The organism is Acidimicrobiia bacterium, assembly GCA_018057765.1.
GTDB lineage: Bacteria > Actinomycetota > Acidimicrobiia > IMCC26256 > JAGPDB01 > JAGPDB01.
This window is the reverse complement of the sequence record JAGPDB010000013.1, coordinates 1-49,286: the sequence shown is the minus strand read 5'-3', so window position 1 is coordinate 49,286 and position 49,286 is coordinate 1. Positions and strand designations below refer to the sequence as shown.

Below are 49,286 nucleotides of genomic sequence, written 5' to 3'. Positions count from 1 at the left end.
CGAAAAATAAAGTTATGGAACAAAATACCCAGAAAAAATTGGTATCAGAAAAATTTAGAGTTTATACCTCAGATGATATTATCGGTTGTGAGATATCTGGAATTGCAAAAAATGTTATAGCTATTGCAGTCGGTATTGGCGCTGGAGCAGAGTATGGGGATAATGCAAAGGCACTAGTTATTACAAGGGGTTTAGCAGAAATCAAAAGATTAGGTTCAGCACTAGGTGGAAAGTCAGAAACATTCTCAGGTTTAGCTGGCATAGGGGATCTAATAGCAACATGTTCAAGCGATCTTTCTAGAAATAGAACTGTTGGTTTTATGTTGGGTCAAGGCAATACATTAGATGAAATATTAAAAAAATCAAATCATGTTGCCGAAGGTGTTAATTCAGCAAAATCTTTATCTGAACTTGCAAATTCCTTTGGTGTTTCAATGCCAATAGTTGATGCGATCGAAAAAGTTATCAATGAAGGAAAAGTTACAGAAAAAGCAGTTGCAGCTCTGATGACTCGACCTGCGACTGTAGAATAAAATACAAATGTATAATGTAGAAATTCCAAAATACCCTACGAATGATATTGAATATGCTTATATAAAGAATTCACAAATAGTTGCAGGTATGGACGAAGTTGGAAGAGGGTCATGGGCGGGTCCATTAGTAATGGCTGCAGTCATACCTGGTGAAGGGACAATACCTGGGGTTCGAGATTCTAAAAAAATCTCACAAAAGAAGCGTGAATTATTAGTTCCAATAATTTCACATTGGGCAGTTGGTATAGCAATTGGTACAGTTAGCAATAATGAAATTGATGAATTCGGGATGAGTCAGTCTTTAAAATTATGTGCTCATAGGACAATAAAAAATCTTGAAGAAATAATTGGACATATAGATGTTGTTCTACTTGATGGCAATATAGATTTCTTAGAAAGAGGTGATATTAAAACCGAATTGATCATTAAAGGCGACAATTTTTCACATGCTATTGCATGTTCATCAATAATTGCGAAAGTCCATCGTGATAGATATATGTCTAGTAATGAAATAGCAGGAAAATATAAGGGTTATTTTTTTGAGAAGAATAAAGGATATCCAGCCCCCATACACAAAGAAGCGTTGAAAAAGCATGGTGCGACACCAATTCATAGAATTTCTTGGGATATATTTGGAGAAAACCGCGAAGATTTCAAAAGATGGAATGAAAACGCGCTATTCTAATATGTCATGGGACAACTGATAACTGTAAGTACAACTGTAAGTTCAAAAGATTCAAAGACTTTTGTCTTAGACCGTGCATTGACTGGCACGGAGAATTTCACATTCACAACAATTGAACAAGCGAGTCAAGACATTTCTCAAGCATATGTATTGGCTAAAGCTATATTGCAATTAGGAGCAAATAGTGTTTCAATTTATTCAAATGTCGTAACCATTAAAGCAAAAGAAGATTTTTTTATAGAAAATGATAAAAAACTTACATCTTTAATGGAGAAACTATTCTTATATTATGGAGAAGATGCAGGTTGTGCTCCTAAAACACAAAATTAATTTATATTTAACTGCCAAATTGGTTCCTAAGAGACAATATCCATTTTTATCTAACTACAACGATTAGCCTATTAGTAAATGAAACTAAGCAATTCAACGAAGAAAATTTTATTAAAATCTACTTCACTCTTAAGGACGGATCCTGTAGGAGTAAGACTTGGCATGGTCGCATTAATAATTGGAACTATTGCTGGTTTGCTTGCTGGTATAGTTTTAGGTTCTTATACTAATAAACTTATTGAACTTCCAGGTTTAATACTATTAGTCCCTGCCGCTGTTGGATTGCGGGGAAATATTTACGGTGCTTTAGCATCAAGATTAAATACTATTGCACAATTAGGTGAGTATAGATTCTCTATAAAAAAATCAACGACTGTCGGAGCCAATATTTATGCATCAATACTGCTTTCTCTCTCAGCCTCCATGTTATTAGCTGTTGTAGCAAAATTTGTAGCAATAAGTTTTGATGTAACAAATTCAATATCAATACTAGAGTTCTTTATAATTTCAGTAATAGGCGGGATAGTTCCTACTGCAATCGTTCTATTATGCACCATATTTTTGAGCAAGTTATGCGTTAGAAGAAACTGGGATTTAGATAATGTGGCTGCTCCTCTAATCACGGCAATAGGTGATAGCGTCACAATACCATCCTTGCTTATAGCTTCTTTATTGCTCCCAAATAGTTTTGTGATTATGACTCTAGGTATTATTGTTTTCGTAATTTCAGTACTAACTATTATTATGGGAATATGGTCAAACATTGAATTAGTAAAACGTATAGTTAGAGAATCTCTACCAGTTTTAATTATTGGAGGGTCGGTATCTATTTTAGCTGGCTTGGCTATACAATCTAAAATATCTTCATTCGATAAATTTCCTATACTACTAGTGCTACTCCCTCCAATGCTTAGTATCAACGGCGCAATAGGTTCAATATTATCTGCGCGTGTAGCTACTAAACTACATTTAGGTTTTGTTGATGCGAATAAATTTAAATTTTCTAATGTAAGCGAAGATATAACGGTTTCATATCTACTCACTATTCCAATATTTACAATGTTGGGTATCTTTTGTGCCATATTTTCTATTTTTGGACATCTGTCAGGACCTGGATGGTTTTATATAATTACCATATCTTTAGTTGCTGGATTTATTGCGACAACTTTCTCTAATTTTGTAGGTTATTTAAGTGCAACATTAACATACCGTTTTGGTTTTGATCCCGATAATATTGCAGTACCTTCAGTCACATCCATGTCAGATTTAATAGGAGCGGTTGTCCTTATGTCGGTAATTTCGCTATTACCGATATGAGTTTAGAAATAAAAATTAGTAAACACTATAGAATTACCAAATAAAGGAGAAACAAATGGAATCGACACCGAGGAATCTTCGGGCAATGCTCGCAGAAGCTAAAGATCATTCTGAACTAATGATTGACCTCGCATATGCGGCATTGTTTTTTAATGATGAGGAGATGGCAGAGGAAGTGTTTGAGCTAGAGACAGATCTATATATGAGAGTGCATGAAATGCGCGAAGTTTGTATATTAGCTGCTAGAAATGTAAGAGATGCGAGCCAGATGAGCTCTGTATTGCTTGTAATGACATCTATTGAACGCATGGGGTATGCGGCTACAGAAATAGCCAGAATAGTTGTCCATAAATTAGGTATACCCGCAGCTCTATTAAATGATCTAGCATCTGCACAAGAAGTTTCTCACAGAATGCGTATTCGTGAGACCTCACCTATGGCCCATCAAAGTCTCGAATCTTTAGAATTGCCTACAGAATATTCGATGCGTGTTGTTGCTATTAAAAGACAATCAAATTGGATTATTGATCCGGACGGTGACCAAATTTTGCTTCCTGATGATATTTTGATACTTCGTGGATCACCAGATGGGATTTCGGGTCTACGTAATCTTGCAGGTGCGCCAGTTTATAAACCTATTGTAGAAAACGATCAAGGTATAATATCTGATCTAGATAGAGCCGTTGATGTTTTAGTAGAAATGAAAAATCTTTCCGAGGTTTGTGTTGGTTTAGCATATAGTGCATTATTGTTAAACGACAGGTCTTTGGCAGCTGAAGTAAACCATTTAGAAGATCGAATTGATGAGATGCGTGATCATTTAGAAGTATGGATCTTGCGTGCAGCGGCTGAAATGGTCGATCCTTCTCAATTGCGTGGTCTTTTGCGTTTGGGTGGTGCAGCAGAAGAGATTGGAGATGCGGCACAACAATTGGTTTGGTTGATTGATACACAAGAGGAGATTCACCCTGTACTAAAAGCATATTTAACCGAAAGCGATGAGGTAGTCATCCGTATGCCAGTTGCAAAGGACTCAGTCCTTGTTGGAAAGACATTAGGCGAAGTAAAATTAGAAATCGAAACTGGTTTTTTCCTACTTGCGATAAAGCACAATACTCGATATTTCTATAGACCAAAATCTCACCTAAAAATTAGGGCCGAAGATGAGTTAATACTAAATGGTCCAAATGAAGGTCGTCAATACCTTGCAGAGCTTTGTGGATATGTATTTACAGAAGATGAAGAAACAGGTGAGTACGAAATTGTTGTGTTACCAAAAGATAGTAAATCTGATAAAGATAATTAGTCTAAAGAATATTAGGTTACAGGAGCGATAGCTTGTGTTCCTCTACGGACTTTGTTAGGAAGCATTGTGTAGGTCCATCTGAGCTTATCGATCTTGTCAGGTAAACCGGGTCTGATAATAGTTCTTATATTTTCAACTGTTATGCCAGGATAACCTTTATCAATTTGTATTTCTTTTCCAGCTGGTAGAGTCGGGTCGTCGGTATATTGTGTAGCAATCTCAGTTTGCGCAACGATATTAGGACCTTCTAGATTTACAACTCTTCCTTCTTTATTCCCGTATAGAGATACAGTGACTGAGGAATTTCCAACATATGTTCGAACAAGTATTCCTGACTTATAATCATCTTGAATCCTAAGATCTATAGTTCCATAATTTAATGTCGCTTCTCTTCCCATTGGATATCTTGAAATATATATAGAGTGTGGAACATGTTGTATATCTTTATAGCCTGCAATCCATCCTGCATTAAACATTGTTGTTGAAAATTGGCTTGCACCACCACCAAAATCTTCTGTAAAACCATCGTCACCAGAATAAACAGGTGCTTTAAAGTATCCATTTTCTGCGGTTCTTTTTCCAAGTGTTTGATTTAGCGAGAAAGTCTTACCTGGTTCAATTACAGTGTTATTAACTACTTGGGCAGCTCTTGCAATATTCTTTACACGTATTTGACCGGGTGTAAAATTAGTTGTAAATGTTGAAACTAATTCTGTAATATTTAAATTTTTTGCCCATTGAGTATCATGTAAAGGAACATTTTCGATAATAGAAACCTTGATATTGTGGTTACCTTTAATTATTGATTTAATAGAAGTCTCCAAGTCAATTTTTTTACCTGTTTGACTGCCAACTACTGATACAGATGTCCCATTGACTGCAAAAGTAGCATCTATAGGGGCTAGTTCTACCCCAGCAAGTTGTTCACTAAGTAATGAACGCAATATTGTTTCGTTTATGTTTATATCTAATTTATTTTTATTTGGAATTACTGTTAAAGATGCTGCTATTTTCTCCGGTGTAATTGTTACAATATTTCCAGCTGGTGTAGTAATTGTAGAATTTTTTGAGAAAATCTCTTTAATAATTATAGCTTTTGAATTTGCTTCTTTTAATGTGATCTTTGCATCAACTTTTTTCTTTTTTAATTCAATTTTTTTGGTCGACAAATTTTTAACAGAATTTAAGATTTCTTTAGATATTTCAGAAGATGATATTCCTATGCCAGACACTGGTTTTTGTACCTTAACATTCAAACCTTTTATCGTTATACCTGCATCTACTCGACCAGAGGAAAGTTCGTTTGATATATTCTGAACTAATTCTCCAAATTTATCTTTATTGTAATTAAAAACTGGTATCACATTGGAATTCCCTGTATGTCTTGAAAAGAAACTCTGAGTTGATGGTATTGGACTATACGTTTTTTGGAAGTTATATGCTTTGTTGATTGTTTTGGTATTTTCGAAAGTCAGATCAAAATCTTGTGACGAAATTGATATTGTTTTCCCATCTACTTGAAATTGTATAGGGGATTCAAGATACTTCTTTGTTGCTTTATCTAATTGATTTCTTGAACTTATTTTTGTTTTTGTGCCATAGTTTGTATTACCTATTTTTATTCCTGGCAAAATTTTAGATGCAAAAATCGCTTGCTCTGAGAAAATTAATAAAGTTAGAATTGTGATGATTATTAAAAGTGTTGTCAATGTATTTTTAAGATAATAATGAGATTTTTTAAATACTTTTACATTGTTTTCTTTTGAGCTATTTACATTATTTTCAACAGATATTTCTTCGCGGATATCAATCTCGAGTAGTTCAATGTCAGATTCTGCAAATAACTCTTGATTATTCTTAATATTTTGAGTTTTTTTTGTTTGAGGAGGAGTTGACACACCGAAACGCTAGTTGATTTTAAGCTATTATAGCCAATCGATAAACTAAAAGTGTCAAATGAGGTAATAATACACTTTTGTTGATTTTGTTAGTGATATCCTATCTAGCATGACAATCAAGATTTTCGATTCTTCACATGCAGAAATTATTTTGAGTGATGACTTTGCTTCTGATTTATTTAATAGATTTGTTACCACGATCGAACCTAGAGTTTCATCGTGCATATATTGTAATAGTTGTGTAGTGGCATATGAACCGTTTGCTCGAATGATTGAATCGATCAATGAGACTAACTCAGAGTCCGAGCTAATTAACGCAATAATTGATTTCTTAGAAAACGCATCAAGTATTCATTTATATATTTGGGAAGAAAATGATTGTATTCATAACTTATGGCTTGATCCGTTATTTGCGGAATGGTCAATTGCGACTGGTGAAAAAAGAATACGACGTTAATTTAAAAACAGAATGATAACAATAAGACCGTAGATTATACCTAGTAGAAAACCAAAAAGAATATCACTTAAATGATGCATTCGAGTATATATTCTCGAATAGCCAACTAATAATGCAAGAGGTATAAGACAAATATAAAGTAAGTTAAGATTTGAACATAGAACAATTGTTGCACACATTGCACTTGTTGCATGTCCCGATGGAAAAGATGAAGTAATAGGCATCCTCATACCGTAAGGTAATTTTTCGCCTTTAAGGAAACTATTTTCATTTTCATAGGGGCGCTTTTTTCTAAATATGAATTTTATTGGACCATTTGTCAATCCTGATTCAATCAACATAACACTTATAAAAATTAAAAAATTTCTAAGGTTCCAATCAAATAAGTATTTTATTATCCCTATAACTATCCAAATAGCTGAATGATCAGCAAATTTTGAAAGTCTGAACCAGAAAGCATCTCTTGAAGATGTTCTCTTTATCGTAAGTTTCTTATCACCAAAATGATCTAATTTCGTTAATACATTCATTTGGGTATCATGCCACCTTTTGCAGGACATAGTTCTTGAAAGCTACACCAATCACATAGTCTTGAAACTTTCGGTCGGAAATCGACATTATCTACTGCTATTTTTACAGCTGTAGCTATTGCTTTAGATTTATTTGCAATTGATTTAATCGAATGTTCAGAAGGTGTTCCTAAAATTATTACAGGTTTTGATAAATAGATGAGTTGTATTTGCGCAGGCAACTTTCCAAAGTTCTCGAGGCATAAAAGTGAATATATATGCATCGAATCCATTTTCGAATTTTCCATTTGTTTATATGGGACAGAACCAGTTTTATAATCTATTACTATAAGATCGCCATTATCATCAATATCAAGTCTGTCGATGATACCTCTTAAAGTTATCCCATCAATTTCTGCCTCAAGTTTTAATTCTAGGCCAATAGTGTTAGTTCTTTTGGGGTTTTCGATTTGAAAATATTTATCAATTAAAAGTGAGCTCGAATTAATTAATTCCTTTAGCTCATTTTCAGATAAATTTAAATCTACAAGATCAGAAATTGATTCGTATTCTTTAAATGCCATTTCTAAGCTACGTTTTGCTTGAACATGATCTCTTTGCTCTGGATCATTTTCAAATAATAATTCTAATGCTCTATGAATTATTGAGCCTTTAGTTGCAGCATATTGTGGCTTTCTCTCTCGTCTCTCAATATATGAATATCTAAATGCTAGAGGGCATGAAGTAAATTGTGACAACGATGATGGGGAATAGCTCTTTGGTGTTTCTAATAGCACAATTAGATCTTATCTTGTTTTTAACTTGTTGATCGGATGAAACGCTCTATAGATTCTGCTCCTAGAGTGGGATTTTCGAATAGTGTAAAGTGTCCCACGTTTTTAAGCATTTCTATTTTTGAATTAGGGATCTGAGCTGCGATTTCTGTAGCTTGTTTTTTGTTCATTGTGTTGGATTTTTCGCCATATACGATAATGGTTCTAGCAGTTATTGATTTCAATTTCCGCCACACATCGTTAGAAGTGCCAGAATTATATATTGATTCTTCGTCTTCTTTTTTACACTTTAGTGTTATTCCTGAATCGTTCTTTTTAAATCCATACTTTGAGTAAAGTGCCAAAGTGGATCTATCTAATGTAGAAAATACACCACGAGATGAAAATCGTTCATATACTTCTAAACTATTTTTAAAGGTATCTCTGCGGTTTCTTGCACTTAGCGCTAAGAATTCTCTATTTTTTAATTCTGTGTCAGGCGGAAATATTATAGGTTCACATAAATACAAACCATGAAAATCATTAGGATATTTAGCAGCATGCATCGCCAATGAACTTGAACCTGAAGATATACCTACACCAAAAAATTTGTTTTGATTTGTGAATCTTTTTAAAAAATCGAATACAGCAAATAAATCATTGCCTAAGTGAGACCAATCTTTAACATTTCCTTGCTGGCTATTACCATGGCTTCTCAAATCTAAACTAAAGATATTTATATTCCTAAGATGAGCAGCAAGAGAAGCATACATATCTGAAACAAATCCAGTCGGATGAATACAAATAACTGTAGGAACATTTTTGTTTGCATGGGGAGTAAAGTGTGTAATGCTGAGTTCAATATCAGAATATATTTTATATTTATTGGAAATCACAATATAGTAGTTTAATTGTTTATTTTGTTTTCAATATGATTTTGAAACGAAATAAAATCTATTGGTCTTTTATAATAATATCCTTGACCAAAGTCACAGCCGATATCACGCAATATTTCTAGTTGTGAAATAGTCTCAATACCTTCTGCCAAAGTTTTTATTTGCATCCCATGTGCAAGTCCAATTACTGCTGAAACTATTTCGGCTGAAGATTTATTAGTAATCATATTAGCAACAAATGATTGATCAATTTTTAATAGATCAACTGGGAATTGTGCAAGATGTGACAGCGAAGAGTATCCAGTACCAAAATCGTCAAGAGCTATTTGAATGCCCAATTTTTTTAATTCTGTAAATTCAACACTTGCAGATTTAAGATCTTTCATCAATGCTGTTTCAGTTATTTCTATACCTATCAGATCAATAGGTGCATCTAAAGATTTTATTAATCCGCTGATAATTTCTGCGATATTATGTGTTTGGAATTGATTTGCTGAAATGTTTGTCCATATTGTGATATTGTGACCATTGTCATATAAGGTAATTAAATCCTTTAGTACTTGAGTAAACATACTTTCAAAAAGTGGTCCAATAAGATTTGTCTCTTCCGCTAAATCGATGAAGTGCTTTGGTGCCAATATGCCATGGTGAGGGTGATGCCAACGTGCTAGAGATTCAGCACCAATAATCCGATCACTATTTAAATCAATTTCCGTTTGATAAAAAGGATTGATTTGTGAATTTAAAATTGCCTTAGATAACTCTTTTTCTCTTTTTAATTTCTTTATTGCAAATGCTGAACCTTTTAGGCTGGCAAAAGCATAGGATTGTTTTGCTGTATCCCTACATAAAGTCATTGCTGAATGTGCATCGTGTAAAACAATATCTGCATTTAAATATTTACTTATATTTGTGACAGTAATTCCTATTGAGGGTTTTAACAATATATCTTGATGGGATATATCAAAAGGAGCATTAAGTGTGTCTACTAATTCTTTAGCCATAATCTGTGCTTGATTAGGATTGTTGATATTTTTAAATAATATTGCAAACTCCGACGAACCAACTCGCGCTACGAGATCATCGACATTTGTGTTTAATTTAATTCTTTTTGCTGCATCACACATAACTTCGTCAGCGGCATCATGTCCTAATGATTCAACTATGAAGCCATATCTACCTACATCAATTGAAAATATGCATATTGGTATCTGTTTCTCAAAACTATATTCCAAGGCTATATTTAAATTCTCGTGAAATAAGACTCTATTAGCGAGACCAGAAGTTGGATCATGTAAAATTTCATGTTCAAGTTTTTCTTCAATGTGTTTAGTTTTTGTTATGTCGTAAAACATAATAATTACTGCTTCTTGATTTGAAACTTTTGACAAATTGACTAAAAACCATTTTCTATTTGAGCCTCTTGCTATTAATATATCAAAACTCACTTGTGTCTTATTGCCGATAGTTAGCTCGGTGAACATTTCGTAAAATAGTCTTTCATTAACACCTGAGATATCGATTTCTTTAAATCTATGTAGGATATTATGTATTGTCTTACCCCTGGATTTCCCTTTTAAGTATTTATTCACAGACATTTTAAATCGATCATTTGCAAATAAAATATTACCTGAATTGTCGCACATTATTGTTGGAGCGCTAATCGCTTCTAACATTTGATATGCGATTTTTTCATTATTATTTACTTTTTTGAGTATTTCTTCACGTGCATAAATTGAGCATAAATGATGTGCGATAGTTTCAGCCCACGTAATTGTTTCTTTATCAATTGTGATGTTTCTTATAGAAGCTATAGAGAATACGCCTATTGTCTTTCCGCTAGATATAATCGGAATTCCAATATAATGTTTTATCCGCATTGGTTGACACATAGAAGGACAAATATTCATTTCATCTTTATTTCTATTACTAAATATCAATGTAGAGTTTCTTCTAATGACTTCACCAGATAATGTATCTTCTAATTTCAAAAGCGCACGTGGTTCAGGAATCAATTCAAGGTTTTGATCAATACTTAATGCACTAAATATCACATTGTTTTGATCGTCATATCTCTCAATAGACGCAAATGTTATAGGAAATGAACTTGTAATTATTTCACATACTTCTTGCATTAAAGTACCAGACAAATAACTACCATATATTTCATTGCTTAACTTATGAACTAAATCAAGTGCACGAATTCTAAAATCTTTTGTTTCTAAATATCTATCTTGAGGTGGCTTAGTTTCATCTTCTTCATTTAAATTTACAGTTTTTTCGTAAGAATTTAAAACGTGTAAATTATCTGGTAAGCAAAAATTCTCAGAACTAATAGAGCCATCTTCAATAGGCACCCCCATGATCATCCCTTCCCAACAATATAAGTTAACCATAAGTAATATAAATAATAAAGAGATTTCTTAATAATCTCACAAGATATTTTGATTATTGTTTTAACTTGTGAATAATAGGCTAGCCTTAAACGGCCAAATGGGGCAAAGGTTTCTACTACCATGTATGTTGCTAATAATTTTAAAAAAGGAAAAAATGAATATTGCAGTTTTCGTTAAACAAATTCCGGATCAGAGTGTCGTCGGCAATCTAAATAGTGATTTTAGGTTTAATAGAGAAGGAAAAATAACAATAGACGAAGCAGATTTATATGGAGTGGAACTTGCTCTACAGCTAAGAGATTCTGTTGGGTCGGGTCAGGTAAGTCTTATCTCGATGGCACCTAATAGTGAGGTAGTTGGAATAAAGAATGCACTCGCAATGGGTGCAGATAATGCAATTGTGATTTCTGATATACAACTTTCCGGTAGTCATAGTTTGGCAACAGCGAAAGTGTTAAATGCTGCAATTTCGAAATTAGAAAATATTGAACTAATAATTGCTGGTACAGAAAGTAGTGACGGTTATACAGGTTTATTGCCAGCACAAATTGGTGAGCTTCGTAAAATTAGCGTTTTAAGTTTTGCAACCAGTGTAGAAATTGTCGATGGGGTAATCAAAATTAATCGACAGACTGAATTAGGAATTGATATCGTTTCTGCGAAACTTCCGGCAATAGTAAGCGTAACTGCGGGTTGTGTTGAACCAAGATACCCTAACTTCAAAGGTATAATGGCCGCAAAATCTAAACCTATAGAATTCTATGATCTCGCCGATTTAGGGATAGATCTCACCGAACTAAATATAGATAATCAAAATGTTTTCGAAATGGAGCCAAGCGAGGTAAGAAGTGCAGGAGAAAAAATCGAAGACGAAGAAATAGGTGTTGGCAAAATTATTGACCTATTAGAATCACAAGGAGCTTTATAATGGATAAGTCCAATAACATAATAATCGTCATTGGTGAATTTGATTCTGAACAGAATATAGCAACATCAACATTAGAAAATGTCACTTTGGGTCATAAGCTCAGTTCAGAAGTGCATGTAGTTTTAGGTACAAATATATTCAATAAAGGACTAGACCAATCTAGATGTGCAGAAACACTATCGGAATATGGAGTTACTAGTGTTGAGTTTGTAGATAATGCTGATCAACTAGTTGGTTCAGGTACCGGTAGAGCTATTTCTAAAAAGAGTCAAGCATTAGTTGATGCTAATAAGTTTGTTACAGTCCTTGGCTCCCAAACATATACTTCAAGAGACATTGCTGCATGTCTTAGCGTAGCAATAGACTGTAGTGTTTTAGCAAATGCAAATAATATTGAGATAGACGATGGTGGCATTGTAACAACACACATGGTTTTTGGTGGTACCAAAATTGTGAAAGCTAGATTGAACAATTCGAAAGTTGCAATTGTTTTATTAAGACCAAAATCGTGTACTGCCGAAAAATCTGATGGTATAAATTGTGAAGTGGCTAATACATCAGGAACTAGTTTGATTGATGATAGTCAAATAACAAAAGTTATTTCTCAGGACAATTCTGAAGCTGAAGGAATTTTGCTTGAAGATGCAAAGGTCGTTGTATCTGGTGGACGAGGGATGGGATCTGCTGAGAACTATACAAAGCTAGTTGGCGCTTTAGCTGATCTGTTACAGGGCGCGACAGGAGCAACGAGGGCTATAGTGGATGCTGGATGGGTACCATACTCTAAACAAGTTGGACAAACAGGTAAAACCGTAAAACCAGATGTCTATTTTGCTTGTGGTATTTCTGGGGCAACACAGCATCAAGTTGGTATGAAAGGTTCGAAGAAAATAATTGCTATAAACACAGATATTGATGCACCCGTATTTTCAATCTCTGATATTGCAATTGTTTCTGACGTAAATACTTTTTTGCCCAAGCTTATAGATGCGATTAAAGCCAAAAAGAGCTAAGAAGGTGTAATAGTACCTGAACGAAACGCTCTTACGTTTTCATTTGCAGGTAAAGATATATTTAAATCTTCTTTTTCTGCATCCTCATCATCTTTGTCATAACCTTTGGTATTTGCTTCACTTACAGATATTATTGGTTTAATGATCGGGCTTTTATAAGCACCAGAATATTCATCATCAAGCGAAATAATATTTTCATTTAAATCATTATTAGTTTCTATGTGGCTTAAAGTCTCGATTACGCTAGTCATTATCTTCCAAGGTCGGCCGTTTGCTGCGACTTCGACAGAATCTGGACTTGCTTCACTGTGACTACTTAATGAAATTGCCGTATTAGCAGTAACTTTTAAGGTACCACTAAATTGTTTACCTGAAATATATACACTCGCTCCACCAATACTTGCAGAATGAATTGTTTCATTCGTGACTAGTACAGCTGACATAGAAGTTTCAATGTCTCGTGCACGGGCATGATCTCGAATTAATTTAACGTATTCTTCTACGTTTTGAGTTTTTGATGCAAGCACATCTGCAATGGTTGCAACTATTGCAGCTCCAACTACGGCTTGGGTTCGACTATTTGTTGTTATTGCGCCAACACCATAAAGTGAAGTTGATTCATTTATGGGTCGCACGATATGGAATGTACCTGCATCTTGGCGAGAATGGACAATAGTTACATCGCTAGTTGTAGGTAGGAGAGTGTCGTGCAAAACATTTTCAAATTCAACTAATGAATTCTCTGCTTCAATTCGCGCTGCTTCTTCCATTGCTATTCTGGTTTTCCATGCAGCTTCAACTTCATTTTCATCTTTATAATCTTTAATGATTGCTACCCATTGGTTTTTATCAGATTCATTAATTGGCCTACCAGAAATTTCTAATCGCTTATCACCATCTTCTAAAGATTTTAGATTTACTAGTGTTCGAAAACTAGTCTGGTCTTGTAGCTTAGAAAATAATTCTGTGACCCTATTTGTATCTTCGGGGATAAATGTTTGTAACCAAGATATGAGTTTTCCATCAAATTTCTCTGGGTTCAAACCGCTCCAATTTGCAAGTCGATCTGATAGATAGCAGTCTTGTGAATTTAAATCAAAAAAACATAAACCCATTGCACCAGATTTAAGTGCTAGTGCTAATGCAGCTTCCGAACCACTTGCATCGGATGACGTTTCATCATTATTTACTTTTAAGTGTATTAGCGATTTGAATAGGTCTATTAGGTCTAAATCATTTTTATTAAGTCCATGAGTTGAAGATGGCACAATCACTAATTGAATTTTTTGTTTATCTTCAGAATCAATACTTATTTCAATTGTAGGAGTAGAAGAATTTATTCCACTAGAACTCGAAGGATTCGATGATGCCCAAGCAATTGTTTCAGCTGACTTTCCATTTACTGCGACTATTTGGCAGTCAGCAGCTATTTTTTCTTCTATTAAAATATCGCATAGCTTTTGATATGGATCTAAATCACTGTTAGAAAATTCTTTAACTGTATTAAGTAGGGTGCTAGTTTCATTTGTGGGTTCTTTTAAAAGTATTACTTTTATAGATTCATCATCAACTTGGATTTCTTTTGAGATGCATGTCAGGGAAATATTGCCATTGCTTGTATTAAAAATTACGGTATTCGCAGTATTGGAAATATTTTCACCGGGTTGTAGGTATCGGTATATTGAACCACCCTCTAAGTGATCTCTTTTCGTCTGTAACAGCTTTGATGCACCACTGTTGGAAACTAATATAATGTCGGAATCGTTAAGGGCTATAACGGCATTGGGTAATGAATGGAGAATTGCTCTTAATATTGATTCATTTGCTAGTTCTTGCAATTCGGATCATCCTTGGGCCGCTTGATTACTTATCGCTCTAGTTTAGTCGAATTGCGCTACGCCATGCGTACATATTAGAATATAAGCCTCATCCTAGCTATAGTGTGTAAATAGGATTAAATGTCGAAAGGTAAATTATGGCTTCAGAAGAACCAGATACAATAGTAGCAAAACCCGTTAAAACAAGAGCTGATAATTTTGGAAGCTCTCCACGGAATGTTCCAGGATTAACAGTTGTTAGACCTGTTAGATCATCGGACTCTCAGGCATTAATAAAAAATAGATTGAGAGAAGTTAATGCTATCTATAGTGCAATAACAATATTATATGAAAATGTTAAGAGAAATAATGCACTGATAGCACGATTAAGAGATATATCAAAAGTGATGCAAAATGCTTTAAGAAATCCTGAGAGCATTGCTGGTAAAATAGCTATTAACTCGGTGAGAAAAGAACTTAAAGAGATACTTAAAAGCGGTGAGTTTAAAACTACTAAGGCGCAGAAGGCGACAATCGGGAACTTAGTAGAACGATTAGACGTACTTGAACCATTAACATTAGTTGGTTCAGTTGCCCAACCTGGCACCACACCCATTCATAGTCGTCCTGGTAGTTTTTCAAGTTTTAGTATAACTGGAATCACACTCTAAAATAATACAAGCATGATCAGAAGGAGAGTCGCCAATGCGCGACTCTCGGCTAACAGATACGTCTTTTAGCCGATTAACTAGAGTATTTGAAATTAACCCAAGATCTATGCGTAAACCTCGGTTATTATTAAAATCACCATTACGATAATCCCAATAGGTGAATCCTTCGCCTTTTGGGTATAGGCATCTATACGAATCAATAAAACCAAGTTCTAAAATAGCAGATAATTTTTCACGCTCTTTTTTTGTAACATGAGTTGTCATAGTAATTTTCGAAATATCATAAACATCAGCATCCGTTGGAACAATATTAAAATCACCCATTACAATAACTTTTTCATTTTCTATTAAAAGTTTTTGTAGTTCTACTTTTAATAGATCAAACCATTTAAGCTTCATCTCATAATGTTCGCTATCTATATCTCGTCCGTTGGGGCAATATACACTCACTATTGTGATCCCATTGACAGTAGCTGAAATTATCCTGCCGTCATTAATATATGGATCCTCAGTAGTATTTAAACCAATTTTCACGTCAATTAAGTCTTCCTTGGAAATAATACAAACACCGTTATATTGACTTAGGCCGTAATGGGCAACGTCATAACCCAATATTCGAATATCGAATTCAGGAAAGTTCTTATCTTGACACTTTGTTTCTTGTAATAATAAAACATCAATATCATCATTTAGTTCTAAAAATTCTTTTACACGCTCAAATCTTGCACGAAGTGAATTAACATTCCAAGAAGCGATTTTCAATTTCTTATACCAAGCAACATATTGATATGATCAATTTTTGATTCAAGTTCTAAATCGTTTTCTGCAACGATTGTTATATGTCCGACTTTTCTCTTAGGACGAACTTCTTTGTTATACCAATGAAAATAAACACATTTCGTTTCTTCGAAATAATTTAAGGCTTCGTCATTGGGTCTATAGCCAACAATATTTATCATTGCGCAACTACCTATTATGTCACTAGGCCCTAATTCTTGACCTCTAATTGCGTTTATATGATTCTTGAATTGACTAGTAACAGAACCCTCTATCGTTAAATGGCCACTATTATGAACACGTGGTGCTATCTCGTTAACTATTAAGCCAGTATCTGTACAAAATAGCTCTACACATATAGTTCCAACATAATTGTGTTCTTCGCAAATAGTTTTTACTATTTTTTGTGCATTCTTTTCGTCAGCATAATTGAGAGTTTCTTTATTAATTGGGCATCGTGAAATATCTAATATTGAATCTTTATGGATATTATGAATCAAAGGCCAAGTAATAAATTCTCCATTTAAAGAACGAGATGCGATTATGGAACATTCAAAACCAAAATTGATTAGACCTTCTATTATCAATCCAGGGTTAGAATTTAATTTGCTAAGTTCAATAGCTAGGTTTTTTATTTCTGAATCGAGAATACCATTTTTTAAAACCCATTGTCCCTTTCCATCATAACCACCATGTCGTGTTTTTATTACGATACCTGAATCAGATAGATTTTTTGATGAAAGAGTATTGATTATTAGTTTTGAAATTTCATCGGAATTTAAGTTTTTATCTATCTTGATAAACGGGGCAGTCGAGATTCCCAGTCTATTTAATTCTGTTTTCTCTTTGAAACGATCGCCACTTAGTTGTACAAATCTATAATCGGGAAATACATCAAGTTCTCTCTTGATAATACCATTAGCGAATTCAACACCTAAATGTTCTGAATCAAATGTGACAACATCTACTAGTTCGCAAAACTCATCTAAATTTTCACCTAAAGACAAATCTTTTGTAAACGGTTTTGTTACTTTAAATGCGCAAGAACCAGCCACATCGGCTGATATAAAAGACAAATCTTCGCCTGCGCAAGATTCGGCAAGCATCTTTGCCAGTTGTCCACCACCTAAAATACCAATTTTATTAATTTCATCCGAAGTTTTTTTTGTAGACATAAGTTTATGATGGTTCCGAAAATTCTAAAATCTTTTGAGAAGAATAGCCACATATCGTTGCTGAAAGTAAGTATCTCCAGGAAGTCCTTTTTTCTTCATACGATTTTGAAGCTTTAGTATATTTATCTTTGACGTCTTTAGCAATGGTTTCTTTATCAATAAGTCCAATAGCATCTTTTAGCTCTTGTGATCCAGATAACTTAACAGAGCCAACGCTTGATGCATTGGCTCGAAGGCGACCAATTATATCCTCTAGATCGATTGCAGAATCTAATTGTTTAGACGTATTCTTTTTTTTAACAGCATCTAAATATTCGCTATATGACTTCAATCCATCTTTCGTGATGTCTCTTTGGCCGCCAATCTCCACCGCCAAATTTAGGGCATCGAAAAGTTTTGTGTATCTTTTTTGCAATTGTGGCAATATTCTTTCAAATTTCTTTGTTGTTTGAGTTTCACTCTTTGAAAGTTCACTACAACCTGATATTATAAAAATCGAAAGCACAACTATGACCAGAACAGATATGATTAATAAACGACGACGCATACATACAGGTTACCGAAAATATTCACCCAAAACTAAACTTTCTGTACCACTTTTGTTAATAATTTTGGTTGCAACCCTTATTGCGCTTTACAGCGGATTTCAAACTGGTGCTTTATCGTCAAGAGTTAATGCAAAAGTTATATCAATCGCTGATGGAGATACCATTAGTGTTCAATTAGAGGATGATCAAATAATCAAGGTTCGACTTTTAGGTATAGATACTCCTGAAACTCATCATCCAACAAAACCAGTAGGTTGTTACGGCCCACAAGCTTCTGAATTCACAACTAAGAAGCTAACAAATAAAAGGATTGAATTAGAATACGATATTGAAAAGTATGATAAATATGGTAGAACATTAGCTTTCGTATATTTAGATGGTGTCAGGTTCAATGATGTGCTCGTAAAAAATGGTTACGCTAGAACCTTGACTATAGCGCCGAATAAAAAATATTCTTTTAATTTGTTAAAGCTAGAGTTAGAAGCAGAAAAAAATAAAGTTGGTATGTGGGGAGCTTGTTGAGACTTTATTAATCAACTTCACTTAGTAATTTTTCTTTTAGCTTAGCAAGGGCACAACCCAAAATCTCTTTTGCTTGATTCCGGGTAAGTCCCATGTCTCTTGCGATGTCTTTCATTGACTCTGGTTCTGAACTTAGACCAAATCTACGATCCAAAATTGAGTATTCTTCGCTATTTAAAAGTGAAAAAAACCTAGGATCAGCTTTTAATTCTAATAAATCAATATCATCATAAGGATCTTCTATATCGTGAGTATTTAGATCAGTTAAAGTTTGCGCATCAGCATAAACCCAAGATTCGTCTTTTTCATCTATGGTATCTAATGGATTTCTCAATGTTCTGGTCTCCTTAACGTTTATGAGCTTTAAACTCGTCTTACCCCCTATGATTATCTATAACTTAAAATGTGTCAATGAAAGATTTTAATAGTTACTCTAAGTGTTTCGTACGAATATCTGCGATTCGTTTGAGGGCGTCTTTTGCCGTGAAAAAGTCTTGTCTTAGGTCTATATCGGCTATATGCTCCTCTATTAATTGTAAATATTCGGAGTCGCTTTGTACACAAATACGGTCAAAAAGTGTGCGTACTTTGACCCGAGTTATGTGTAATTCGTCACTAGCTCGAGATAATGCAACATATGCTAAACGTGATTCTTCAGTTTTTCTGATGCGATCAGAATATAGAGGAACTAGCCCTTTTTCAAAACCAGATACTATACAAGTGTGGAATTCTAAGCCCTTGGCCTGATGAAAAGTTAGTAGCGAAAAACCATCTTTGGAATCTTTTGCGCCTGTTATAGAAAATTCCAAATATTCAAAAAACCCATTTACATCACCTTGGCGATCAAAAGAAAATAAATCCATGTATTCCCGAGCTGCATTTCGAAGTTGCTTATAAGTTTCCTTTTTGCCGGCATCTTCATTTTCTATTGAAGTGATATCATCAAGTGCATCATAAACCGATTTCCATTTTCGTTTACGTCGAAGTGTTTTTATTGTATCGAAAATTTCACTTGCAGTTTCATTGAGCTCAATCCTTCTACCTCTATGGAATGCAATACCTAAACTGTTTGCTGATTTTATAAAGAGATCTTTTTGCTTATTAGTTCTAACAAGTATCGCCATATCAGAAAAAGGTGTACCATTTGCATGCGCAGACATGAGGATACTCATAGCACTTTGAGCTTCTGCGAGTTCATCAGAAAATAAGTGAACCTTTGGCAAAATTGTACTCTGTCTTGGCGTCGTAATCTTACGAGATTTTCCAGTGTTACCTAAAACGGATCGTGCTACTTCTACATTAGCTTTAGTAGATCTGTAGTTCGTAGTTAAAAATTCTATTGTTGCACCAGGAAAATAATTAGAAAAATCATTTAAATATTTTTCACTAGAGCCTGCAAATGAAAAAATTGATTGATCTGGGTCGCCAACGACACTGATATTAATTTTATTGCCTACAAGTCGTTGGTATATTTCAACATGTGTCCTGGTGGAATCCTGAAACTCATCTACAAAAATATGACGATATAAATATTGTCTAGTTTCTAAATATGATGGATCTTCAAGTAGTTGTATATATTTGATCAATAAATCATCATGTGAATATTTGTGATTTTTTGTCAAATAATTTTCATATAATTCCCAGTCATTTTTGAATTTTTCTAATGTGAATTCTCTTGGGTTGATACGGATATGTTTCCGAATATTTGTAATTATTTCATCATTTAAATTTTGCGGGAAAATTAGATTTGATTTACACCATGAAATCGCTTTCGCTATTTGTTTCGAATTTTTTATTTTTAAAGTTTCAATGATTTTCTCTGGAAATTCAATAATGGAATCAACAGATATTTTTTTATCACCATAAAAATCTATAAGTTCATTCATTACGAATGAATGCAAGGTACTAACCACAGGATGTAGACGATTATTATCACCAAGAACACTGCGTATACGTTTCGCTAATTCAAAACCTGCTTTTCTCGTAAATGTAATGGCTAAGACCTGGTTAGGTTTTAAATTTGTAGTTTCACATAAGTATTTTATTCTTTGAGTTATAACTCTTGTTTTGCCAGATCCAGCAGAAGCAATTATCGCTAGTCTTGACGAAGGCGAAGTTGCTGCATTTATCTGTTGCTCATCTAAAGTAAGTCCAAAAATTTCAACTGTATCTATATCGCGAACAATTGTTGAAACTACCGAATTCATGCATCAAGACTAGTATTATTTTCAAATATTTGTCACTTTGTATGATCTTAGATGTATAATCATTTAATGAAGTTGAGCATAAGTGTATTTGGAAGAGATGAACCCGGAGTGATAGCTGCTTTGACTTCTTACCTTAAAGTGTCTGGCGCAAACATAGAAGATGCATCAATGACCCTATTGCAGGGCTTCTTTGCGATGATAATGGTTGTAGAAATAGATGATTCTAAAGTTCCTAATATTATTATTGAACTTGAGAAGAAAGAAGAACTAAACGGTTTTGTGTTAAATATTTCTGAGACAAGTATCACATTATCGGATTCTGAACATGATCACTCATTAGAGGGTACTACACGATATGTTTTGAAAATGAGCGTAAATGATACTGTAGGAATAGTGGCGCAAGTAACAAAAGTTTTGAGTGACAACAAAGCCAACATCGTAGATTTTCGTACTTTACGTGACAATGATACTGATAAATTTTCCATATTTTTAGACGTCGATGTCTATCATTCAAGTGAGGAAGTAGTATCTTACGAAATAAAAAACCTTTCAAATACTTATGAAGGCTATATCGACTTTAATACAGTTGAAGAAATCGATTTATAGTTATTACCTAATGTCAGAGTATATAAAAAATCCATTAATAGATATAGTTGCTTACCCTAATATTAGCCTTTCAACAGCCGGTGTGACTATAGTTGATTTTAATAACCTAGAGTTTATAAAAACGGTAGAGAATCTAATAGCTAAAATGGCTGAGTACGATCATTGTGTAGGTCTAGCAGCAAATCAAATTGGTAGTGATTTGAATGTTTTTGTAGCAGATTCCTCAAAAAATAAACGAGAAGAATCTAAATATGGTTTTGTAGTTGTTACTAACCCAAGAATTGTAAAATTTAATGGTCTAATTAAGAGACGAGAAGGTTGTATGAGTGTTCCAGATTTAACAGTTGATATTACCCGATATGAAAATATTGTAGTTTCTGGACAAAATGTTACTGGCCAGGAAATACAATTTCATTTAGACGGTTTTGAATCGCGTGTATTCCAACATGAGATTGATCATTTAAACGGAAAAGTAATATTAGACTGTGCGAAAAGTTCAAGAGATATTTATAGTAGGAAAAACTACCGAAAATAGTCTTTCTTTTCTTCATAGAATCATATTTTGTCCGAAAATGAAACTAAGATATTACTATGCCATATCCTAGAGACTTATTAAATGATGACGAAGAACTATGTTTGGATTTGCGACCGCATTGGTGGTATTTCGCAAAATATTTTTTAGGTGCTTTCATACTTTTTTTGATTATCATAGCTTTAGAATTTTTTCCTGATGGAAGCAGGAGTGCTGCTGCAGGAAGTATAGATTCACTTTTTTTTACTATTGATCAATATGCTTGGAGAATATGGGTGCTTGCCTTTCTTGTTTGGGCTATCTTTTTTGCATTCCAATACTTGGGCTGGCACTTTACACTTTTTGTTGTGACGAGTGATCGTATTATTTTTCGTAATGGAATCATTGCTAAGCGCGGTGTTGAGATTCCTCTAGAACGAGTGAATAATATTAACTTTGGACAGACAATGTTTGAGCGCATGATTGGTGCGGGTACTTTAGAAATTGAATCAGCAGGTCAAGATGGTCAATCTACATTTAAAGATGTAAGACACCCTGACGCCGTACAACAAGAAATATATCGTTCTATGGAAGAAAATGTTAAGAAAACTGCTCGATATTCTTCAGAAGGTATTGCTTCTCAAATGGCCGCAGGTAGTAGACAAATATCTATTCCAGAACAAATTGAAAAGCTTGCGCAACTAAAAGAACAGAATATTATTTCTGAAGCAGAGTATCTAGAGAAAAGACAAAATCTTTTAGATCAAATGTAAATAAAATTAAGGAAAAAATGGGATTACTAAAAATACATCACGATTGGGCATACACTGCCATAACATTAAATGTTTTTGCTGGAATATGGACTCTTATAGGGATGAAAGTAGATGTTGTTAAGCGAAAGAAATACTTCCTGTATCCTATCTATGTCGGTGGAGTTGCACTTGTTATACAAGCATTTTTAGGAATTTCTTTGCTCTTATTTACTAATGATGTAGCACCTTCTATGCACTATTTCTATGGGTTTATTATATTGATGGTTATTGGAGGGATTTTTGCTTATTCAAAATCCTTTGGTAAGAAAAAATATTTAATTTTTGGAATTACAGCATTATTCATAGCAGCATTGTCGATTAGATCAATTTTGGTAGTTCTATAACGCAATGGCTTTAAAAAGTTTTTTAGATGGAAAAATATTTGCTGAAGTGAATATTACTAACCAACATATCGGTTATCCGCTTATTATATTTCTACATGGTTGGGGAAGATCTAAAGCAGATTTTTCTAAATTTATTTCTGATTATAATTGTGTTGCGTTTGATTTGCCAGGTTTTGGTTCTTCACAAGATTTAGAAAAAGTATATGATGCACATGTTTATGCTGAAGATATATCAAATGCTATTAACGAACTTCCTAGCGATTCGATTAGGAATGGCATAGTCATTGTCGGGCACTCTTTAGGTGGGAGAGTTGCAGCGTGCTTGGGAATATTGCGAGTAGATATTGTCAAGGGAATTATATTCATAGGTGCCCCCCTAATACGTTATACTTCTAAAACGAAAAGCCCTCTTTTGTTTAGGGTCGCAAAAATATTAAATAGAATTGGTGTTATTTCTGAAAGGAAGATGGAGGAAAACAAGAAAAAATATGGTTCTGCTGACTATAGGAAAGCAAGCGGGCTGTTACGCGAATCTTTAGTAAAGATTATCAATGAGTCATATCAAGACGAATTAAAACAATTTAAATTTCCTGTTTCATTTCTTTGGGGGATAAACGATACTGCAGCCCCATTTATTACAGCGTATGATAGCGAAGAATTAGTCTCAAATTCTTTGGGAGTTCAACTAGTTGATGATTCTAGCCATGATGTACATCTTGAAAATCCACAATCGTTGATTGACCAGATAGATCTTATGATGAAAGCTTTAGTAGATGATTGAGTCACTCGGGATAATCTTATTTACATATCTTATTATTAGCATATATAGATATCTAACTTTGATGCAGAAAGAACATTATATTGCAGGTACTTGTTCAAAATTTAAAGTTCGATGGTTAATTCATATTTATTATTTTGTTCCGATATTTTCAAAATCATTTAGACCAAAATTTACCAATAGATTCATCCGACTTACATTAGCTGTACTATCTTTAAACACTATATTGGTTATTTTTATTGGATTTATAGTAAATCCAATATTTTCTATAGCTTTGTGTATAGTTACTCAATTTCTATTAATAGATTTTACCGCATTAATAATGCGGCCGATTGAAGGTAAGTTCTCAAATAAATTTGTTAAAAGAGCACAAACAAAATTAGAAAAAATCTCTCCAGTAGTTGTTGGTATAACAGGATCATACGGAAAGACATCGACAAAGAATCATTTAAAAGAATTGTTGTTAGGTAAACGCCAAGTAGTAGCGACACCAGCAAGTTGGAATAATAGAGGTGGAATATCTAGAGCTGTTAATGAGTATCTCGATGAAGGTACCGAGATCTTTATTGCAGAAATGGGAATGTATAAGAAAGGGGAAATAGCCAATCTAGTTAAGTGGGTTAAACCCTCGATTTCTATTATAACAGCTATAGGAAATGCTCATTTAGAGCGTATAGGCTCCGTAGAAAATATCCTACAAGCCAAGGCTGAAATCACTCAAACTGCAAATACTGTTGTGTTGTGGGTAAGTGATGAAAGACTAGATGATCTATCTAAAAACTTAGGTGAAAAAAAGATCATACGTTGTGGATATAAAGGTAAACCTCAACTAGAGGTTGAGGTATCTAAAGATGGAAATGAAATTCTATTCTCAGATAAGGACCATAATGAAATAGCGAAAATACCCACTACAAATGGGCTACACGAAGGCAATATCGCTTGTGCCTTGGGAGCGGTTATCGCACTTGGGATACCTTTGGATAAGCTCCAAGAAAAATTATTAAATTTAACTACTCCAGAGCATCGTGCAACAGTCGGCAAGTCAGAGCAAGGATATGTCGTTATTGATAATACATTTAATTCTAATTTGGAGGGCGCAAAAAGTAATATTGCAAAACTATCTAGTGAAGTGAAATCTGGAAATAGATATGTCGTAACACCTGGGTTAGTTGAGCTAGGTGAAGCTCAAAATAGATCAAATTACGAATTAGGTAAAGAAATAGCAAAAAGTGGAGCAACATTAATTGTTACACACTTTATTAATCGCTCATCGCTAATAAATGGGGCTCAAAATGTTGATGGTAAAGTAAAGTCTTTTGCGAATAGACAAATCGCTGTTGACTGGGTACGCAAAAATCTTCAAGAAATCGATGGGGTACTTTACGAGAATGATTTACCTGTTTATTATCCATAATTTTATAAACATGGTTAAACATTGATGTTGATAAGGGTACTATAAACTAGAATTTTACAATGACAAATATTGCATTAATATTCGGTGGACCTTCACCTGAACATGAAATTTCTATATTAACTGGTCTCCAAGCGGGGAGAATACTGCAAGATGCTGGAAATGAAATTACGTCTATCTATTGGACGAAGCAAGGCACTTGGCTAAGTGTAAACCCTAAGCTTGAAGCACAAGAATTTTTAAAAACAGAAATACCTACATCTATCCCATTGGATTTTATAATCCCTGAAGGTTTCGTCGAGCGGAAAAAATTAAAATCGAAAAAAATAGATATTGATGTTGTGCTTAATTGTACCCATGGCGGCCCTGGCGAAGCGGGTACCTTAAGTGCGATGCTGCAAATTTGTGGTATTAAAGTAACTGGTCCGCGTCATGAAGTCAGTAATGTGCTGATGGATAAATTAGCAACATCAAAAGTTGGTGAAGCTTTCGGTATTCCTGGGATTGAAACTATTGAGCTCAATCAATATGATCGAGATATACCATTTAATGCTCCATGGATTGTAAAACCACGTTATGGTGGTTCATCTGTCGGTGTTGAAAGCGGCGTTGAAGATATTGTAACTGCAAAGGCTATATATAATAATGGGACTAATCGTGCTGGAATGGTGATACAACCATTCTTGACGGGTTGGATTGATCTAACTATATCTGTTCGAACTTATCCCGATCTAGAAGTTACGCCAATATCACGTCCTTTAAATGAAGAAGGAAAGATATATGATTATAAAACAAAATATCTTCAAGGTGGAGGTGGTATGGATTTTGCTCCGTGCGAGCTCCCTGCACAACTTCCTAATGAAATAACTCAAAGGATTGAAGAATTTTCGAAGAAATTAGCTAGAGGGTACCCTATTACGGGGATACCGCGTTTAGATTTTTTCTGGGACGGGAAAGACGATATTCGATTAATTGAAATTAATCCTATTCCTGGTGCTTTTGGTTTATACCTTTGGAAAGAAAAGGGTTACGATAGATCAGAGATATTATTAGACCTAATTAAAGAAGCGGAGCAACAACCTGTTCGACCATACCAATGGTTAAATTCAGAAGACGGTTCTGCTTTACGTGTAGCAGGAACGATATCTGGAAAACTTCAATAAAAATGTATTTTGTCTTGTATGTTTTAACCAACGTTTTTTCGTAAGTTATAATATCAAAGACGCTAGAAAGAGGAAATATGTCAGAACAAACAAAACCTAAAGCATTACCATATAGTCCTATTAGAAAAGTAGGTGAATTATTATTTACAGCTGGACAAGTTGGTAGAGATCCCGAAACACTTATTATCGAAAATGGTATAGAAGCTCAAACGAAAAAGTGTATGGAGAATTTAGATTTTCATTTAAAAAACAATGGGTCCTCTTTGGCTAAAGTTGTAAAATTCGTCGTTTATCTAACCGATATGAGTAATTACGCCGCTATGAATGAAATTTATGCTAGTTATCTAAACGAGCCTTATCCAGCTAGGACTTGTATAGCTGTCAAAGAATTGCCAAGATTGGGCGATATTGATCTTGTCGTTGAAATAGAAGCAATCGCTACAATATAAAACGAAAAGAATATAATGCCAAAATCAATTAATCCATTAGATGTCGTATATGACGTTGCTATCATAAGTCCTTTAGACAAAGCAGAAAAATTATCTAAACAAATAGGTACAAACTTGTTTATAAAAAGAGAAGATACCCAGGAAGTACATTCTTTTAAAATTCGTGGTGCTTACAATAAGATTGTATCTTTAAGCGATGAAGAAAAAAAGAATGGTGTATTGGCGGCTAGTGCAGGAAATCATGCACAAGGAGTTGCTTACAGTGCAAAAAAATTAAAGCTCAAGGCGACAATAGTTATGCCAGAAACCACTCCATCCATAAAAGTTGATGCAGTTCGTGGCTATGGTGCAAATGTAGTGCTCTTTGGAGACAGCTATTCAGATTCATATGCTAAAGCGCTAGAAATAATGAAAAAAACTGGAGCTTCTTTTGTACACCCATTCGATGATCTAGAAGTTATAGCAGGACAGGGGACTATAGCTAACGAAATTCTTGACCAGCTACCAGGTGTAACACATATTTTTGTGCCAGTTGGTGGTGGAGGTTTACTAGCAGGAATATTACAAGTTGTAAAAAAAATTAATCCTAAAGTTAAAGTTATTGGTGTGGAGCCTGATGATTCAAATGCTATGGGTAAATCGATCAAAGCTAATGAACGACTACTTTTAGAACACGTTGGTATATTCGCAGATGGAGTTGCTGTAAAACAAGTAGGGGAACACACATTTAGAATCGTTAAAGAACATGTAGATGAAATAATTAAGGTTAACAACGATAAGATTTGTGCAGCAATAAAATCAATTTTTGAGGAAACAAGAAATATTTGTGAACCTGCCGGAGCATTAGCTGTAGCTGGTGCTGTTAAATATTTTTCAAAAAAGAAATTCTTAGAACCAGACTCAAAGAAACATTTAAATGTTGTTTGTATCAATTCAGGCGCAAACCTTTCTTTTGAAAGACTACAATTCATCGCTGAAAGAACATTGATCGGCGAAAAAGTAGAATCTCTATTTGCTATCGAGATTCCTGAAACGCCAGGTGCTTTGAAAACGTTATATAAAAAGGTCATACATGGCTTTTCTATTTCAGAATTTTCATATAGATTGACCGATAGAGAAAATGCAAATATCTTCATTGGCCTTATAACCTCGACACCAAAAAATAGAGAACTTATTAAAACACGATTAGAAAAATATGGATTTAGTTATAGTGATCTATCGGGAGATGAATATTCTAAAGAACATGTGCGCTTTATGATTGGTGGTAAATCAGAAATAACTAAAGATGAAAAAATTTATTCATTCGACTTTCCTGAACGTCCCGGCGCACTTTCTGAGTTTCTTGACGCTATTGGTAATAAATTTAATATTTCGCTTTTTCATTATCGAGGACAAGGCGGAGATACTGGCCAAGTATTAATGGGATTTGAAGCAAAGAATAGATCTGAACTCGAAGCTATATTAGATACAACAGAATATGATTATAAGGAAGTAAGTTCGAAGGCAGTAAAAACCTTTTTATAAAACCCGATGTTAGATATTAACTACAGGACAAGTTAATGTTCTTGTGATCCCAGGGATTTTTTGGATGTCGCTTACTATTTTTTTTCCCAGTTCATCCATATTGTTGGATTCCACTTTAACCAGTACATCATAAGGTCCAGTGATTGCATCAACTGCAACTACTCCGTTAACATCTTTTGCTGCTTGAGCAACATCAGAAGAAGAACCAACTTCGGCTTGTATAAGAATATAAGCTGCTACTGTCATAAAATTAATTATAGTACTTTAATTAATACCCTGAGTGATATCAATGTATTTTATTTAAAAATGACTTGAAATACTTGTTTTTTAATTATTCTATGAGTAACTCAAACTAAATAACTTCGACATCCATAGCATTTACTCGTTTTGTTAAATCGCTAAGTTCGTCTTTTAGCTCCTCTGGCAAATGCTCACCAAAAGTTTCAAAGTGACTTGCAATAGATTCACACTCTGGAACCCATTGTGATTTACGTACGGCTAAAGAACGCCAAACAAAATCAGGGTTCATTGAATTATCTTGATTTAACTCTTTGGGATCAGGAATAATTCCTACAGGTGTTTTTATACCTTCGGTTCGTCCTTCTAAAACATCAAAGATCCAAGATATGACTCGTACATTGTCAGAGAATCCTGGCCATAAAAAGTCACCTTCATCAGTTTTACGAAACCAGTTAACACCAAAAATAGCAGGCAATTTGTCTGGAGCAATTTTCTTACCCATTTTTATCCAATGATTAAAATAATCACCCATGTTGTAACCACAAAATGGAAGCATCGCAAAAGGATCACGACGAATTTCACCCACTGTGCCTTCAGCTGCAGCAGTTTTTTCAGATGCAATTGCCGATGCAATGAATACGCCATGATTCCAATCATAGGATTTATAAACAAGAGGCACTGATGTTGCGCGACGCCCACCAAAAAGAATTGCACTTATTGGCACACCTTTAGGATCTTCCCATTCTTTTGCAATAGTAGGGCATTGACCAGCGGGAGACGCAAAACGTGAATTTGGATGTGCTGCAGGTTCGCCTGAAGCCGGGTCATAAGGTTGACCTTTCCAATTTGTCAAACCTTGAGGGACTTCCTTGGTAAGTCCTTCCCACCAAACATCGCCATCTTTTGTTAAAGCAACATTTGTAAAAATAGTATTATGTGACACAGTTTCTACAGCGCTTGCATTAGTTTTTGTTGATGTACCAGGAGCAACACCAAAGATTCCGTATTCCGGATTTATGGCACGCAAAGATCCATCGTCGCCAATTTTCATCCATGCAATATCATCGCCTATCATTTCGATTTTCCAACCAGGAAGTGTGGGTATAACCATGGCTAGATTCGTTTTTCCACAAGCAGATGGAAATGCTGCTGCAATATATTTAACTTCATTTTCAGGTGATGTTGCTTTGATGATTAACATATGCTCAGCAAACCATCCTTCATCACGGGCTAAGACAGAAGCAATACGAAGTGCAAAACATTTTTTACCTAATAATGCATTTCCTCCATAACCAGAACCATATGACCAAATCTCTCGATCTTCTGGAAAATGAGTTATATATTTATCGTCATTGCATGGCCAAGGAACATCTTGTTGGATTTTTCCATCAGAATCACGAAGAGGCATGCCAACACTATGCACGCATGGAACATAGTCTTTCGAATTACCTAGAACATCAAGTGCACCTTTACCCATTCGAGTCATAGTGCGCATGGAAAGTGCAACATATGGTGAATCTGTAAGTTCAACTCCAATATAACTTAGTTTTGAACCAAGTGGACCCATGGAGAAAGGCACCACATACATTGTTCGACCAGCCATTGAGCCATCAAATTTTTCTAGCAGTATATTCTGCATTTTTTCTGGATCCATCCAATTATTTGTAGGACCTGCATCAATTTCTTTTTTCGAACAAATAAACGTACGATCTTCAACACGCGCAACATCGCTAGGGTCAGAAAATGCTAAATAACTATCTGGACGTAAATCTTGATTTAATTTTACAACTGTCTTATTTTCTAATAAAACGTTAATCAACATTTCTCGTTCTTGTTCTGAACCATCACACCAATGAATATTGTCTGGCTTAGTTAAATTTGCAATATTTCCCACCCAATCAATCAAATGTTGATTGTTTGTAGGCACATTGTTTGTAGAAACTTGAGTTGTTTGTGTCATTTTTATTCCTTAATTTTTTCAATCGATTTTATTAATTGTTTGTAGTCAAGGCCATTTCTAAACTCGTGCGGTTGAAATCCCCATGTCTATTTCAGAACCAAGACGAACATTAGTAGCGAACTGATTGCTATCTGAATCTTCATTTTCTGATTTATTTTCTAAAATATCAAAATTTACTCTTTGGCCTTGGCGCAAAGTCGTGAACAATGACTCGTTTAATGCATTAGGTGCCATTTGGTATACAGTTCTATCAACTGTATCTCGCATTATTAAACCTGTATTTGTTTTTGGATCAAAAGATAGAATTACACCTTGCATAGTATTAGCCTAGTAGGGTGACATATTCTATTAAGGACTTAAGCGAGCTAAAACTCGAAAAAATTAAGGGCTTGAGTGTCGCATTCGTTGGAAAATGTGCATTGATTGGCATTTATTCTGTTCAAGATTTGTTGGGCCATTACCCACGTAAATATTTAGATCGAACTAATCAGGTTTCTATAGCTGCTTGTATACCTGGCGAAGAAACAACAGTTTATGGTGTTGTCGAAAAAATTTCTTCACGATATACAAAAAATCGTAAGGTGATGGTCGAGGGTGTAATTTTTGATGGGGAAGCACGTCTTAAAATTACATTCTTTAATCAACCTTGGAGGGTCAAACAATTAAATGTTGGAACCCAAGGTGCCTTTTTTGGAAAAGTTGATGATTTTCGTGGTCAATTACAAATTGTTAACCCTGTAGTTGACATTATTAAAGATGGTGCTTTTGATGAAGGTGACAAAACTAGCGGGATTATCCCTATATATCCGGCTTCTGGTAAAGCGGAATTGTCGACATGGATGGTACGAAGATCTATAGAAAAGATTTTGAAATATTCTGATGAACTTTTTGAAGTGCTTGATTCTGATACTTTAAAAAAGCTAAAACTCGTTACGCGTGCAAAAGCCTTTAGGTTTATCCATGCACCGGCAACACAGGATGAAGCACGCCAAGGTGCTCGGCGTTTACGTTTCGACGAATTTTTTATGTTACAAATGGTTTTGGTTGGTAAGTATCGTCATGTTGAAACAAAAATTTCTGCATTTGCACTAGAAGATGATTCCATGGAAAAAGAATTTATTAGTGCTCTTCCATTTGAATTAACTGGTGATCAACAAAAAGCAATTAGAGAAATTGATGAAGATATGAAGAAAGATCACCCGATGCACCGGTTACTTCAAGGAGACGTTGGTTCTGGTAAAACAGCTGTTGCATTTGCTGCTAGTGCACGTGCACTTTCTAATAAATCACAAGTTATTATTATGGCACCTACTGAAGTTCTAGCTAAACAACATTTTGAGAATGCTAAACAAGCCTTTTCTACGATCTCTATAGTTGATGATTCGAACTTGTTTTCAACTCGTAGTCCTAATATAGAAATCTTGAGTACCAATGTTGGCGTTAAAGATCGTGCACGTATAGAAAAACTAATTGAAGATGGTGAGTTAGATATCATTATTGGTACTCATGCACTTTTATATCAAGATTATAAATATAAAAAGTTAGGGTTAGTTGTTGTAGACGAGCAACATCGTTTTGGTGTTGATCAAAGATCTAAATTAATTTCTAAAAGTGAAATTGCACCTCATCTTTTGGTGATGAGTGCTACACCAATACCACGTACTGCTGCAATGTTATTTTTTGGCGATTTAAAAAATACTGTAATAAAAGAGATGCCAAAAGGTCGCAAAAAGATTAAAACCAATTGGGCAAATACTCAAGCAAAAGTTGATAAGGCTTATAAAAAGGTTCGTGATGAAGTGGAGAAAGGTGCTCAAGCTTATGTTGTCTGTCCGCTTGTTGATGTCTCGGCAAAGATTGAGGCGGCTAGTGCTATAGAAAAGTTTGAAGATTTAAAAGTTGGTGAACTTAAAGGTTTAAATGTTGGTCTTATACATGGTCAAATGAAAGGTACAGAAAAGTCTCAAGTGATGTCTGAATTTGTGAGTGGTAAAACTGATGTTTTGGTCTCAACTACGGTAATTGAGGTCGGTGTCGATGTTGCAAATGCAAGTGTCATGGTTATAGAGGATGCACAACGATTTGGTTTGAGCCAGCTACACCAACTGCGCGGTCGTGTTGGACGTGGTAGTCGTGAATCGTTTTGTTTTTTATGTTCCTCGAACTTTACTGATAAAGGTGAAGCAAGATTGGATGCTATGGAAACAGTCGACGATGGTTTCGAATTAGCTGAAATAGATCTAGAATTAAGAGGGGCTGGCCAGCTACTTGGTGCTTCGCAGTCGGGGATTGGTGATTTAAAGCTAGGCGTTTTGCCAAGAGATGTTAAATATATAGATTTCGCAAGAGAAGTAGCAGAAGCGATATATGATAAAGACGACCAATTAATAGAATCTCAAAACGAGATTTTAAAAAAAGAACTATTGTCGTTCTTGGAGCAAAATGAAATTGACTTTTTGTTTAAAAGCTAGATTTTACTTTCAGCATCATCTAAGCCTTGATCGATATTTCGCTGTAATGCCAGCAAAACTCCATCTACAGCGATACGTGCATCATCGAGATGAAGACTATCTTTATGAGAAGCTAAATATTTCGCCACTTTTCTAGCTCTATCTAGATAGCTTTTAATTGAAACAGCAGCAAAGTTTAATTCATCATCGAGGTTTAGATCTCTGTATCTAGGAGAAAAATGCTTTGCTAAACTATCTTGAATTTGAGCGTCAGCAATTAATACATTAGCTATTTCATTTAATTCTATGGAAACAGTCGAAATGGGTACTCCATCTTCAATACTAGAAATTATTTCTTCATATTTTTTTGCTAATAGTGATTTGAAATTGTCCGATTTATTTGTTTGTCCATCTTCAGCTACTTTATTTAAATGTTTGCTCGTTCCAAAAGGTCCTAGGTATTGAAGATCGCGAATAGCAATAACACACAATGCTGTTTTGAATCTTATTACGTATTCAGGCGATTCATTATCGTCAACAAGACTTTGCTTAAAATATTCATATGTTACCCACTCTTGGTTTGGGGGATTTACGCCACAAATACTCGAAGTTATAAAGTCGGTGAACTCATCATATCCATTTGGAAATTCTGAATTTATCTCAGTATTAATATCATTTAGAGTAGATATAGAATTACGAAGACCAGCAATAGCTTCAATTCTATCAATTATATGTATCGCCTGATTCTCATCTAATCCTGGTAGAGAAGAATCGTTCTGATCATATTCAAATCTTTCCGTAAAAGCCATAAACAGATTTTAATTCTTGAAAATTGTATAAGCAAAGAGCCTGAGTCAAAAGGGTCAAAACGGACAGATTTTAATTGATTTGGCTCTTGCAACTAAAGTCTATAATATGAGAATTATCGCTGGGATGGCAAAAGGGATCACATTATCTACTCCAACTTCAGATAGAACTCGACCATCTAGCGACAGAGTGAAAGAGGCAATTTTTTCTGCACTTCAAAATGAAATAGATATACAAGGTTTAAATGTTGTAGATCTTTTTGCTGGCACAGGGGCTCTGGGGTTAGAAGCAATATCACGAGGTGCTAGAGAATGTACCTTTGTCGAAAAAAATCAGGAGATGTGCAAAGTAATAAAAACTAATGTTGAGAAAGTAAAAAAAGCTGTTTTGCAATATGAGACAATACAGCCTGTATTTAAAATTATATCAAGTGATGTCGAAAAGGTTGTCAGGGGAGCCGAGAGATCCGACACCTTAAATAATGCAGATTTTGATATTGCAATTTGTGATCCACCCTATGCATTTGATTATATTAATATTATTAATATAATCAAACCAGGTGGTATTGTCATTTATGAAACAAATAAAGAAAAGTTTGAGATCTTTCGACGGAATATAGAAACTGATGGAAATATTGAAAAAATTATTTACTCAAAAATCATTGGTGATACAGGAGTAGTAGTAGCAACGTTACAATAAATAGTAAAAAAGTTAGTAGAATGTATTGATATGTCACATGCGTTATGTCCTGGAAGTTTCGATCCACCTACAGTTGGTCATTTAGATATCATAACTAGAGCAAGTGTGCTATTTGACAAAGTTACAGTAGGTGTAATTCGTAATACTACCAAGACTGCTATTTTAAATGCACCAGAGCGTGTTGAAATGTTGAAACTATGTGTTGAAAAATTATCAAATGTTGAAGTTATTTCTTTCGATGGCCTATTAGTAGATTGTGTAAAACAAGTGCATGCAGATATGGTGGTTAAAGGATTGCGAGCAGTAAGCGACTTTGACTATGAACTCCAAATGGCACAAATGAATAGACAACTTTCAGATGTCGAAACTCTATTTATGAGTACGAATCCAGGTCAATCATTTTTATCATCCTCAATCGTAAGAGATTTAGCTAGATACGGTGGAGATATTTCTCCCTTGGTACCTAGTGAAATTTATGAGCAAGTTCGAGCACGTTTTGCAAATGTGTAAATTAAGTCGTAAAATTTAGTACATATTATTCCAGGAGGAACAATGTCAGATATATATTTAGATGATGATCAAGTTGATTCACAAGATGACTTCTTGCCAACACCAGTAGGAGTTGAAGAACTATTATTAAGGGTACGTGAACTTATTGATTTAGCAAGATCAATGCCAATGTCGGCATCGGTATTAGTCAACCGGGAAGAACTGCTAGAACTATTAGACGATGCACTAGATGGACTTCCTGAAGAATTGCGCCATGCACGTTGGTTATTAAAGGAACGCGAAGAATTTTTGGAACAAGCGCAGAGAGACGCAGCTGAGATTCGTGATCGTGCGGCACAAACAGCTTCACGAATGGTCGAGGAAAGAGAAATCGTCCGTCAGGCCGAAGCAACTGCTCAACATATTGTTGGTGAAGCTGAATCAAATGCCCGACAAATTTCACATGAAGCAGAAGACTATATAGACCAGAAACTTGCAAGTTTTGAAGTTGTGCTTGATCGCACATTGCAAACTATTCAAAAGGGTCGAGATCGTTTGAGTGTACAGATCGATCCAACACGCGAAGAAATAGCTGCTGAAGATGATGATTCAAAAAATCCTTTCTTCGATCAAGATATTTAATCTATAGACTAAAATTATGAATGAAAATTTAATTTATGTAGGTGACGTTTTCAAGCGTGCTGGTTCTCATAAGAATGTTCATCTCATCATCGAAGACCAAGAATTTGCCACTAGTTTTGCTCATGTTGTTAATGAAGTAACTTGTGATTTTACTTTAGAAAGTATTACCAATGGAATTGTGGTGCGTGGAACAATAAACGGGAATTATGAAGCTAAGTGTGGTTACGGCTTAGAAAACTTTACTGAAAGTTTTAGCTATAATATTAATGAACTTTTCGAGCAAGGACATAAACTGTCTGCACGTAATTCTAAAGTTGGTTCTCAAACTGAAAATATTGGAGGATCTCGTTTTGCGAATGCCGACGAAGAGGATGAAGAACAAGACCTATATTCTTTTATTGGCGCAGATATAGATATAACACAAATGGTCACAGATACAATTTTGACTAATCTCCCAATAGCACCTGTTTGTGCACATGGACCAGAAAATTGTACAGTATGTGCAAAAGAAGTACTCCCATATATATCAAACGAAGATTTAAGAACTATGCCCAATGTCGAAGTTACAAGAAAAATAGACCCTCGATGGGCTGCATTGGATGAACTTTTTGACTCTGTTGATCAAGAGGATAAGACTATTTAAATTAAAATACCTGTAATTCCTAATGTCTGGAGCAAAATATTCTCTACACCTGGAATTATATTGTATCTTTCAAGTAGAATATATCTCTACTTAATTGTATATAAAAGAAATTTGAAGGAAAACCATGCCAGTACCAAAGAGAAAATCGCCACAATCTGCAACTCGTAAACGTGTGGCTAGTGCTTGGACTTTAAAAGCCTCTCCAAAGTCAACATGTCCTAACTGTGGTGTTGTAAAAGTTCCACACATAGTTTGTTCGTCATGTGGACACTACAAAGGTCGACAGGCTATCGAAGTTGAATAACTTAAGTGATACTAGTTTTTGAACATGGTGCGATAATATAGTATTTCGTGGATATTAACTCTTCTTACATTATTGCTTTAGATGCGCATGGTTCTGATCATGGTGTATCAGTTGCTGTCGAGGGTGCATTACTTGCAATCGATAAACTTGGTTGTAAAGTTGTTTTAGTTGGAGATAAAACTGAAATCGAAACATTTTTAAAGCCTGACGAGGACGATACTTCAAAAAAGATTTGGCCTAAAGGTCTAAGTCATTTTCAAGCAGATGAAAAAATAGAAATGCATGAAGAGCCCGTTAAATCTCTTCGAAAAAAACCTAACTCTTCTATTGGTATTTCTGCCAGAATAGTTAAAGATGGTTTAGCCCATGCAATGGTAGGCTCAGGTAATACTGGGGCAATGATGGCTAGTGCGCTACTTACACTTGGTCGTATTAAAGGCGTCGAAAGACCTGGAATTGCTGTTGAACTTCCTTCACCTGGCGATGGTACTGGTGCACAAGCAAGACAAATACTTATGGATGCTGGTGCAAATGTTAATTCTGAACCTATTTGGCTTTTTCAACATGGACTAATGGCACGGGCTTATGTTCAGCATAGATGGGGAATTGAAAAACCAACTATAGGATTGTTAAGCAACGGTGAAGAATCTTCCAAAGGTGATACTTTGCGAAAGCAAGCTTATCCACTATTAGAAACAATTGATGGATTTATAGGTAATTGTGAAGGTAAGGATTTAACTACTGGTGATCCACAAATTGTTATAACTGATGGATTTACTGGAAATGTTGCTTTAAAAACAATGGAAGCAACTTTTAAATCAATATCAAAAATGTTCCTAAATGTACTTTCAAATCCAGAATTGGCTCAAGCAGCAGGAATAGTTATGCCTCATATATTTTCAGCGGCTAAAGAAATGCATCCAGATTCTTTTGGAGGGGCTGTATTGTTAGGCATTAACTCTCCAGTAGTAATCGCACATGGACATGCAGCAGGTGATGCTATCTATAATGCAATACGTGTTGCCTGTGAGTGTTTACAAAGCGGAGTAGTTGACGCTATTAAAGATGAAATAGCTTCCACACAAAATATCAAACAAATAACGAGTTAAAATTTACTATGGACGAAATAGCAGCTAGAAATGTAATAGTTAAAGATTTTGCTCAAAAAATAAATTTCAAAGTAAAAGATGTGCAAACTTTGCGAACAGCATTAACGCACAGAAGCTTCACCTCTGAAAATGAAGGTGCGCCAAATAACGAACGTCTCGAATTTTTAGGTGATGCTATTTTAGATTTGGTAGTTTCAGATATATTGTTCAAAACATTTCCAGAAATGCCTGAAGGAGAAATGGCAAAAGCTAGGAGTGCTGTAGTTAATGAAGATACTTTGGCTGAAATTGGCGCTGAGTTAGAACTTGGAAAATATATGTTTTTTGGAAAAGGAGAAGCAAAAAGTGGAGGGTCTAATAAACCTTCAATTTTGGCCGATTGTATCGAAGCGATTATTGCTGCCATGTATTTAGATGCAGGCTTCGACTTTGTATGTGTTTTTGTTCAGAAACATTGGGAGTCACGCGCCTTAATTTCAGCTGATAAACCAGGTGATGCAGATTATAAAACACGATTTCAAGAAGTGGTTGTGAAAAAATATGGATTTAAACCCAGATATATACTAGAAGGATCAGGCCCAGAACATACACGTATATTTACTGCGCAAGTATTTATTGGTGAAGAAAAATTTGGCGAAGGTGTTGGACGTTCAAAGAAAATTGCCGAACAAGATGCTGCTCATGCTGGTTTAGAAATTATTGAGAATAAAATTTAGCGCTGAAGGTTAATATGCCAGAAATTGTTGAAGTTGAAACATTTAGAAGACAACTTGAACCAATATTGATCGGTAAAAGGATCATTGAAGTGAAAGTAAATCATTTAAGAAGTATACGACGACACAAAAGTGTAAAAGAGTTTACGAACCTACTCTTAGGAAAAGACATTTTAGAGATTTCCAGATTCGGGAAATACCTTACATTTCATCTTGATGATGGAAGTTTCCTAAATGCTCACTTACGCATGTCTGGGCGTTTTTTGTTAAACGATGACCCATCTAGCGATCCTAAACATTCCCATATAATACTAACAACAGAAAAAAATAGGATACTATTCATTGATCCTAGAACTTTTGGAGAAATGTGGGTAACATTAACACCCACACCAGAAATTAGTCGTGGCATTGACGCGCTAACTTCATCAAATATCGATTTGCAAAAAGTAATAATGCAGTTGGCATCTAAATCAACCAAAGCTATAAAAGCAGTTTTATTAGATCAGCATTATATTTCTGGGATAGGAAATATCTATGCTGACGAAATATGTTCGCTTGCAAAAATTAATGTGTCAAGACGCATATGTGATCTAAAAGATAGAGAAATTTATCAACTCATTAGATCTATAAAAATTATATTGAAAAAAGCTATAAAATTACGGGGTTCATCATTAAGAGACGAATCATTTTTAGATTTAAATAATAATATTGGTAGTTTTCAAAAATTTCATCGAGTACACGCTAAAGCAGGCCAGCAATGCAGCGATTGTGGAAGTGAGATAGTCAAAACTAAAATCGTTGGAAGAACTAGCTATTTCTGTCCTAAATGTCAAACTTAAGAACAAATAGATTTTATCATTCTGCAAATTATCAAATTTGTTCTAAATGGTTAAACATAGAGGGGCCTGTTCATCTAGAATAGGTACCTCAGATACGAGATTTTCAATTAGAAAAGGAATACGATGTATTTAAAAGCATTGACATTAAAGGGATTTAAATCTTTTGCAGATAAGACAGAACTCTTATTCGAAAAGGGAGTGACAGTAGTCGTCGGTCCGAATGGTTCAGGAAAATCAAATCTAGTTGATGCTGTCGCATGGGTATTAGGAGCACAGGGCGCTAGAGCACTTCGTGGCGCAAAAATGGATGATGTTATTTTTGCTGGAACCACAAAAAAATCTGCTTTAGGTCGAGCCGAAGTGTCCTTGACTATTGATAATGCAGACCAAACACTCCCAATAGCATTTAATGAAGTTACAATTACACGAACTCTTTTTAGGTCTGGCGAAAGTGAATATAAAATAAATGAAGTTCCTTGTCGTCTATTAGATATTCAGGAATTGTTAAGTGATTCTAGAATTGGACGAACGCAACACGTCATTGTTGGGCAAGGCCAACTCGACTCTGTACTAAATGCGAGTCCACAAGATAGAAGAGCAATAATAGAAGAAGCAGCTGGAGTCTTAAAGTATCGTAAAAGACGAGAAAAATCACAACGTAGATTAGAAGCTAGCGGTGCAAGCCTTATACGATTGCAGGATTTAGTTCGCGAAGTAAGAAGACAACTATCGCCTTTGCAACGTCAGGCTGATGCAGCAAAACGTCATGATGGAGTTCAAGATGAACTTACTAGTGTAAGACTCTTTTTGTTAGGTAAAGAAATTTCAGGATTACAATCTTCATTAGAGCGAAATGATAGTGAACATGAAGAAAAAATTATCTCAGAAAAACAAATTATAAATGGACTATCGAAATTAGATATAGATGTACTAGATGCTGAAGCTGCTTTAATGAAGGTAGGTGATAGTGATGTTGCGAAATGGTTAAGCAGATCAGAAAAATTGGTAACAAAAACAAATGCTATTAAATCTATACTTATTGAACGTAGAAGATCGATAGTTGCAGAAATGGGTACGGCCGCTGATGAATCCGTAATCGAATCATTGTTATTAGAGCGTGATTCAATAACTGAAAAGATTGAAGAATTAACACGATTAGAAGCACATTTAGCACCACAACTTGAAGAAGCAATCGAGCTAACTAAACAATGTCGAAATAATATTGAAGAGCATGATAAAAAACGACCAAGTAATGATGCTGTTAAAGAATATGAAAACGCAACACGGGAATTAGATGACAAGGAAAAGAATCTTTCGCGTTTAACAACTCAAATTGAAGCATCAACATTTAGATATGAAAAAATACTGCTAAGGATAGCTGCATTAACACAAGATAATTTAGATGCAAAAGATGTTGTAGATGTTGAAACAATTGAATTAAATAATTATCTAGCTGAGTATGATTTGCTAGAAAATGAAATGAACCATGTACGCATAGAACTAGAGGATTCTGAAAAAGAAAAAATTCTGCGTCAAGAAGAATCAGCGCAGCTTTCTGCTCAGGCGAAAGTATTAAAAGAAACATTTGATATTTCTAATACCAACTCAGGTATAGAAAACGTTCGTGAAAAACAAGGTGTAAAAGGTACACTTTTAGAGAATATTACTATTGATGAAAGAGTTCAAGAAGCAGCAAGTTCTATAATTGGGTCAATCGCAGGATCAATAGTTGTTGAATCTAAACAAAATGTTGAATCAACAATTGAAGAGTTATTATTAAAAAATTCTAGCGCACAAATTATGATGCTGGAAAGCAATATTGAATCTCATAACGAAAATTCTCCAGCAGGCACAATACCTTTAATCGACTTTATAAGTTCAAAGGATGAAAATGTATTATCTATTTTAGGTAAATATTTATCCAATATAGTTTTTTGTGATGGCAATTGGAAAACAGCGTTACAAATAGCTGTAAATAATCCTAGGTTTATTATAGTAACAAATTCTGGTGATCGTTTTGGATCAGATATGCCATGGAAATTGGGAAAAACGAAAACAGTAACGGTTACAAAGGAAAAAGTAGAAAAAGCAATTGAACAAGCTTTACAAGCAAAAGAAGAATTGATTGAATCTGAAAATGAATATTCAAAAAATTATGAAAAAAGTCAAGAATTGATAAATGCGATAAGTGCATGTAACGCCAGTCTTAACGAATGCAGAACAAGATTGAATATTGCAACAAAAACATTTGAGACTACAACATCTGCAATATCTTCTAGGAGATCTGAAGTAGACAGCCTGGAAACTGAAATTTCTTCAACAAAAGAAGTGAAGAAATTTGAAACTAGAGAAGTCGATGAATTAAAGGTAAAATTAATAGATCTTCAGTATCAAAAAGAAAATTCTAAAGCACTCTTTGACGAGTTTCATGAAACAGAGAAATCACACGAGATCGAGTTATCAAAAGTAAATCAGAACCTTCGTGAAATCGAAAATCAAATGCAAAGTTCAACAGTAATGTTGGCTGATTTAGAATCAAGATTGCGAATGATAAATGAGAGATTAGCCAAGGATCCAATAAAAGAACAAGAAGCAAACTTAAGACGAGAAAAATCATTAAATGCATTAGAAAAAATTGATAAATTATATTCAAGAGCGGAGCATATAGAGAGCCAAGCGAAAAAAACTCTCGAAATATTAACAGAAGAGCGCAATCTACAAACACAAAAAGCTCATGAGTCAACATTTAAATTAGAAGAATTAAGAAATAACAGAAGGACATTAGAGAAATCAGTCCTTGAAATTCGTGAATTAATTCAAAGACATGAGATTAACAAAGCAGAATTACGATTAAAGCTAACAGCAGCAGTCGAAAACCTGCGTACTAACTATGACTGTGAACCTACAATCGCAATAGAAGCTCCAATGCCAGAAGTGCCAGAAGGAACCACACTTACATCGAGGGCACGTGATCTAGATAGAGAACTTAAACTTATGGGGCCAATAAACCCATTAGCAATTTCAGAATACGACGAACTTTCTGAACGTCATGTTTTCTTAAACCAGCAACTCGATGATATAAAAGCATCAAGACGTGAATTGCAAAAAGTAATAAGAAACATCGATCAAGAAATAGTAACAGTATTTGAAAAAGCATTCGAAGACGTCCAAAAACATTTTTCGTTACTATTCACAACATTGTTCGCAGGTGGCGCTGGAAGATTAACACTTACTGATCCAAATGATATGTTAAATACAGGGATAGATATGGAGGCGCGACCTAGTGGTAAGAATGTACGTAGGTTATCGTTGCTTTCAGGTGGGGAAAGGTCACTAACCGCATTAGCGTTCTTATTTGCAGTATTTAAATCAAGACCATCACCTTTTTATATAATGGATGAAGTCGAAGCAGCGCTTGATGAACCAAACCTCCTTAGATTTCTAGACTTAATAAGCGAATTTAGAAACGATGCACAGTTAATAATTGTCTCTCATCAAAAGAAAACAATGGAGGCTGCTGATGAGCTTTACGGTGTGACTATGTCTCCAGGAGGCTCTTCACGTGCGATCAAACAACGTATCGAGAACCCTTCCGATTCTAAAATTAAATCTTCGAATATAGAATCAAGCGATGCAGAAATTTCTCTAGCGCTTCGCGACCGTTCCGAAACGTCAGAATCAACCGAATCATTAACAATCGATTTAACTTCAATTGATGATGGCGATCTCGATAGCGTTGTGGATCTCAATGCTCATCATCGCGAAGAAGATAGAGAAAGTGATGACACTGAGAGAGCAGAACAAGTCGAAAGTCGTACTACCATTGCAGATGCACTAGAAAGTTCAATATAAACCATGATTAATGTATTAAATACTATATTAAATAGTGATTCGGTGGAACTTCTGGATGCGTGCGGACCAAAGGAGCATCGAGGAACTCTATGTGAATTGACTTACAGTCTTACATCATCACAATATGCTGCTGATATTGTAAATTCATTTACAAGACCATTACGGGTCCTTTCAATAATCTTTTTAGCATATGTCCTAAACAGGATAATGCGACTATTCGTAAAACGAATAGTCAAAAAATTAACTAAAGAATCTGCACATAACAAGATAAAAACATTTAAGAAGAGAACTGGATTATCAAGACTAGAGACATCAGAAACACCAAGTGGTAGAGCAGTGCAACGTGCCGAAACTATTGGATCTGCAATTAAAGGTGTAGGTACTTTCATGATCTTTAGTGCAACTATATTGTTAATTCTACAAACATTCAAAGTTCAGTTTGCACCACTGTTTGCTGGAGCAGGAATATTTGGTGTTGTAATAGGTTTTGGTGCACAATCGATGATTAAAGATTTTCTAGCAGGGATTTTTATATTAGTTGAAGACTGGTATGGTGTATCAGACTACATAGACGCGGGTCTTGCAGAAGGCACTGTAGAGCAAGTGACACTTCGTTCAACAAGGTTACGAGATGTATATGGTGTTGTTTGGTATATACCAAATGGTGAAATTGTTAGAGCTGGTAACAAATCTCAACAGTGGGGACGTGCTCTTTTAGATATTGGTGTTGCTCTAGATACTGATCTCGATTTTGCACAAAAAGTGATCAAAGAAACAGCTGACCAATTAGCTAAAGATCGTGCAACAGAAGTTTTAGGAGTTCCAGAAGTTCTAGGTATTGAAGAAATAGCCGCAGATAGAATATTGATACGTGTTGTAATGAAAACAATACCTTCAGCACAATGGGATATCGCTAGAGTATTAAGATTGAGGATTAAATCAGCATTTGATAAAAAAGGTATTGTGCTTCCAACACCTTCGCAAACGATTACCTATACAAATGCACAAAACCCAATTGAAAAAGAACATATTAGTGCACCATTAACAACACACATAGAAGTTACTGATGATGGCAGCGAAAACCCTCTAAAAAAATAGTGTTAAAATTATTTTAGTTAAAAAGGAATATAATGACTATTGCCTCAACAGCGTTTGATTATACAGAACTAATATTATATGTAGGCATAGGTAGTTTCGCAGGCCTATTATTAGGTCTAATAAAGAAATATTCAAATAGTAAAAAAACAGATGGTATAACTAAAAAAAGTGATTCTAACACTTTAATAATTGAAAAACCAAAAACTTTAGAAGAACGAATTACTAAAACTCGTGGAGTTTTTTCAACATCATTGACAAAATTAAGAGGTAAAACAACTGTAGATCCGAGTTTCTTTCAAGGTATTGAAGAAATGCTACTACTTGGAGACGTTGGTACCAATACTGCAAAATATATTACAGAAAATATTAAAACAAAATGTGATAATGAAAAAGTCTCGGATATCTCTATAGCTTTAAAAATCGTCAGAGATGAGATAGAAGATGTTTTTATAGACGAACGTAAACTAATAATCGATGACGGAAAGATTAACGTTTGGTTATTTTCTGGTGTTAATGGAGTGGGTAAAACTACTTCAATTGCAAAAGTAGCATCTCATTATAAGGAGCAGGGAAAAACTGTGCTGATGGTAGCAGCAGATACATTCCGTGCTGCAGCTGCTGATCAACTTGAAACATGGGCTGAACGGATCGATGTTGACATTGTGAGAAGTGTAGAAGGAGCAGACCCAGCGTCTGTAGTCTTTGATGGTATGGAAAAAGCAAATGCCAAAAAATATGACATAGTATTAGTGGATACAGCTGGCCGCTTACATACAAAGTCAAACTTGATGGAAGAAATAAAAAAGATTCGTAGGGTAATTGAACGAACTAAAGGGTCATTAAAAGAAGTCTTTTTAGTCCTTGATGCAACAACTGGGCAAAATGGGTTGGTCCAAGCCAGAGAATTTTCGCAAGCTTTAGATGTAACTGGAGTAATATTAACAAAGCTTGATGGATCTGCCAAAGGCGGAATAACCTTAGCAATCGAACATGAGCTTGGAATTCCAACTAAATGGGTGGGTATTGGTGAAGGACAAAATGACCTTATACCATTTGTTCCAAAAGATTTTGTAAATGCCTTGATGTCTAGCTAGCTATAATTCCTAAAGAGCGATCAATGCTAGATAACGAAAAATAGTCCAAAGTAAGAAGTTCTCTAACCTTTTCAGGATCAGATATTGTCTCAAAAAGTATATCAAGGTCGCCTTCTAATATTTTGTTAACAATTTGTATTCTATCTTTTAGATGTTCGATGTCTTTAACTATTTGATTTCTATAGCTTTCTGGAGAGTTAAGTAGTGCACTTTCTAAAAGGTCTAATTCATGATCAAAAAAGCTATTACATTTATCGAAGATATTAAAGTATATTTCACTATAAAAAATTGCCGATTCATATAATGCCCAGCATTGGGATTTCTCATAATAAATCTCTGGATCAGAGATATCTATGATTCTTCCTACGATATTAACAACTTGACCGAATGTTCCGGAGCTTATTGTTCGTAAAAATTCCTCTGGATCTACTAAAGTCTGTTTTCCTGAATCTTTTAATTTAGATAATATTTCGTAGGCATCTAACAGCTTTATTCTAGCTTTAACGTCAAGTGAATTAACAACACTATGGTCTTTAAAGCCAGCTTTAGAGATATTTAAACTGATAGAACTTACTACGTGATTAATGGCTTTTTCGGGAAAATATCCATTTAGTTTTCTAGCGAAGTACACCTCAAATGCAAATACTTTTTCCCAAAGTTCTTGAGTTACCAATACTGGATCAGAATCAATTGCAAAATCTAAGTCAATACCATATTTAAAAAATTCATTTTTAAGGTGTTCTAAAAATATTTTCTTGTCTCTTTCTTCTACATAGCCAGGTATTTCATCAACCATTGTTATATAAAATTCGAGCATCTTTTTTATGGAAATTTTTGTAAAACTAGCTTCAACTTGAGGAAAATCAGAATCATTTAATGAAACGTGGTCTGAGTAATCTGTATAAGTTACTTTGCCATCTCCCCAAAGTAAAAGATTTTCGCTATGTGAAGACCGATCCATTATACGTGGATTGTCACTAAAAAGTAATTGTGCTAATTGTTCTGAGTAAATACGTAAAACATGGTCAACATATTCTGGTGTTTCTATATCTGGATATATATCTGCGCCAGTAAAAGACATACGCACAGTAGAAGGTGAAAGCCGGATGATGTAACCTTGTTCGAATGGAGTGTTCTCATCAAGAATGTGGTCATATATTTTGTGTCTAGTATCATGAGATGTGAAGGTTATAGCGCCAGCTGCTTTTGGCCCATCAAGGAATTCGACAGCTTCAAGCTGGTCGATTTCAGTTATTGCTTGTTCGTACTCTAGAGCTCCAGTAACCGTATCCCTGCCGGTTCTCTGGTGTTTATCTCCGAAGCCTCCTTTAGTCATTCCGCAGCCTTTAACTTCAACTATATATTCTTCGCCACGAACATCAACTTTGACGGGAATCAGCTCATGGTCAATATATTGCATTACTACGCCAGTTCTGCCATTACCCATATCGCTATATTCACCATAATATAAAATGTAAAATTTATTTTTGCCGGCATCGTTCTCCAATGCTTCTCTTACGATTTCTTGTTGATAATTTGTTTTAAAAGATTTAGTTACTTCCACAATCTTATTTGGCTCGAGATCGTAAAGGTCAAGTCCTGTCGTAACTAATATTTCTCCATTTTCAAAATGGTTACGCAGTTCTTCTGGCAAAGCATTCCAGTTCAAACTTTTAACAACAGAAGCTTTATCCATTTTTTTAAATTCTGCCTCGATCAAACAAACAGTTTTTACTTCATCTCGACCACCAAACATAGTATTTGGTACCTGTCTCTTTGACTCGAAAAAACGTGGTCCATAAATTGGTTTTATCTTTCCGCCAACTTGGTAAAAACCGGCAATAAAAGGATTCGTCATTGATTGGCTATTTCTCAGTATTCGTGCAAGCACCGGATCACTGCCATTTTTTATTTGATCAGCGATTATGTTTTCAGAAATTAATCTATCTCGCCCTTCTTGTTTGAGCAATGATGTCTCTAATTCTGTAAATGTTAAATCAAGGAGGTGGCTTCTGATATACACAGAATTACTAGTAAGAGGACTTTTTGTGAAAAGGCAGCGCTTTAGCTGTACAGCTATTCTTCTTCGGGTGGCCAAATTACTATTTCTACCAAAAATATTAAATATTTCTAATTCACGCCTTAGATCCCATATGAGATCTCTATTTGATAGATTTTCACATTTACTTAAAGCTTGGCGAAGTTCTGTTGGTATCACATAAACAGTATCGGCAAAATCGGACATAAAGCATATTTTACACCCATGTGAGGTTTTGGTCAAATACCAAACGGCTTTCGAGCATTCGAATTGGTAATATCATGCAAATACTGAGACATGATGATATTAGAATAACAAACCATGTTTGATTCTTTAACCTCAAAATTCGAAAATATCTTTGACAAGCTCAAGAGTACGTCAAGAATAACTGATTCTGATATAGAAACAGTTTCTAGCGATATCAGAAGTGCGCTTATAGACGCTGACGTAAATATTTCTGTTATCGATGCTTTCATATCCAAAATTGCAGAGCAATGTAAAGGTATTGTGCCTTCACCTGCTTTAAGTCCAGATCAACAAATAATAAAAATAGTTAATGAAGAATTGATGAATTTATTGGGCGGGGAAGCAGTTAAGTTAAATGTTTCTTCTAAGCCACCGACAATAATATTATTGGCTGGTCTACAGGGATCTGGTAAGACTACACATGCAGGAAAATTAGCAAAACATTTACTCTCAAAAGGTAAAAGCCCACTTTTAGTCGCATGTGATTTACAAAGACCAGCAGCTATTGAACAGCTAAAAGTTTTGGGTGAGAAAATATCTGTTCCAGTATTTTCAATTGATCAGGGTAAACGTAAATCAAAAATTAAAGATGTCATAAAAGGTGCTTTCGAAGAAGCGGCTCGTTTAAATCGCGACACGATGATTATTGATACAGCAGGTCGTCTACAAATTGATGATGATCTGATGAAGGAACTCGAACAGATTGTTGATTTAACAAAACCCGATAATACATTATTAGTTATTGATGCAATGATTGGTCAAGAGGCAGTAAATGTCGCTGATACTTTTAATAAGAGAATTCCATTAAGTGGTGTAATACTAACAAAAATTGATGGTGATGCACGTGGTGGTGCAGCGCTTTCAGTTCGTGCTGTTACGGGTGCGCCAATTCTTTATGTTGGTACTGGTGAAAAGCTAGAAGATTTTGAAGATTTTTATCCAGACCGCATGGCTTCGCGTATCTTGGGAATGGGCGATGTATTAACTCTTATTGAAAAGGCAGAAACTTTATATACGCAAGATCAAGCTACTGAACTCGGCCATAAAATGGCACAGGGTGATTTCGGTTTAGGCGATTTTTTAGATCAACTAAAATCTATACAAAAAATGGGACCACTTGGCGGGATTATGAAAATGATGCCTGGTATGCCAAAAGAAATGAAAGATGTAGAAATCGATGATAAACAAATCGCACATGTAGAAGCAATTATCCTTTCAATGACTAAGAAAGAACGTGATGAACCTTCGATAATTAATGGTTCTCGTAGGACACGTATTGCGGGAGGTTCTGGTAGAACTACAAATGAGGTGAACGCATTGCTAAAACAATTCCAACAGATGCGAACCATGATGAAACAAATGATGGGTGGCACATTACCAGGTGGTGCTGGCGGAAATAAAAAGGGTAAAAAAGGTAAGAAAAAGCAGGGTAAAGTCGGTATGATGAAAAATGCCATGGCGATGCAAAAAGAAATGAAGAAAAACCCTGATGCTTTTGAGGATATTCTCAAAGGCTCTGACATGGGTTCTTTTCTTCCACCTTCAGCTAAATTTTAGCTTTAGTCGTTTGCCTCATGAGGTTAAGTAATCCACAAATATTATGAACAGTTAGCTTTTCTGAGTTCTTTTAGAGTAAAATTTACTTCTTCCAAGTAAGACTCCTGAGAGGAAATCAGTGTCAGTAAAAATACGTCTAGCCCGAGTGGG

General features: G+C 34.9%; 48 protein-coding genes. 32 read left to right on the top strand and 16 right to left on the bottom strand.

The genetic code is table 11. The annotated features are described in order from the left end of the window. The 5 genes from KBF89_05645 to KBF89_05625 all read left to right on the top strand — a co-directional run. The coding region (locus KBF89_05645; protein ID MBP9115812.1) for an NAD(P)H-dependent glycerol-3-phosphate dehydrogenase at nt 1-533 on the top strand (533 nt) is incomplete at its 5' end. Between the two features lie 7 nt (nt 534-540). After that, nucleotides 541-1,218 carry a ribonuclease HII gene (locus tag KBF89_05640; protein MBP9115811.1) on the top strand — a complete coding sequence of 226 codons (678 nt, stop codon included), beginning with the start codon at nt 541-543 and terminating at the stop codon, nt 1,216-1,218. A gap of 6 nt (nt 1,219-1,224) precedes the next feature. Further along, entirely contained in the window at nt 1,225-1,548 is a 324-nt protein-coding gene (locus KBF89_05635; protein MBP9115810.1) for a hypothetical protein, read from the top strand. A 78-nt stretch (nt 1,549-1,626) separates the two neighbouring features. After that, nucleotides 1,627-2,865: a magnesium transporter gene (locus KBF89_05630; protein ID MBP9115809.1), complete on the top strand. Its 1,239-nt coding sequence runs from the start codon at nt 1,627-1,629 to the stop codon at nt 2,863-2,865. A 55-nt stretch (nt 2,866-2,920) separates the two neighbouring features. Beyond that, a complete protein-coding gene (locus KBF89_05625) occupies nt 2,921-4,171 on the top strand; it encodes a potassium channel protein (protein MBP9115808.1) in 1,251 nt (416 codons plus the stop codon). An 11-nt stretch (nt 4,172-4,182) separates the two neighbouring features. Here KBF89_05625 and KBF89_05620 read toward each other — a convergent pair whose 3' ends face one another. Continuing rightward, nucleotides 4,183-6,069 carry a VanW family protein gene (locus KBF89_05620; GenBank protein ID MBP9115807.1) on the bottom strand — a complete coding sequence of 629 codons (1,887 nt, stop codon included), beginning with the start codon at nt 6,067-6,069 and terminating at the stop codon, nt 4,183-4,185. A 109-nt stretch (nt 6,070-6,178) separates the two neighbouring features. Here KBF89_05620 and KBF89_05615 point away from each other — a divergent pair, with 109 nt between their 5' ends. Further along, the gene (locus KBF89_05615) at nt 6,179-6,526 is read left to right on the top strand and encodes a hypothetical protein (protein MBP9115806.1); all 348 of its coding nucleotides are present in this window, start codon (nt 6,179-6,181) and stop codon (nt 6,524-6,526) included. On the opposite strand, the gene KBF89_05610 is transcribed toward KBF89_05615, so the two are convergent. Genes KBF89_05610 through KBF89_05595 form a run of 4 tightly spaced genes read right to left on the bottom strand, consistent with a single transcriptional unit; the run spans nt 6,523 to nt 11,067 of the window. Continuing rightward, on the bottom strand, nt 6,523-7,056 hold the full coding sequence (locus KBF89_05610; protein MBP9115805.1) for a phosphatase PAP2 family protein: 534 nt from the start codon (nt 7,054-7,056) through the stop codon (nt 6,523-6,525). The genes KBF89_05615 and KBF89_05610 overlap by 4 nt on opposite strands. Beyond that, nucleotides 7,053-7,832, bottom strand: coding sequence for a PD-(D/E)XK nuclease family protein (locus KBF89_05605; protein ID MBP9115804.1), 780 nt, complete (start codon nt 7,830-7,832; stop codon nt 7,053-7,055). The genes KBF89_05610 and KBF89_05605 overlap by 4 nt, the downstream gene beginning before the upstream one ends. 20 nt (nt 7,833-7,852) lie before the next feature. After that, nucleotides 7,853-8,704, bottom strand: a complete 852-nt coding sequence (locus KBF89_05600; GenBank protein ID MBP9115803.1) for an alpha/beta hydrolase — start codon at nt 8,702-8,704, stop codon at nt 7,853-7,855. Between the two features lie 11 nt (nt 8,705-8,715). Further along, nucleotides 8,716-11,067 (bottom strand): EAL domain-containing protein, encoded by a 2,352-nt coding sequence (locus KBF89_05595; protein MBP9115802.1) that lies wholly within the window; start codon nt 11,065-11,067, stop codon nt 8,716-8,718. Between the two features lie 187 nt (nt 11,068-11,254). Between KBF89_05595 and KBF89_05590 the strand changes: the two genes are divergently transcribed. Together KBF89_05590 and KBF89_05585 are read left to right on the top strand one after the other, a co-directional pair. Continuing rightward, entirely contained in the window at nt 11,255-12,028 is a 774-nt protein-coding gene (locus KBF89_05590) for an electron transfer flavoprotein subunit beta/FixA family protein (protein ID MBP9115801.1), read from the top strand. Beyond that, nucleotides 12,028-13,041 carry an electron transfer flavoprotein subunit alpha/FixB family protein gene (locus tag KBF89_05585; protein ID MBP9115800.1) on the top strand — a complete coding sequence of 338 codons (1,014 nt, stop codon included), beginning with the start codon at nt 12,028-12,030 and terminating at the stop codon, nt 13,039-13,041. The genes KBF89_05590 and KBF89_05585 overlap by 1 nt, the downstream gene beginning before the upstream one ends. Here the strand turns inward: KBF89_05585 and KBF89_05580 are convergent. Next, entirely contained in the window at nt 13,038-14,879 is a 1,842-nt protein-coding gene (locus tag KBF89_05580) for a hypothetical protein (GenBank protein MBP9115799.1), read from the bottom strand. The genes KBF89_05585 and KBF89_05580 overlap by 4 nt on opposite strands. Nucleotides 14,880-15,016: 137 nt before the next feature. On the opposite strand from KBF89_05580, the gene KBF89_05575 reads away from it, so the two are divergent. Next, nucleotides 15,017-15,529, top strand: a complete 513-nt coding sequence (locus tag KBF89_05575; protein MBP9115798.1) for a hypothetical protein — start codon at nt 15,017-15,019, stop codon at nt 15,527-15,529. Here the strand turns inward: KBF89_05575 and xth are convergent. The 3 genes from xth to KBF89_05560 are packed head-to-tail and all read right to left on the bottom strand — an operon-like array spanning nt 15,497 to nt 17,986. After that, the gene (gene xth / locus KBF89_05570) at nt 15,497-16,291 is read right to left on the bottom strand and encodes an exodeoxyribonuclease III (protein MBP9115797.1); all 795 of its coding nucleotides are present in this window, start codon (nt 16,289-16,291) and stop codon (nt 15,497-15,499) included. The genes KBF89_05575 and xth overlap by 33 nt on opposite strands. Next, entirely contained in the window at nt 16,288-17,481 is a 1,194-nt protein-coding gene (locus KBF89_05565; protein ID MBP9115796.1) for a 5-(carboxyamino)imidazole ribonucleotide synthase, read from the bottom strand. The genes xth and KBF89_05565 overlap by 4 nt, the downstream gene beginning before the upstream one ends. 4 nt (nt 17,482-17,485) lie before the next feature. Beyond that, entirely contained in the window at nt 17,486-17,986 is a 501-nt protein-coding gene (locus KBF89_05560) for a hypothetical protein (GenBank protein ID MBP9115795.1), read from the bottom strand. A 4-nt stretch (nt 17,987-17,990) separates the two neighbouring features. On the opposite strand from KBF89_05560, the gene KBF89_05555 reads away from it, so the two are divergent. Further along, a complete protein-coding gene (locus tag KBF89_05555; protein ID MBP9115794.1) occupies nt 17,991-18,551 on the top strand; it encodes a thermonuclease family protein in 561 nt (186 codons plus the stop codon). A gap of 7 nt (nt 18,552-18,558) precedes the next feature. Here KBF89_05555 and KBF89_05550 read toward each other — a convergent pair whose 3' ends face one another. Further along, on the bottom strand, nt 18,559-18,885 hold the full coding sequence (locus KBF89_05550; protein ID MBP9115793.1) for a hypothetical protein: 327 nt from the start codon (nt 18,883-18,885) through the stop codon (nt 18,559-18,561). 94 nt (nt 18,886-18,979) lie between these two features. Further along, on the bottom strand, nt 18,980-20,758 hold the full coding sequence (locus tag KBF89_05545; protein MBP9115792.1) for an ATP-dependent helicase: 1,779 nt from the start codon (nt 20,756-20,758) through the stop codon (nt 18,980-18,982). Between the two features lie 66 nt (nt 20,759-20,824). Between KBF89_05545 and KBF89_05540 the strand changes: the two genes are divergently transcribed. The 9 genes from KBF89_05540 (at nt 20,825) to ilvA (ending at nt 28,356) form a co-directional block, all read left to right on the top strand. Continuing rightward, on the top strand, nt 20,825-21,364 hold the full coding sequence (locus KBF89_05540; GenBank protein ID MBP9115791.1) for a hypothetical protein: 540 nt from the start codon (nt 20,825-20,827) through the stop codon (nt 21,362-21,364). A 10-nt stretch (nt 21,365-21,374) separates the two neighbouring features. Then, complete coding sequence (locus tag KBF89_05535) at nt 21,375-21,899, top strand: peptide deformylase (GenBank protein ID MBP9115790.1); 525 nt, start codon at nt 21,375-21,377, stop codon at nt 21,897-21,899. Between the two features lie 56 nt (nt 21,900-21,955). Further along, entirely contained in the window at nt 21,956-22,648 is a 693-nt protein-coding gene (locus KBF89_05530; protein ID MBP9115789.1) for a PH domain-containing protein, read from the top strand. Between the two features lie 17 nt (nt 22,649-22,665). Then, nucleotides 22,666-23,031, top strand: a complete 366-nt coding sequence (locus KBF89_05525) for a hypothetical protein (GenBank protein ID MBP9115788.1) — start codon at nt 22,666-22,668, stop codon at nt 23,029-23,031. A 4-nt stretch (nt 23,032-23,035) separates the two neighbouring features. Beyond that, the gene (locus KBF89_05520; GenBank protein MBP9115787.1) at nt 23,036-23,812 is read left to right on the top strand and encodes an alpha/beta hydrolase; all 777 of its coding nucleotides are present in this window, start codon (nt 23,036-23,038) and stop codon (nt 23,810-23,812) included. Continuing rightward, nucleotides 23,805-25,223: a hypothetical protein gene (locus KBF89_05515; GenBank protein ID MBP9115786.1), complete on the top strand. Its 1,419-nt coding sequence runs from the start codon at nt 23,805-23,807 to the stop codon at nt 25,221-25,223. Before KBF89_05520 ends, KBF89_05515 begins: the two co-directional genes overlap by 8 nt. 59 nt (nt 25,224-25,282) lie before the next feature. After that, nucleotides 25,283-26,383, top strand: a complete 1,101-nt coding sequence (locus tag KBF89_05510) for a hypothetical protein (protein ID MBP9115785.1) — start codon at nt 25,283-25,285, stop codon at nt 26,381-26,383. Nucleotides 26,384-26,460: 77 nt separating this feature from the next. After that, a complete protein-coding gene (locus KBF89_05505) occupies nt 26,461-26,832 on the top strand; it encodes a RidA family protein (protein ID MBP9115784.1) in 372 nt (123 codons plus the stop codon). A gap of 15 nt (nt 26,833-26,847) precedes the next feature. Further along, nucleotides 26,848-28,356 (top strand): threonine ammonia-lyase, biosynthetic, encoded by a 1,509-nt coding sequence (ilvA, locus tag KBF89_05500; GenBank protein MBP9115783.1) that lies wholly within the window; start codon nt 26,848-26,850, stop codon nt 28,354-28,356. A gap of 9 nt (nt 28,357-28,365) precedes the next feature. Here the strand turns inward: ilvA and KBF89_05495 are convergent, their stop codons facing one another. The 3 genes from KBF89_05495 to KBF89_05485 form a co-directional block, all read right to left on the bottom strand. Continuing rightward, the gene (locus KBF89_05495; protein ID MBP9115782.1) at nt 28,366-28,602 is read right to left on the bottom strand and encodes an Lrp/AsnC ligand binding domain-containing protein; all 237 of its coding nucleotides are present in this window, start codon (nt 28,600-28,602) and stop codon (nt 28,366-28,368) included. 106 nt (nt 28,603-28,708) lie between these two features. Further along, a complete protein-coding gene (locus KBF89_05490) occupies nt 28,709-30,556 on the bottom strand; it encodes a phosphoenolpyruvate carboxykinase (GTP) (GenBank protein MBP9115781.1) in 1,848 nt (615 codons plus the stop codon). 57 nt (nt 30,557-30,613) lie between these two features. Next, a complete protein-coding gene (locus KBF89_05485; GenBank protein ID MBP9115780.1) occupies nt 30,614-30,874 on the bottom strand; it encodes a cold shock domain-containing protein in 261 nt (86 codons plus the stop codon). Nucleotides 30,875-30,891: 17 nt separating this feature from the next. On the opposite strand from KBF89_05485, the gene recG reads away from it, so the two are divergent. After that, on the top strand, nt 30,892-33,027 hold the full coding sequence (gene recG / locus KBF89_05480; GenBank protein ID MBP9115779.1) for an ATP-dependent DNA helicase RecG: 2,136 nt from the start codon (nt 30,892-30,894) through the stop codon (nt 33,025-33,027). Here the strand turns inward: recG and KBF89_05475 are convergent. Beyond that, entirely contained in the window at nt 33,024-33,815 is a 792-nt protein-coding gene (locus tag KBF89_05475; protein MBP9115778.1) for a hypothetical protein, read from the bottom strand. The two genes, recG and KBF89_05475, sit on opposite strands and share 4 nt — an antisense overlap. A gap of 106 nt (nt 33,816-33,921) precedes the next feature. Between KBF89_05475 and KBF89_05470 the strand changes: the two genes are divergently transcribed. The 11 genes from KBF89_05470 to ftsY all read left to right on the top strand — a co-directional run bounded on the left by KBF89_05470 (nt 33,922) and on the right by ftsY (nt 45,295). Further along, nucleotides 33,922-34,512, top strand: a complete 591-nt coding sequence (locus KBF89_05470) for an RsmD family RNA methyltransferase (GenBank protein MBP9115777.1) — start codon at nt 33,922-33,924, stop codon at nt 34,510-34,512. 30 nt (nt 34,513-34,542) lie between these two features. After that, nucleotides 34,543-35,022 carry a pantetheine-phosphate adenylyltransferase gene (gene coaD / locus KBF89_05465; GenBank protein MBP9115776.1) on the top strand — a complete coding sequence of 160 codons (480 nt, stop codon included), beginning with the start codon at nt 34,543-34,545 and terminating at the stop codon, nt 35,020-35,022. Between the two features lie 42 nt (nt 35,023-35,064). Further along, on the top strand, nt 35,065-35,643 hold the full coding sequence (locus KBF89_05460) for a hypothetical protein (GenBank protein MBP9115775.1): 579 nt from the start codon (nt 35,065-35,067) through the stop codon (nt 35,641-35,643). Nucleotides 35,644-35,659: 16 nt separating this feature from the next. Further along, nucleotides 35,660-36,286 (top strand): DUF177 domain-containing protein, encoded by a 627-nt coding sequence (locus KBF89_05455; GenBank protein MBP9115774.1) that lies wholly within the window; start codon nt 35,660-35,662, stop codon nt 36,284-36,286. A 124-nt stretch (nt 36,287-36,410) separates the two neighbouring features. Beyond that, nucleotides 36,411-36,590, top strand: coding sequence for a 50S ribosomal protein L32 (gene rpmF / locus KBF89_05450; GenBank protein ID MBP9115773.1), 180 nt, complete (start codon nt 36,411-36,413; stop codon nt 36,588-36,590). Between the two features lie 47 nt (nt 36,591-36,637). Beyond that, complete coding sequence (gene plsX, locus KBF89_05445) at nt 36,638-37,699, top strand: phosphate acyltransferase PlsX (GenBank protein ID MBP9115772.1); 1,062 nt, start codon at nt 36,638-36,640, stop codon at nt 37,697-37,699. Nucleotides 37,700-37,707: 8 nt separating this feature from the next. Then, nucleotides 37,708-38,415, top strand: coding sequence for a ribonuclease III (gene rnc, locus KBF89_05440; protein ID MBP9115771.1), 708 nt, complete (start codon nt 37,708-37,710; stop codon nt 38,413-38,415). Nucleotides 38,416-38,429: 14 nt separating this feature from the next. Continuing rightward, nucleotides 38,430-39,251: a DNA-formamidopyrimidine glycosylase gene (gene mutM / locus KBF89_05435; protein ID MBP9115770.1), complete on the top strand. Its 822-nt coding sequence runs from the start codon at nt 38,430-38,432 to the stop codon at nt 39,249-39,251. A 123-nt stretch (nt 39,252-39,374) separates the two neighbouring features. Then, on the top strand, nt 39,375-43,103 hold the full coding sequence (gene smc / locus KBF89_05430) for a chromosome segregation protein SMC (GenBank protein ID MBP9115769.1): 3,729 nt from the start codon (nt 39,375-39,377) through the stop codon (nt 43,101-43,103). A gap of 3 nt (nt 43,104-43,106) precedes the next feature. After that, nucleotides 43,107-44,201 carry a mechanosensitive ion channel family protein gene (locus tag KBF89_05425; GenBank protein MBP9115768.1) on the top strand — a complete coding sequence of 365 codons (1,095 nt, stop codon included), beginning with the start codon at nt 43,107-43,109 and terminating at the stop codon, nt 44,199-44,201. 32 nt (nt 44,202-44,233) lie between these two features. Then, nucleotides 44,234-45,295, top strand: coding sequence for a signal recognition particle-docking protein FtsY (gene ftsY, locus KBF89_05420; protein ID MBP9115767.1), 1,062 nt, complete (start codon nt 44,234-44,236; stop codon nt 45,293-45,295). On the opposite strand, the gene KBF89_05415 is transcribed toward ftsY, so the two are convergent. Next, nucleotides 45,288-47,540, bottom strand: a complete 2,253-nt coding sequence (locus KBF89_05415; protein ID MBP9115766.1) for a hypothetical protein — start codon at nt 47,538-47,540, stop codon at nt 45,288-45,290. The genes ftsY and KBF89_05415 overlap by 8 nt on opposite strands. 114 nt (nt 47,541-47,654) lie before the next feature. Here KBF89_05415 and ffh point away from each other — a divergent pair, with 114 nt between their 5' ends. Continuing rightward, complete coding sequence (ffh, locus tag KBF89_05410) at nt 47,655-49,136, top strand: signal recognition particle protein (protein MBP9115765.1); 1,482 nt, start codon at nt 47,655-47,657, stop codon at nt 49,134-49,136. Nucleotides 49,137-49,286: the final 150 nt, after the last annotated feature.

What these genes read in the sequence shown, in the direction of transcription:
- KBF89_05640 (MBP9115811.1), top strand. Translation starts at nt 541, where the DNA reads ATGTATAATGTAGAAATTCCAAAATACCCTACGAATGATATTGAATAT.
- KBF89_05635 (MBP9115810.1), top strand. Translation starts at nt 1,225, where the DNA reads ATGGGACAACTGATAACTGTAAGTACAACTGTAAGTTCAAAAGATTCA.
- KBF89_05630 (MBP9115809.1), top strand. Translation starts at nt 1,627, where the DNA reads ATGAAACTAAGCAATTCAACGAAGAAAATTTTATTAAAATCTACTTCA.
- KBF89_05625 (MBP9115808.1), top strand. Translation starts at nt 2,921, where the DNA reads ATGGAATCGACACCGAGGAATCTTCGGGCAATGCTCGCAGAAGCTAAA.
- KBF89_05615 (MBP9115806.1), top strand. Translation starts at nt 6,179, where the DNA reads ATGACAATCAAGATTTTCGATTCTTCACATGCAGAAATTATTTTGAGT.
- KBF89_05610 (MBP9115805.1), bottom strand. Translation starts at nt 7,056, where the DNA reads ATGAATGTATTAACGAAATTAGATCATTTTGGTGATAAGAAACTTACG.
- KBF89_05595 (MBP9115802.1), bottom strand. Translation starts at nt 11,067, where the DNA reads ATGGGGGTGCCTATTGAAGATGGCTCTATTAGTTCTGAGAATTTTTGC.
- KBF89_05590 (MBP9115801.1), top strand. Translation starts at nt 11,255, where the DNA reads ATGAATATTGCAGTTTTCGTTAAACAAATTCCGGATCAGAGTGTCGTC.
- KBF89_05585 (MBP9115800.1), top strand. Translation starts at nt 12,028, where the DNA reads ATGGATAAGTCCAATAACATAATAATCGTCATTGGTGAATTTGATTCT.
- KBF89_05575 (MBP9115798.1), top strand. Translation starts at nt 15,017, where the DNA reads ATGGCTTCAGAAGAACCAGATACAATAGTAGCAAAACCCGTTAAAACA.
- KBF89_05565 (MBP9115796.1), bottom strand. Translation starts at nt 17,481, where the DNA reads ATGTCTACAAAAAAAACTTCGGATGAAATTAATAAAATTGGTATTTTA.
- KBF89_05555 (MBP9115794.1), top strand. Translation starts at nt 17,991, where the DNA reads ATGACCAGAACAGATATGATTAATAAACGACGACGCATACATACAGGT.
- KBF89_05545 (MBP9115792.1), bottom strand. Translation starts at nt 20,758, where the DNA reads ATGAATTCGGTAGTTTCAACAATTGTTCGCGATATAGATACAGTTGAA.
- KBF89_05540 (MBP9115791.1), top strand. Translation starts at nt 20,825, where the DNA reads ATGAAGTTGAGCATAAGTGTATTTGGAAGAGATGAACCCGGAGTGATA.
- KBF89_05535 (MBP9115790.1), top strand. Translation starts at nt 21,375, where the DNA reads ATGTCAGAGTATATAAAAAATCCATTAATAGATATAGTTGCTTACCCT.
- KBF89_05530 (MBP9115789.1), top strand. Translation starts at nt 21,956, where the DNA reads ATGCCATATCCTAGAGACTTATTAAATGATGACGAAGAACTATGTTTG.
- KBF89_05525 (MBP9115788.1), top strand. Translation starts at nt 22,666, where the DNA reads ATGGGATTACTAAAAATACATCACGATTGGGCATACACTGCCATAACA.
- KBF89_05520 (MBP9115787.1), top strand. Translation starts at nt 23,036, where the DNA reads ATGGCTTTAAAAAGTTTTTTAGATGGAAAAATATTTGCTGAAGTGAAT.
- KBF89_05515 (MBP9115786.1), top strand. Translation starts at nt 23,805, where the DNA reads ATGATTGAGTCACTCGGGATAATCTTATTTACATATCTTATTATTAGC.
- KBF89_05510 (MBP9115785.1), top strand. Translation starts at nt 25,283, where the DNA reads ATGACAAATATTGCATTAATATTCGGTGGACCTTCACCTGAACATGAA.
- KBF89_05505 (MBP9115784.1), top strand. Translation starts at nt 26,461, where the DNA reads ATGTCAGAACAAACAAAACCTAAAGCATTACCATATAGTCCTATTAGA.
- ilvA (MBP9115783.1), top strand. Translation starts at nt 26,848, where the DNA reads ATGCCAAAATCAATTAATCCATTAGATGTCGTATATGACGTTGCTATC.
- KBF89_05495 (MBP9115782.1), bottom strand. Translation starts at nt 28,602, where the DNA reads ATGACAGTAGCAGCTTATATTCTTATACAAGCCGAAGTTGGTTCTTCT.
- KBF89_05490 (MBP9115781.1), bottom strand. Translation starts at nt 30,556, where the DNA reads ATGACACAAACAACTCAAGTTTCTACAAACAATGTGCCTACAAACAAT.
- KBF89_05485 (MBP9115780.1), bottom strand. Translation starts at nt 30,874, where the DNA reads ATGCAAGGTGTAATTCTATCTTTTGATCCAAAAACAAATACAGGTTTA.
- KBF89_05475 (MBP9115778.1), bottom strand. Translation starts at nt 33,815, where the DNA reads ATGGCTTTTACGGAAAGATTTGAATATGATCAGAACGATTCTTCTCTA.
- KBF89_05470 (MBP9115777.1), top strand. Translation starts at nt 33,922, where the DNA reads ATGAGAATTATCGCTGGGATGGCAAAAGGGATCACATTATCTACTCCA.
- coaD (MBP9115776.1), top strand. Translation starts at nt 34,543, where the DNA reads ATGTCACATGCGTTATGTCCTGGAAGTTTCGATCCACCTACAGTTGGT.
- KBF89_05460 (MBP9115775.1), top strand. Translation starts at nt 35,065, where the DNA reads ATGTCAGATATATATTTAGATGATGATCAAGTTGATTCACAAGATGAC.
- KBF89_05455 (MBP9115774.1), top strand. Translation starts at nt 35,660, where the DNA reads ATGAATGAAAATTTAATTTATGTAGGTGACGTTTTCAAGCGTGCTGGT.
- rpmF (MBP9115773.1), top strand. Translation starts at nt 36,411, where the DNA reads ATGCCAGTACCAAAGAGAAAATCGCCACAATCTGCAACTCGTAAACGT.
- rnc (MBP9115771.1), top strand. Translation starts at nt 37,708, where the DNA reads ATGGACGAAATAGCAGCTAGAAATGTAATAGTTAAAGATTTTGCTCAA.
- mutM (MBP9115770.1), top strand. Translation starts at nt 38,430, where the DNA reads ATGCCAGAAATTGTTGAAGTTGAAACATTTAGAAGACAACTTGAACCA.
- smc (MBP9115769.1), top strand. Translation starts at nt 39,375, where the DNA reads ATGTATTTAAAAGCATTGACATTAAAGGGATTTAAATCTTTTGCAGAT.
- KBF89_05425 (MBP9115768.1), top strand. Translation starts at nt 43,107, where the DNA reads ATGATTAATGTATTAAATACTATATTAAATAGTGATTCGGTGGAACTT.
- ftsY (MBP9115767.1), top strand. Translation starts at nt 44,234, where the DNA reads ATGACTATTGCCTCAACAGCGTTTGATTATACAGAACTAATATTATAT.
- KBF89_05415 (MBP9115766.1), bottom strand. Translation starts at nt 47,540, where the DNA reads ATGTCCGATTTTGCCGATACTGTTTATGTGATACCAACAGAACTTCGC.
- ffh (MBP9115765.1), top strand. Translation starts at nt 47,655, where the DNA reads ATGTTTGATTCTTTAACCTCAAAATTCGAAAATATCTTTGACAAGCTC.